This window comes from Streptosporangium sp. NPDC005286 (genome assembly GCF_040607515.1).
GTDB lineage: Bacteria > Actinomycetota > Actinomycetes > Streptosporangiales > Streptosporangiaceae > Streptosporangium.
In genome coordinates this window covers 1-45197 of sequence record NZ_JBEXGU010000066.1, presented here as the reverse complement: position 1 = coordinate 45197, position 45197 = coordinate 1, and the positions used below count along the sequence as shown (strand labels likewise).

Here is a 45197-nt window from a genome sequence, read left to right as displayed (position 1 = left end):
CCACCTGGCCGCCCCGCTCGGAGGTCTTGTACTCCAGCAGGGTGACCGTCCGGCCCCACGCCTGCCCGGCGATCAAGCGGTTCAGCCCGGCCTTCTGCGCGACGTTCACGCCGGGGGCCTCGACCGTACCTTTGGCCGAGCGGACCATGTTCGTGATCTTCAGGTCCTCCACCACGACCACGCCGAAGGTGGCGGCGAGTTCGGTGGTGGTCTGGTGCTGCCAGTCGACGGCTCGGCGCTTGGCTCTCGCGCGCAGCCGGGCGATCTGGTCGTAGGTGCGGGCCAGCCGATGCGAGGCCGGCTCAGCGCGAGGCCGGGTGCGCCGCTGGCGGGCCGCTTTCTTCTCCAGTCGGCGCAGGTGTTCTTTCTCGCCGTTGCGAAGCCAGGGGGTGTGCTCACGCATGGTGCCGTCCGACAGGGCCAGGGCGACGGTGATGCCCCGGTCGATGCCGATCCACGGGCCCTGGTGGGCGGCAGCGGGTTCGGCCAGGGTCTCGGTGCGGAACACGACCTGCCAGCCGTGGGCGTCCTTGACCAGCCGTGCCCCGGTGATCCGCCCGGCGGCACCGCCCCTGGTGAGGCCGGGCAGGTCCTTGGTCCACCGAAACCGTACCCGCCCGACCTTGGGCAGGTTGATCGCGCCCCAGCGCCGGTTGATCCGCTTGATCTGCAGATCGCGGGCCTGCGGGACGTCCACGGCCAACCGGGTCCGTAGGCGGCCCTTGAACGTGGGCCGCTTGGCCGGATGGTCGGGGTTGAAGAAATTCGCCCACGCCTGCCGATACGTTCTCAGCACTGCCTGCGCCGCCTGGGCGGGTAGTTGTCCCATCCAGTCGATCTCGTGGCGGGCTGTGCGGATCGCCGCGTCGCAGTCCTTCAACGTCGCGAACCGGCCCTGGCGGAAGGTGAAGTACTCATGCAGCAGGTTCCACAGCGCGCGGGCGGTGTGCGCCTGAGCGTCCAGCACAGCCACCTGCTCCGCGCCCAGATCGAGTCGCGCCACGTGCGCACGAACCTGCCTCACCAACTCCACACCGTGATCGTATCCTTCGGTTTACGTCACCACCGTGGAATCCAACCCGAGATACGCACCGGACGCCATGTTGCCTGCAACCTCCACGCACGCGTGGTGTTCGTGACGAAGTACCGGCGTGGGGGGTTCACCGACCCGATGCCGGCCCGCTGCGAGGAACTCATGCGCGAGGTCCGCGCCGACTTCGAGGTAGACGACGGACCAGGGACGAGGCCCGAGCGACGGTGCCGTCTCGGGCGTCGTCGGCGGTGTCCCGGGGTTCGCCGAGTATCCCCGCGGCGGGAGGTACGCGGTGGCGCTGTTCGCCAGGACCGAGCAGCTGCACGCGACCCGGCGCATCGACGTCGACCTGGCGATCGGCCAGGCCGCCCGGGTCACCGTCGACGCGCTACGCGCCGGACCCGGCCGCGGATGAGTTCCGCCCTCGGGCACGAGAACCCTCGCGGCTGCCGATCCCCCGCCTTCCGTCTCTCCGGTGCCACCGACCCCAGTGAACTGCGTCGACCGGGGCCCGGGTGGTCGGCACCGCCACGACGTGCAATCTGGCGCTGGCGTTCGGCGTGTAGGACAGCCTGCTCAGCCCGGTGAAGGGCCGGGTGGTGCGGTGGAGTCGCGGATCACGAGCCGGCAGGGCATGGTGTGGATGCCGGGGGCGACCTTCCCGTCGATGGCGGCGAACAGGTGTTGCGCGGCCGTGTGCCCCAGCCGTTCCAGGTTCGGGTCGACGCTGGTGAGCAGCGGGCGGGTCTCGGCCGACAGCACCTCCCAGTTGTCGTAGCCGATCACCGCGATGTCCGCGGGCAGGCGCCGGCCGCGCTCCCTGGCCGTCTCCATGAAGCCCGCGGCGATCTGGTCACTGCCGCAGAACACCGCGTCGAGGTCGGGCTGCGCCATCAGCAGCATCTCGGCCGCCTGCCGCCCCCACCGCTGGGACCAGGCACCAAAGAGGGTCTCGCCCGCCTGTTCGAGACCGGCCTCGGCGAGCTCTCGCCGCACGCCCTCGGCCCTGTCGATCGCGGCCTTGTAGTCCGTGGGACCGGTGACATGGGCGATCCTGCGCCGCCCGGTGGCCAGCAGGTGCCGTACGGCGAGCATCGCGCCGCCCACGTCGTCGGGCACGAAGGAGACATCGTCGGCGTCGTCGGAGGGACCGTAGGCGTACACCACGGGAACCGGCAGGTCACGGCTGATGGAGGGGCGCGGGTTGGTGCTCTCCCCCACCACGATCAGGCCGTCGACCCGCCGGGACAGGAGCATGCGGATGTGGTGCTGCTCGCGGATGACGTCGCCGCGGGCGTCGCAGAGCATCACCGCCATCTCCCCCGCGCCGAAGGCGTTCTCCGCGCCGAGAAGGACGGGGATCCCGAATCTCCCGGCGCTGTCGCTGGTCAACAGGCCGACCGTACGGCTCTGCCCGGTCAGCAGGTTCTTGGCGAGCGCGTTCGGCCGGAAGGAGAGCTGTTCGGCCGCTTCGAGCACGCGCTGCCGGGTGTCGGCCCTGACGTTGTCCTTCCCATTGAGTGCCTTGGACACGGTGGCGATCGACACGCCGGCCAGCGAGGCCACGTCACTGATGGTCACCGCACGTGACCGCCTGCCAGCCATCTGACGAAATCCTTTTCTTTACACCTTGTCAGCAGGATCGGCCATCGCGATGGTGGCCCCCCAGAGGGTAGCCCTCACTCTCACCCAACAGCAAGGTCAGCCTCCTGCTAGCAGGGGATTGACACGGTCTGATGTTTCTTTTACGTTTCCGAAAACCTTTTAGTTCAATTTCGTGCGTCGCGGGGGATGCCGGAAGAGGAGAAGACCATGCAGCCACGCGTCGGGATGACCGCCATCGTATTGTTAGCGCTAACAACAGCGGCGGCCTGCGGCGGGAGCGAGAAAACCGCCGCTCCCGCCGATGAGGCCACCACGATCACCATGTGGACGCGCGCCGCGACGCAGGCGCAGAGCGAGCGGCTGGTCAAGGCGTACAACGCGAGCCACAAGAACCAGGTGAAGCTGACGGTCATCCCGACGGACAACTACCAGCCGCGCATCGCGGCCGCGGCCGGGGCGAAGCAGCTGCCCGACGTGTTCGCGGCAGATGTGATCTTCGTCCCCAACTACACCTCGCAGGGCCTGTACCTGGACATCAGCGACCGCATCGCCGCACTGCCCTACAAGGACAAGCTCGCCCCCTCGCACATCAGGCTGGGCACACTGGACGGCCGCTCGTACACGCTCCCGCACACCCTGGACCTGTCCGTCTGGTTCTGGAACAAGGACCTGTACGAGAAGGCCGGGCTGGACCCCGAGAAGGGGCCCACGACGCTGAAGGAGTTCGCCGAGCAGGCCACGGTCGTCGACGAGAAGCTCGGCAAGGACGGCAAGGTGCACGGCACCTTCTTCGGCGGCAACTGCGGCGGCTGCTACGTGTTCACCTTCTGGCCGTCGGTGTGGGCCTCGGGCGCCCAGGTCATGGACACCGAGGGCACGACCTCGCTCAACGACCAGGCCGCCATGACGGACGTGTTCAAGATCTACCGCGACCTCTACGCCAAGGGCGTCACCGGCCCGACCGCCAAGGAGGAGCAGGGACCGACCTGGACCGGTTTCTTCCCCAAGGGGGAGATCGGCGTGATGCCGATGCCCTCGACCACGCTCGGCTCGATACCGAAGGAGATGAGGGTCGGCGTCGCGCCCATCGCCGGCCCCGACGGCGGAGAGTCCACCTTCGTCGGCGGCGACTCGGTCGGCATCTCGTCGACCAGCGAGAACGCCGACGCCGCCTGGGACTTCCTGTCCTGGACGGTCTCCGACGAGGCACAGGTCGAGGTCATGGCCAAGAACAAGGACATTCCAGCCCGCACCGATCTGGCCGACAACAAGTACTCCGCCCAGGACCCGAGGGTGGTGCTGATGAACTCCATGGTCGCCAAGGGACAGACGCCGTACGCGCTGCGGTTCGGGCAGACCTTCAACGACCCGCAGGGGCCGTGGCTGCGCCTGGCCAGAGAGGCCGTGTTCGGCGACGCGGGCAAGGTCGCCCAGCTCAACTCCGAGATCACCAAGTCGCTGCAGCAATGACGGTGACACTGACCAGGCATGACGGGAAGGCGGTGCGGGGAGTCGTCCCGGCACCGCCCCCCTGGTGGCGGACCCGGCGGGCGCAGGGCTGGGTCTACGCGGCCCCGACCGCCCTGATCGTCGGCGTGCTGTTCCTGGCACCGCTGGCACTGGTCGTCTGGATGTCGCTGAACCGCTGGCCGCTGCTCGGCCGGGCGACGTTCAACGCGCCGGACAACTACCTCAAGATCGCCGACAATCCCCTCTTCCTCGACGCGGTGGGCTTCACGCTGAAGTACACCGCCATCACGACCGTGTTGCTGTCGGCCGTGGCGCTCGGCCTGGCCCTGCTGGTGCAGGAGCGCAGGCCCGGTGTCGGCTTCTTCCGTACCGCGTTCTTCCTGCCGGGTGCGGTCGGCTTCGCCGCGGCGGCGCTGCTCTTCTACGGCATGCTCAACAACGACTTCGGGCCGATCGACCCGATCCTGCGGGCCCTGGGCCTCACCGACGAGCCGGTGCGGTGGACCGGAACCCCGAACATGGCGCTGTTCTCCACGATCGCGCTGGTGCTGTGGCGGTTCGCCGGGTTCAACATGCTCATCCTGCTCACCGGGCTGCAGTCGATCCCGGTCGAGGTCTACGAGGCGGCCAGGAGTGACGGCGCCAGCCGTTGGCAGATCTTCACCAGGATCACGCTGCCGCTGCTCCGTCCCACGCTCGCGCTGATGCTCGTCCTCAGCGTCACCGGCTCCCTGCTCGCCTTCGACCAGTTCTTCATCTTCACCAACGGCGGCCCGGACAACAGCACGGTCTCCATGGTCATGGTCGTCTACCGCGACGCGTTCTTCCGCTTCGATCTGGGCGGCGCCGCGGCGCTGTCCGTCGTGCTGCTGGTCGCCCTGGTCGCGCTCAACGCCCTGCAGATGCGGGTGCTCGGGAGGTCGAAGTGAGCAGACCGGTGAGAACGCCCTACTACACCACGATGTCGGCCCTGGCGGTGCTCTTCCTGTTCCCCCTGCTGTGGAGCGGCTGGTCCTCCTTCGACGGCGGGGCCGGGAACTACCTGGAGATGGCCCGCTTCGGCGAGGGCGTCGGCACCTACCTGACCAACAGCGTGCTGGTCTCGGCGATGACCGTCGCCGGCACGCTGGGCGTCTCCGCCCTGGGCGGCTACGCCTTCGCCCGTTTCGACTTCCCCGGCAAGAACCTGCTCTTCCTCGCCACGCTGGCGATCCTGATGGTGCCGTACGCGACCATCCTGATCCCGCTCTACGTCCTGCTCGGCTACATCGGGCTGCAGAACTCGCTGATCGGGCTCGCGCTCGTCTTCGTGATGTTCCAGCTGCCGTTCGCGCTGTTCATGATGCGCAACGCCTTCGAGGCGATCCCGCGCGAGCTGGAGGAGGCCGCCCTCGTCGACGGCTGCGGCACGTTCCGCGCCTTCGCCCGCATCCTGCTGCGCGCGGTGCGGCCCGCCCTGGTCACGGTCGGCCTGTTCGCCTTCCTGGCCTCGTGGAACGACTTCTTCGCCCCGCTCATCCTGCTCAACGACGGTGCGAACTTCACCCTGCCGGTGGCCGTGGTCAGCATGACCCAGCGCACGTTCGGCGCCGTCGACTACGGCATGCTGCAGGCCGGCGTCATGGTCATGGCCGTGCCCTGCCTGATCCTCTTCATCGTCCTCCAGCGCCACTACGTGCGCGGATTCATGTCAGGAGCCCTGCGTGGTTAGTCCCGTCATGCCCTCGGCGGGGGTACTGTCCCCGCTCGGCCTCGATGCCGTACGGCTCACCCCGGGTTTCTGGGGCGACCGGATGGCGCTCAACCGCGAGGTCGTCATCGCCCACTGCCAGGAGTGGATGGAACGGGTCGGCTGGATCGGCAACTTCCGCGGCGTGACTCCCCGCCGGGGCCGGGAGTTCTCCGACTCGGAGATCTACAAGCTGCTGGAGGGGATGGCCTGGTCGGACCACCCCGCCCTGGACGAGCTGGCCGCGACCGTGGCGCGGGCGCAGGAGGAGGACGGCTACCTCAACACCCGCTGGAGCGGGCGGCGCTACACCGACTTCGAGTGGGGCCACGAGCTGTACTGCTACGGCCACCTGATCCAGGCAGGCGTCGCCCGGCTCCGCGCGCACGGCGAGGACACGCTGACCGAGGTGGTCCGCCGGGCCGCCGACCACGTCTGCGCCCGCTTCATGGACACCGAGGAGACCTGCGGTCATCCCGTGGTGGAGACGGCGCTGGTCGAGCTGTACCGCGTCACCGGGACCGAGCGCTACCTGGAGATGGCCCGCAGGTTCGTCGAGCGGCGCGGCAGGCCCGCCCTCGGCGAGATCCAGTTCCATCCCGCGTACTTCCAGGACGATCTGCCCGTGCGGCGGGCGCGGGTGTTCCGCGGGCACGCGGTGCGCGCCCTCTATCTCGCCTGCGGCACGGTGGACGTGGCCGTCGAGACCGGTGACACGGAGCTGCTGCGGGCGGTCGAGACACAGTGGGAGCGCACCGTCGCCCGGCGCGTCCACCTGACCGGCGGGGTGGGCTCGCACCACTCGGACGAGGCCTTCGGCGAGGACTTCGAGCTGCCGGCCGACCGCGCCTACTCCGAGACCTGCGCCTGCATCGCCTCGATCATGCTGTCGCACCGGCTGCTGCTGGCCACCGGCGACGTGCGCTACGCCGACCTGGCCGAGCGGACCATGTACAACGTGCTCGCCACGGCGGTGGCGCTGGACGGGCGCTCGTTCTTCTATGTCAACCCGCTGCAGGTACGGGTCCCGGCCGAGCCCCGCGAGGGGGTCAACCACGGTTCCGAGGGGGGCCTGCGCTCGCCCTGGTTCGACGTGTCGTGCTGCCCCAACAACATCGCCCGTACCCTCGCCTCGCTCCCCGCTTACCTGGCCGCGGCGGACGGCGACGCCCTGCGCATCCACCATTACACGCCCGGCGAGATCCGCCACGACGGTCTCGCGCTCCGGATCGAGACGGACTACCCCTGGTCTGGCACGGTGACCGCGCACGTCGTCGAGGGCCGGGCCGGCCGGATCTCGCTGCGCGTACCGCCCTGGGCTCAGGGCGCGACCCTGAGCTACGGCGGCGTGTCGCGTCCGGCCGAGCCCGGCTACGCCACGGCCGAGGCCGACTGGCGGCCGGGAGACCGGATCCGGCTCGACCTGCCGATGCGGCCCCGCTGGACCTTCCCCGACCGGCGGGTGGACGCGGTCCGCGGGTGCGCCGCCGTCGAACGCGGCCCGCTCGTCTACTGCGCCGAGTCCACCGGCGACGAGCCTCCGCTGGCGCAGGTCACGGTGGAACCCCTCACGCCGGTCGAGCGGCACGTCGACGGGACCGTCGAACTGGACGTCCCGGCCTGCCTGACGGCCCCGGAAGACGACGCCTGGCCGTACCGGGCCGATCGGCGGGCGGCCGCGGGCCGGCAGACGTCCCTGCGGCTGGTCCCCTATCACCGCTGGGGCAACCGGGGCCCCGCGAGCATGCGCGTGTGGCTGCCGCTGACCTGATCTCCACGCCGCAGGCGGTCATCTAGGAGGCGTCGGCGATCTCCCTCAGCCGGGCGGCCAGTTGCTCCGGCTCGCCGTCGACCAGGGCCGAGACCCCGCGCCACCAGGCGAACCACTCGCCGCTGCGCCACATCCAGTCGATCCGCTCGATGGCGGCGATGACGTCGCCCCTGTTGCGCCAGACCGCACCCGCCTGTTCCGCGGAGGCGCCCTGGCGCAGCGCCCAGGTGTGCAGGGTCTCGGCGGCCTCGGTGTCGACCGGCTGCTCGTACGGGTCGGGATGCTCGTCCAGCCGGTGCGGGCCCAGCCCCGCGGCGACGCCCCAGCTCCACTGGGCCTCGGCGGGACGGGAGTAGCGCAGGGAGTCGAAGTCGAGGTTGGAACCGAGCTCGTCGTCCGCCCGGCGCAGCACCAGCGCGTCGAGGCGGCCGCCCGCGTCGAAGGAGACCACGATCCGCTGGCCGGGGCGCGCGTCGGGTGGCAGTTCGACCCGGTCCTCGGCCTGCCAGGAGTTGAGATCGGTGACGGCGGCGGGGCGGCCCCAGGTCTCGTCCGCCGCGTCGTCGGCGATCCAGGCGGCGAGCATCTCCAGAACCGTCAGGTCGGTCCACGGTTCGATCGCGGTGGAGCTCCACAGCACCTCGTCCGGCGCGGGCAGCTTGCCGCCGCGCTCGCGCCGCCACCACCGCTCGCCGAGCTCGCGGGTTCCGACCAGCAGGGCGGCCAGCGCGGCGAGCTCGGTGGATCTGCGGGTGAGGGGGGCGCCTCGGGCGAGCTCGACGGAACGCGCGACACGGCCGGCGCCCAGCGCCGCTCCCGCCTCGCCCAGCAGCAGGGCGGCGTCCGGCCGCTCCTCGCCCAGTAGGTCACGGATCAGTCGTCTGGCCTCGGTCCTCGCGTCCTCCGCACGTCCCTCACGCATACCGACACGGTACGCCGGGAGATCCTTAGGCGCGAGCGTCACCGGGCGCTACCGCCGTGCCGTCGTCCTGCGGTGACACGGCGAGGTACGCCGATGTGGCCGAGCGGGGTGAAGGAGAGCATCCGTTCGACAGCGGTCTGCGCCACCGCCCCGAGCACCCCGGCCAGCATGATCAGGTCGCGCACCGGCCCGCTGGGGAACGGCATCGCTTTTCGGCCGCCCACGTGTCACGCGGGCGGCCGAAGACCGCGCGGCGGCCCCGGCCGGTGTCCGAGCGTCAGCCGAGAGTGTCGATCGCGCCGATCATGATGTCCCAGAACCGGTCCCGGTCGAGTACGGTTCCGACGTTCGCGTTGGGCTCCCAGTCCATCCGGCCGTGCAGGTCGGCCACGGTGGCGCCCCGGGTGTGCTCACCATCCAGCTCGACCCGCAGACCCACCCGGACATGCGTGAGGACCGCGGGATCGATCAGGTAGGCGACGGTGATCGGATCGTGCAGCGGGGGCGCCTCGAATCCCCAGGTCTGGTGGTAGCTGGAGCCGAAGAAGGTGAGAAGTTCCACGCAGACACGGGCCAGCGGGGTGCCGAGCGCGGCTATGCGGTCGAGCACGTCTGTGGTGACGAGCGCCTGGTGGCTGACGTTGAGCCCCACCCAGGTGGTCGGGATGCCACTGCCGAGCACCTCCGCCGCGGCCTCCGGGTCGGCGTAGATGTTGAACTCGGCGTAGGGCGTGTGGTTGCCGCGCTCGGTGGAACCACCCATGATCACGATCTCGCGGATCCGGTCGCGGTCGCCGGGATGGCGGCGCAGCAGCGTGGCGATGTTGGTCAGCGGCCCGATGGCCACGACCGTCACCGGTTCGTCGGCGGCGGCGAGCGTGTCGTGGATGAGCTCGACACCGTGGCGCGGATCGAGGGGCACGTCGGGCTCGCCGAAGGCCGGGCCGTCCAGCCCGCTCTCCCCGTGCACATAGTCGCCGATCTCCAGCGGGCCGGCGAGCGGCCGGTCGCAACCGGCCGCGACCGGCACCCCGGTCACCCCCGCCAGGCTGAGCATCCGCCGCGCGTTGAGGGCGGTCTTCGCCACGGTCTGGTTGCCGGCGACGGTGGCGACCGCGCGCAGGTCGATCGCCGGGTCGGCCACCGCCAGCAGGATGGCCAGGGCGTCGTCGTGCCCCGGATCACAGTCGAGAATCACCGGGATCGGCATGTCAGATCTCCTTCGCCAGCCAGCGCACGGCCCGGGTGAAGAGGGTGCGGTAACCATCCCAGGTGACGAACTCCTCGGGGCACCAGTGCGGGGCGATGTCGGAGGCCCAGGCGAGAGTGCGGCCCGCCCCCGCCTGCCGTACGGCGAGCAGCGGGTCGGCGCCGACGGTGGCGAGCAGCCGGGCGTCCTCGGGGACCTCGAAGCGGTTGTAGCCGAGCAGGTCGGGCCAGTCGGAGGGCAGCCCGTCCACGATGGGATGGGTCGGATCGACGACGACGCCCGGAAGACCCTGCGGGGCCTCCACCCGGTCGTCGTAGGGAGAGATCCGGGCGGGGAGCACCCGCTCCACGGGGGTGCCGCGGAAGGCCGCCTTCGCCTCGATGCCCTGGAAGCTGAGATAGCCACCGGCCATCGCCAGGCCGCCGCCCTGCTCCACCCAGCTCGCCAGCAGGTCGAGCCGGTTCTCCGACTTCCTACTGTGCAGCCAGGTATCGGGGTGCAGCAGGATGCTGTTGGCGCCGATGTCGGAGAGCACGACGACGTCGTAGGCCGCCAGTTCCTCGAACGTCCCGGGGAACAGCTTGGGCACGTCGTGCGCGGGTAGATGGTCGACTTCGATGCCGTCTGCCACCAGTACGTCGCGCAGCGGCTCGAAGCCGGTGTGGTAGGTCGTCGTGGTGAACGCGTCGAACCCCTTGTAGTGGGTCGACACGCTCATCCACGACTCGCCGGCGACCAGCACGCGGGTCATATTGTCTCCTTCAGGGGATCTTCGGGGTGGTGAAGAGCTCGCGCGGGTTGGCGACGAGCAGCCGGTCGGTTTCCTCGGGGGTCAGCCCGTGGCGGTGCAGGCGCGGCACGAAATGCGTGAGGATGTGCGCGTAGCCGGTTCCGCCGTACCGGACCAGCATGGTCTTGAGGAACACGTCCTGGGAGAGCAGCAACCGGCCGCCCAGGCCGGCACGGACCAGCCGGGCGACGGCGGCGGCGTTCTCCTCGTCGCACGGCGACTGGCCCTCGCCGGGGTAGAGGTAGTCCATGCCGCACATGTCGTATCCGAGGTAGGCCCCCCGGGCGGCAAGGGATACCTGGTGGTCGCGCTCACGCAGGCTGGGGTTCAGGTGTGACAGCACGGTGGCCGTGAGGAGGCCGCCCTCCTCGGCGACGACGTCGAGCACCCGGTGGCCGTGCCGTACCCACCCGGGCAGGTGCACCGAGAGCGGCGCGCCGGTGCGGGCCTGGGCTCGGGCGGCGCCGCGGAGCACCTTCTCCTCGGCCGGGGTGAAGTCCGGGGAGATCCCGATCTCCCCGATCACCCCGGCACGTACTCCCCCGGCGCCGTCGACCAGATCTCGCTCGATCTCGTCGGCGACGTCGGCGGCGCTCATGCCGCGAACCCGGGCCGGGTGGGTGCGCTCCAGGTAGAAGCCGCAGCCCATCACGATGTTCAGGCCGGTGGCACGGGCGATGCGGACCAGCTCCGCCGGAGCGCGGCCGATGCCCTCCGGGGTGACGTCCAGCACGGTGCGGCCCCCACGGGCCGCGAATCGGGCCACCTCCTCGATCGCCACACCGGTGTCGTCCAGGGACACGTTGTCGCGGGAGAGGTAGGGGTCCAGCCTCAGCCGGCCGAGGAACTCCATCCGCACCGGCGAGCCGGCGATCAGCTCACCCTCGGCGTCGCCCTCGGGGGCGGGGTGCCAGGCGCTGGCGCCGTCGTTGCGCAGGTGCTCGTGGCAGAGAGTGATGCCGAGCTCGGTGACGGGCACCTCGCCGAGCACCGTGGTCGCGGTCGCGTCGGCCCGGCCGGTCATTTCCGCACCGCGCCGAACCTCGCCCACATTTTGTTGTTGGCGAAGATGGCCAGCAGGAGAATGCTGCCCTGCACGATCTGCACGTAGAACGGCGAGACGTGCAGCAGCACCAGGCCGTTGGCGATGACGCCGAGGGTGAGCGCGCCGAAGATGGTGCCGAGCATGCTGGCCCGTCCGCCGAACAGGCTGGTCCCGCCGAGCACGACGGCCGTGATGACCTCCAGCTCGAACCCGGTGCCCGCGTTCGACGACCCGGAGCTGAGCCGGGTGGCGATCAGCACCCCGGCAAGCGCGGCGGCCAGGCCGGCCAGCACGTAGACGGTGAGCCCGACCCTGCGGGTGTTCACACCGGTACGGCGCAGCGACTCACCGTTGGAGCCGAGACCGACCACGTAGCGGCCGAACGGCGTGCGTGTCAGGACCAGCCAGCCGAGCAGCGCGATCACCATGGCGAGGATGGCCGGCACCGGCACTCCGGCGATGCGGCCCTGGCCGAGCTGGACGATCCACAACTCACCGTCGATCGGAGTGGAGTACCCCTCGGTCGCGCGCAGGGCGGTGCCCCGCAGGATCGAGAGCATGGCCAAGGTGACGATGAACGCCGGGATGCCCTGGTAGGAGGAGAACCAGCCGTTGACGAACCCGATCGCCGCGCCGAGCGCGAGGATCGCGATGAGCGCGAGGGTAGGGTCCCAGCCCTGCTGCAGGACGATCGCCAGCAACGATCCGGACAGCGCGACCGTCGAGCCGACCGACAGGTCGATGCCGGCGGTGCTGATCACGAAGGTCATCGCGACCGCGACGATCAGGGTCGGGGAGATCTGCCGGATCAGGTTGAGCAGGTTGCCGACGCTGGCGAAGCGGTCGGCGGAGAACGAGAAGAAGATCAGCAGCAGGACCAGCACGGCCCCGATGGCGATGGTCTGGGCGTGGCTGCCGATGTGGGCGGTGAGCCGGGCCGATCGGGTGGTGACCACCCTCTCACTGGTGACGGTCATGACCGCGCTCCCTCGGGCTGGTCGTGGGCGACGATCTCCGACACGAGCCGCTCCAGGCTGGTGGTGCGGGCGTCGAGGTCGGCGCGGAGCGTCCCCTCGTACATCACGCAGAGCCGGTCGCAGACCCGGAACAGGTCCTGGAGGCGGTGGGTGATCAGAATCACCGAGACCCCCTGGGAGGAGACGGTCTTGATCAGTTCCAGCACGGTCTCGACCTCGGCGACGGCGAGCGCGGCCGTGGGCTCGTCGAGGATGAGCAGCTTGGGGCCGAAGGTGACCGCGCGGGCGATGGCGACCGCCTGCCGCTGGCCGCCGGAGAGCCCTCCCACCGGGATGTCGGTGAGAGGGATCCGGATGTTGAGCGCGTCGAGTTGCCGGCGCGCGTCCTGGTGCATCCGCTTGATGTCCAGCAGCAGGCCACCGGCCCGGCGCGGTTCACGGCCGAGGAACAGATTGCCCGCCACGTCGATGTCGTCGCAGAGCGCGAGGTCCTGGTAGACCATCTCGATCCCCAGCTCGCGAGCGTCGCGGGGGGTGGCGAAGGACACCTGGCGGCCATCGAAGACGATCTGCCCGGAGTCCGGCACGACGGTGCCCGCCAGCACCTTCATCAGGGTGGACTTGCCGGCGGCGTTGTCGCCGACCAGTCCCACCACCTCGCCCGCGCCGACCCGCAGATTGGCCCCGCGCAGTGCGTCGACCATTCCGTAGCGTTTGCGGATGTCGCGCATGACCACACGGTCCGCGCCGGTCGCCTCGTAGTCGGTCATAGGGGTCTCTCCGCCGCTCACTTGAACGTGGAACGGTACTTGTCGACGTTTTCCTGGGTCACGATCGTGACGGGCACATCAATGGTCTTCTTGGCCTGCGCGCCACCGACCAGCGCCTTGACCTCCTTGACCGCCTCGTAGCCCTCGGTCCTGGGGTCCTGCTGCACGACTCCGGCGACGAAGCCGGCGTCGATGCCGCCGATCGCTTCCGCGGTGAGGTCCCAGCCGAAGACCTTGACCCGGTCGCTCGCGTTCTGCGACTTCACCGCGGCCACCGTGCCGAGCAGCGCGGGCTCTCCGGTGGCGTACACGGCCGTGAGGTCCGAGCGCGAGGTGAGCAGGTTCTCGGCGGCGGCCAGGGCGGCCTCCTGCTTGTTCTGCCCGTCCACGGTCTGGACGATCTTGGCGCCGGCCGCCTCGACGGTCGAGTTGAAGCCGTCCTTGCGCACGTTCTGGATGAAGGAGTTGAGCGCGCCGACCACGCCGATGTTCGGCGCGGCCACGTTCTGCTTCTTGGCCCACTCGTTGACGAACGTGCCCATCTGCTTGGCCGCGGCCTCGTTGTCCACGCCCACCTGGGTGTCGACCGCCGGGGAGTCCACGATCGCGTCGACGGCCACGACCTTCAGTCCCGCGTCCTTGGCGATCTTGACGGCGGGCTTGATGCCCTCGACGTCGATGGCCACCACGATGACGCCGTCGAACTGCTGCTGGACGAAGTTGTCGATGGCCTCGTTCTGCTTCACCGGGTCGTCGTTGGCGTTGAAGATCGTGAGGTCGACGCCCGCCTCCTTCGCGGCCTGCTGGGCGCCGGCGTTCATCTCGTTGAAGAAGATCGCCTGCTGGTTGATCTGCACCAGGCCGATCTTCGGCTTTTCTCCGCCGTCGGCCGAGGGCGCGGTGTCGGAGGCGTCCGTGCCGCCACATGCCGCGGCCAGCAGGCCGGTGGCAAGGATCGCCGTGACGGCGGTCAGGCGGGTGAAGCGAGTCGGTCGTGCCATCGAATCAGCCTTTCGAGACGCTGATACAGCGGGGGGTTGGTAATCGATTACCAATGTCCGGGGATGGTAGCGACCAGGGCAAACTCCCGTCAAGGTGACGTAAGGCCGCGGACGCTCTATGGTTCTAACAACCCGCACATGAGCGAGCTCACATGACGGGGAGGCGGCCGGTTATCCTCAGCGCGACCAGGGAAATCGATTACACAACATGGGCGTGACAATCCACGACGTGGCCAGAGCGGCCGGCGTCTCCGTGGCCTCGGCCTCGCGTGCCCTGTCCGGGCGTCGCAAGGTCACCGCCGAGGTGGCCGAGCGGGTCACCCGGGCCGCCACCGAGCTGGGCTACCGGCCGAACGCCATCGCCAAGGCACTGCGCGACCAGACCACCGGAACAATCGGCATGATCGTTCCCGGCATCGGCAACCCGTTCTTCACCACGATCGTCGAGTCGGTGGAGCATCAGCTCCAGGAGACCGGACATGACCTGCTGCTGTGCGCCTCCCTGTACACACCCGAGATCGAGGCCCGGAGGCTGAACACGCTACTGGCCCGGCGGGTGGACGGCCTGATCATCAGCCCGTGCGACTTCGAGGCCAGCGCGCCGGCCGTGCTGAACGCCGCCCGGCAGGTGCCCCTGGTACAGGTGGACCGCTACATCGAGGGCGGCGGAGCCGACTGGGTCGGCGTGGACGACGACTCGGCGCTGGCCCAGGCGGTCGACCACGTGGTCGCCGGAGGAGCACGCTCCGTCGTCTTCGTCAGCAGCCGCCTGATGAACTCCTCCGCGAGGTTGCGACTGGCCGGCTTCCAGCTCGCCACAGCCCGTGCCGGGATCGCCTCCCTGCCGCCGCTGCTCGGCGAGTTCACCCTCGCCTGGGGCTTCGAGGCCGGGCAGGCGCTGCTCGCCGGCGACGCCCTGCCGGACGCGGTGGTCTGCGGAAACGACGAGATCGCGGTCGGCCTGCTGCGGGCACTGCGGCTCGGCGGTGTACGGGTTCCCGAGGAGATATCGGTGGTGGGGTTCGACGACGTCGGCCACGCGGCGATGTGCGACCCGCCGCTCACCACGGTGCGCCAGCCCGTGGAGGAGATGGCAGCCGAGGCGGTACGTCTGCTGAACCAGGTACGGGTGGGCGATCCACGGCCCGCGCAGCGCATCGCGATCGCCCCCCGGCTCGTCGTACGGCAGACCAGCCGCCCCGTGACCAGGGGCGTGGTCACCGCCGGAGCCGGAGGAACCATGACCGGGGACGGTCAGGAAGACAAGGAAACGACATGACCGACGTCGTGGAACTGACCCGCGAGCTGATCAGGATCGACTCGGTGGGCGGTGGCGAGGCCGCGGTCGCCGAGCCGCTCGCCCGCAGGCTGGAGGCCGCCGGTTTCGAGGTGCGGGCGCACGACCACGCGCCCGGCCGTACCGGACTGGTGGCCCGGTGGGGAACGGGCGTGCCCGTCACCCTCACCGGCCACCTCGACACGGTTCCGCTGGGCGGCCAGGCATGGACGCACGAGCCGCACGCCGCGGAGGTGGACGGCGACCGGCTCTACGGGCGGGGGTCGAGCGACATGAAGGCCGGAGTGGCCGCGCTGGTCGTCGCCGCCGAGCGGCACGCGCGCGGGCCGGGCCGCCGGGTGGCGCTGGAGATCGTCCTCACCGCGGGAGAGGAGACCGGCTGCGAGGGCGCGATCGACATGATCGCCCGTGGGCTGGTCAGCCGATCCCGGGGACTGCTGGTGGCCGAGCCCACCGCGAACCGCGCCCTGCTCGGGCACAAGGGCGCGCTCTGGCTGAAGGCGACCGCCCAAGGCCGGACCGCTCACGGCTCGATGCCCCACCTGGGTGACAATGCGATCTACAAGCTGGCCCGCGCCATCGGCGCCGTCGAGCGCTTCGATCCCGGTGTTCCCCCCCACCCCTGGCTCGGCGCGCCGACCGCGAACGTGGGGACCGTACACGGCGGGATCAACGTGAACTCCGTCCCCGACCTCGCCGAGGCGACCGTCGACATACGCACGGTCACCGGCCAGGACCACGCGGAGCTACGCGAGCGGCTCCGGGAGAGGCTCGGCGGGGAGACCTCGCTGGAGGTGCTGACCGACCTGCCCTCGGTGTGGACCGACCCGGACGACCCCTTCGTGCGGGCCCTGCTCACCGCGGGGGCCCGCCCCCCAGGCGACCGACCGGCCGCCAGCTACTTCACCGACGCCTCGGTGCTGGTCGCCGCCTGCGGCGGAGTACCCACCGTGATCTGCGGCCCCGGGGAGCCGGAGCAGGCACACGTCACCGACGAGTACTGCGAGACTCCCCGGATCGAGGAGGCCGTCGAGATCTACACCGGCGCCCTGGCGGGGTTGCCGTCGTAACAAAAATCGGGGGAATTTGCCTGACCTGCGGTAACGCAGCCGGTCAGGCACGCACCTGGAGCTCGGTGAACTCAGCCTCGGCCCGTGCGACGACGTCCGGACACACCTCGCGCTTGGTGTGTTCGGCCAAGGCCCGGTAGATGCCTGCCGGACTCGGGTTCCGGCCCTTGCGCTTGCCGGCTCCGCCTCCGCCGGTGCGATGTCCACCCACGTTCACCGGACGGCCGGGACCGTCCGGTGAACCGGTGAGGACTCCCTGACACCTGACAGAGCACTACTGGGCGCGAGCGTCGCCGGGAGACGGTACGGCCGTGCCGTCGTCGCCGTCGTCCTGCGGCTTCGCGGTGAGATAGGCGGCCCTTCCCACCATGTAGGCGGCCACCGCGGCCGTCACCACCTGGTAGACGGCGACCAGGATGATGACGCCGGCGATCTTCCAGCTGGGGTCGCGCAGCCACATGGCGAGCAGGATGAGGTGGAGGCCGAGCACCTGGGGCTTGGTCGCCGCGTGCATTCGCGCCAGGGTGCCGGGGAACCTGACCATGCCCACCCCCGCCGCGAACGCCAGCGTCGCCCCCAGCAGCAGGCAGACGGCCGCAGCCACGTCCATCGCGGTCACCGGGCACGCCCGGAGAAGAACCTGGCCAGCGAGACCGAGCCGACGAACCCCAGCAGGGAGAGCACCAGCAGCACGGGCAGCATCGAGTACTCCCGGTAGGTCGCCGCCCCCGCCCCGATCGCGCAGATGACGACGGCGGTGAGCACGTCCAGCGCGACGGCGCGGTCCAGCATCGTCGGACCGCGCACCAGGCGGTAGAGCGTCATCGCCGCCGCGGCGGCGAGCAGTCCCAGAGCGATCAGGTAAACCGTCGTCATCGCACCTCCTCCTGATCCGCGCGAGTGCCGAAGGCGGCCACGATGCGGTTCTCCAACCGGGTCACGTCATCCTGGGTGACCTGGCTGACCGTCGACGGGTCACCGGGCACGCCGAGCACGTGGAGCAGGAGCGTTCTCTCCCGGACGTTCGCCTCCAGCACCAGGCTGCCCGGCAGCGCCGACAGCGCCACCGTCACCAGCACCGCCATCGGCTCCGACGAGGCGCGCAGTCTCACCTCGACGAACTGGACCGGCGGCGGTTTGCCCAGTCTCAGCGCCCAGAAGGCCACCCGGAAGCTGGAGATCACCATGTCCCGTAAGAAGCGGATGAGGAACAGCAGGATCTTGACAGGGTGGAGCCGGATGCCGGTGTCCTGGATCGGCAGGGGCAGCAGCCACACGAGGACCAGCCCGGCCAGCAGGCCGCCGAGCACGTTGCCCACGCTCAGGTCTCCCCAGAGCAGCAGCCAGATCAGCGTCAGCCAGAGCACCTGCGGCAGCGGCACGGGCCTGCCCAGCAGCCGCAGCACCATGAACGTCGGGCGGGGCTCGCTCACCGCTCACCGCCGAGCACCGCGGAGATGTACGGTTCGCGGGCCAGCAGTTCCTCCGCGGCCCGCTCCGACAGGGCGGACAGCGGGCCGGCCAGCACGGTGAAGGACAGGGCCAGCGCCACCAGGGCGGCCGTGGAGGCGAACATGAGCTTCGGCATGGTGACGGAGGTGACGATCGCCTCGTCGGCGGCCCCGGCGGCGGGCTTCGGGTCCGCTCCGTCCCCGTCCTCCTGGGTGTCCTCCTGGGTCTCCAGCACGGTTCCCCCCTCGGTGACCATTCCCGCGGGCGGCACCCGCCAGAACGCCTTGTTCCAGGTCGTGGCCACCGCGTACAGGGTGAGCAGGCTGGTCACCAGCCCTCCGGCGACCAGGGTCAGGGCCATCGGACCGCCGTCCGCCACTCCCGCCTGGATCAACCCGAGTTTGCCCAGGAAGCCTGACATCGGCGGGATGCCCGCCAGGTTCATCGCGGGCACGAAGAAGAGCACCGCGATCACGGGTGTCAGTTTCGCCAGACCGCCGAGACCGTCCAGGGAGGTGGTGCCGGTGCGGCGCTCGATCATGCCGGTCACCAGGAACAGGCTCGTCTGCACGGTGATGTGGTGGGCCACGTAGAAGATGGCACCCGCCATGCCCTGGACGCTGAACAGGGCGACTCCGAACACCATGTAGCCGATATGGCTGACCAGGGTGAAGGAGAGCATCCGTTTTATGTCGGTCTGCGCCACCGCCCCGAGCACCCCGACGAGCATGGTCAGCAGCGCCGCCCACATCAGTATGTCGCCCACCGGACCGCCGGGGAACAGCAGTGCCTCCAGCCGGATGATCGAGTAGACGCCGACCTTGGTGAGCAGCCCGGCGAAGAGCGCCGTCGCGGGGGCGGGCGCGGTCGGATACGAGTCGGGCAGCCACGCCGACATCGGGAAGATCGCGGCCTTGACCACGAAGACCAGCAGGAGCGTCAACTCGACCAGCAGCCTGACATGCTGGGGCAGCACCGAGAAGCGCTCGGCCAGCTGCGCCAGCGACACGGTGCCCGTGGCGCCGTAGGCCACCGCGATCGCGACCAGGAACAGCAGTGACGAGGCCAGTCCTATCACCGTGTAGGTGGCGCCCGCCCGGATGCGGGACTCGGTCCCGCCGAAGGTCAGCAGCACGTACGAGCCGCCGAGCAGCATCTCGAACCCGACGAAGAGGTTGAACAGGTCCCCGGAGAGGAAGGCGTCCGACACTCCGGCGACCATGATCAAGTAAGCCGGGTGGAAGATCGACAGTGAGGCCTTGTACTCCTGGTCGGCCCAGGACTGGGAGAGCGAGTAGATCATCACGCAGAGCGTCACCGCGGAGGAGACCGCCAGCATCAGCGTGGAGAGCCGGTCGGCGACGAGCGCGATGCCGATCTGCGCGCCCCAGCCCCCGGCCCGGGCCACCAGCGGCCCCTGCTGATCCGCCGCGAACAGCAGGACCAGCGACACGAGCAACACCACCGTGAGCGTGCCCACGCTGATGAGCGCCTGCAACCTGCGCAGCCTCTGGCCGATGGCCAGCTTGAGACCGACGGCCAGCAGCGGCAGCACCACGGGCACCGGGATCAGCGCCTCCATCAGTCCTCCCCCTCCAGCTCGGGATCTTCCGCCCTGGCCTGTCGTGCCCGGTCCTCCCGGATCGCGGCGCGCATCTGCCTGCGGGCATCGCGCTGGCGGGCGCGGAGCCTCTTGCGGATCTCACGCTCACGCGCCGCCTGCTCCCGCTGCCTGCGGTCGAACTCGGCGCGCACCTCACGGAGGCGCCTCTCCTGGCCCTCCTTGGAGACGTCCTCCGCCTGCTGGGCCTCGGCGAAACGCTCGGCGAGCCGCTCGGCGGACAGGCCGTCGTTCTTGTGCTCCTGCAACCAGTGGCCCAGGTCCACGTTGACGTCCAGGATCCGCTGCTCCAGTTCCTCGGCCTCCCTGCGCTCCCACTCGTGGTGTTCCTCCTCCAGCCGGGCCAGCTCGGCGCGCTGCTCGCGGACCAGTCGCTGGTACGCCGCCTGCCGGTCGAGCACGGCCTGGCTCAGCTCGCCTTGCCTGGCGCGCAGCCGCACCCGGCGGTCCTCGGTGTCGTCCTGCACCTCGTCGGCACCGGTGAGCTGCCAGGATCGATGGATCATGGCAAGCAGGAAGGCGGTGACGCCCAGCGTGATGACGATGGAGGTGAGCACCATGGCCTGCGGCAGCGGGTCGGCCATCCGCTCCGGGTCGGAGGCGCCCAGGATCGGCGGTTCTCCCGGCGGCCCGCCCACGGTGAGGATCAGCAGGTTCACCCCGTTGCTGAGCAGGATGACGCCGGCCAGCAGCCGGACCAGGCTCCTCTCCAGCAGCAGCGTGACCCCCGCGGCCACGAGCACGGCGACCACCAGGAGCGGCAGCACGGGCGCGGTCACCGGCCCTCCCCCTCGTCGATCTGCCGATCCAGCTCGGCGCCCAGGCTGCGCAGGATGTCCCGCACCATGCCGATCACCGTGATGTAGACCCCGAGGTCGAACAGGAGCACCGTCGACAGGTGCAGCTTGCCGACCAGCGGGACGTACAGGTCGGCGGAGAGCATGTCCAGCACTCCGGCGCCGCCCAGCAGCCCCACCAGCGCGGTGAGCGTGGACAGCAGGAGCCCCAGCCCGATCATCACTCCGGGGGCGACCGGTGCGGCGGCGGCCAGCTCGTACCTGCCTCCGGCGAGGTAGCGCAGGACCAGGGCGAGGCCGGCCACGATGCCTCCGGCGAACCCGCCGCCCACCCCGCTGTGCCCGGTGAACAGCAGGAAGACCGAGACCAGCATCACGGTGTGGAAGGTCACCCGGGCCACGAACTCGAGGACCACCGTCCGCTGCCCCGGCGGCAGGGTGGTCGCCAGCCAGTACGTCCGGGGCTCCTCCCCGGTTCTCTCCGGCGGGGGTTGCGGCGCGTACGAGCGGCTGCGCAGGAAGATCAGGCCGGTCATGCCGAGGGTGAGCACGACGAGCACGGAGCTCTCCCCCATGGTGTCCCAGGCCCTGATGTCGACCAGGAGCGCGCTGACGATGTTGGCGGCCCCGGCCTCCTTCGCCGCTTCGGCCATCAGCGTGCCGATCGGTGTCGCCTGCCGCGCGTTCATCGCGAACATGCCGGCCCCCGCCACCACGACACCGCTCACGATGCCGAGGGTGAGCCGCGCGCCGAACGACAGCCGCCCCCGCTCCTCCCTCGGCCCGAGGGGAAGCCTCCGCAGCACCAGCACGAACACGACCAGGCTCAGCGTCTCGACGAGGAACTGGGTCAGCGCCAGGTCGGGCGCGCCGTGGACGAGGAAGAGCAGCGCCGTGCCGTACCCGGTCAGGCCGGCCACCAGCACGAGCACGATGTGGGAGCGCACCCTGAGCGCGATGGCCGTCGCGGCGATGATGAGCACGCCGATGACGGGCTGCTCGATGCGGTCCCAGGCCACCACGTCCAGCCGGAGGTCGGGTCCGGGGCCGTACGCCAGCGAGAAGACCCCCACCGCCGCCACCGAGACGAATGCGATCATGAGGTAGTCGGGCAGCGAGCCGCGCTGGACGACGCCGGTCAGCTGCAGGGAGAAACGTTCCAGCCCGCGGACCAGGCCCCAGTAGGCCCGGCCGGAGTCGATCACGTGCAGGCCCTCCCCGATCCGCGCCAGCGGTTTCCTGGCCAGGAAGAGGAGCGCTCCACCCGCCAGCGCGACGGCCGAGAGCAGCAGCGGCACCGGGGCGCCGCTCCACAGCGCGAGGTGGGTGCCGTGGCCGGGCCCGGGGAAGGTGTCGGTGTAGCTCCGCATCGCCTCGCCGTACCGTGCGGCGAACGGGGCGACGGCGAGGCCGAGCACGGAGAGCAGCGCGGGCGGCAGGAACAGCGCGGCGCCGAAGGGGTGCACGGACACCGGCTCGACACCGGGCTTGGCGGCGAAGGCGCCCCACAGGAAACGCGCGCTGTAGCCGGCGGTGAGCGCCGACCCGAGGACGACTCCGGCGAGCACCACCGTGTCGATGCCCCGTCCGGTCAGCAGCGACTCGAAGGCGGCCTCCTTACCGGCGAACCCCAGGAACATCGGGATGCCCGCCATCGAGGCGGCGGCTCCGGTGGCGACCGCGGCCAGCCACGGCGCCGAGCGCCGCAGGCCGCTCAGCTCTCGCAGGTCGCGGGTGCCCGTGGCGTGGTCGATGATGCCGACGACCAGGAAGAGGGAGGCTTTGAACAGCGCGTGCGCGAGCAGCATCCCGACCCCGGCGATCGCGGTGTCGCGGGTGCCCGCGCCGAACAGCACCGTCAGGAAACCCAGCTGGCTCACCGTGCCGTAGGCGAGCAGCTTCTTGAGGTCGTGCTCGCGCAGCGCCCGCCAGGCGCAGAGCAGCATGGTGAGCAGGCCCAGGGGTACGGCGGTCCACCGCCAGGCGGCGAGTTCCCCGAAAGCCGGGCCCAGGCGGGCGAGCAGGTAGATTCCCGCCTTCACCATCGCCGCGGCGTGCAGGTAGGCCGAGACCGGGGTCGGCGCGGCCATCGCGGCGGGCAGCCACATGCTGAACGGGAAGACCGCCGACTTCGACAGCGCGCCGACCAGGATCAGCACCACCGCCACCGCCACCAGGCCGCCGGACGGCGGGCTCTGCACGATCCGCGAGATGCGGTACGTTCCCGCCGCCTCGCCGAGCATGACCATGCCGCCCAGCATCGCCAGGCCACCGGACGTGGTGACGATCAGCGCCTGCATCGCGGCGCGGCGGCTGGTCCTGCTGGCGGGGTCGTGGCCGATCATCAGGTAGGAGAAGACCGTGGTCAGCTCCCAGAACACGTACAGCAGCAGCAGGTCGTCCGCGACCACCAGCCCGAGCATCGCCCCGGCGAAGGCGACGAGCACCCCGGCGAACCGGCCCAGCCCCTCGGCGCCCGCGGAGAAGTAACGCGAGCAGTACAGCACGACCAGCGCGCCCACGCCCGTGACCAGGGCCATCATGAGCAGGGCCAGCGCGTCGGCGCGGAAGGACAGCCCCAGGCCGAGGCCGGGCGCCCAGTCGTGGTGAGACTCGACGGGGATGCCGGTCAGGGCGATCCAGATCGTGTAGCCGAACCCGCAGGCCGGTGGCACGGCGAGCATGAGGAACGCGGCCCTGCCGAAGCGGCGCACCAGCGCCGGAGCGAGCATCGCCGCCACGGCATGCAGGATCAGCAGCGGCTCCATGTTCCCCCGTGACCCGTCGTGGCAGACGTACGCCAGGATCCTAAAAGGCGTAAGTTTGCCTGGTCAAACGCGCGGACCGCTGACCCGGACACCGTAGATCCTTCATCGAGGCATGATCGACTCCTCGAACGTTCCTGCTGGCAGGGCCATTGACACCCCTCGGCACCGCCGCCCGCGGAAGCGCTTACCCCTCTCCTTTTGTGAGCGACGTCACCGCTTCCTGCCGGTACGGCCGAGCAGCCAGCCGATCACCGCGCTGCCGAGCGCGACGCCCGCGCCCATGCCGAACGCGGCGAGGAGCGACCAGGCCGGGACTCCGGCTCTGGGCTGTTTCGCCGGGCGCTCGAAGACATGCGCGGGGCCGGCTTCGACCGTCACTCCCGGCGCGGCGGGTGCGGTGGGTGCGGCGGCCTCCGCGGGTACCGTGGCGACGGGGGCCTCGACGGAGACGCCGGAGACGAGGTGGCTCTCCACCGCGGAGAAGAAGTCACCCGCGGTCTTCCTCGCGACGGAGCCGAGCATGCGCTGGCCGACGCCACCGATCATGCCGCCGATCACGGCCTCGGCGTCGTAGTCGATCCGGGTGCCGCCCTCGACCTCGCTGAGACGGACCTGCACCGTGGCGTCCACGGTGCCGGGGGCGCCCTGGCCGCGAGCCCTGAGCACGAACCGTTCCGGAGCCTCGGGCTCCGACAGGGCGACCTCGCCCTGGTAGACGCCCTTGATGGAGGCCACTCCCGCGGTGACGGTCATCCGGTAGGTGTCCGGGCCCGTCTCCTCAAGGCGCTCGCACCCCGGAATCGTGCGTACGAGCACGGCCGGGTTCTGGAGCGCTGACCACACACGATCTCTGTCGATGCCGAGCACGGCACTGCCTGCGAGCTTCACATCAGCACCCTAGGCAATTTCGGGGCGGGCGGATAACAGCAACATCTGCCCGCCGGCGCGACCCTTCGTTGTCAGTGCTGCCGCTCTGACGCACGAGACCTGCCGGGGTCAGCCGGGCGCGGGGCTTCCGGCTCGCAGGGACGCGCCCACGTCGTGCAGGTGGCGCAGCGCCTGTGCGTACGAGCTGACGATCCCGGACTCCAGGTAGTCGACACCCAGCTCCTCGCAGTAGGCCCGGACGATCGGCTGGGCGCGGCGCAGGTTGGGCATCGGCATGCTGGGGAAGAGGTGGTGCTCGATCTGGTAGTTGAGCCCGCCGAGCACGGTGTCGAGGACCCTGCCGCCGCGCACGTTGCGCGAGGTCAGCACCTGGCGCCGGAGGAAGTCGAGCTTCTCCTCGCCCCTGAGCATCGGCATTCCCTTGTGGTTGGGCGCGAAGGTGCAGCCCAGGTAGACGCCGAAGATCGCCTGGTGCAGCAGCAGGAAGACCACGGCCTTGCCCGGCGACAGCACGGTGAACAGCGCGCCCAGGTACAGGACGGCGTGCACGGCCAGCAGCGACGCCTCCGCGGCCCGGTTCCTGGTCGTCGGGCGCATCAGGGCCCGGACGCTGGACACGTGCAGGTTGAACCCCTCGAGCGTGAGCAGCGGGAAGAACAGGAACGCCTGCCGGCGGCCCAGGAGCCTGGGCAACCCCCTGCTCTCGGCGGCCTGCTCGTGCGACCAGATCAGGAAGTCGGGGGCGACGTCGGGGTCGTGGTCCTCGTGGTTGGGGTTGGCGTGGTGGCGGGTGTGCTTGTCCATCCACCAGCCGTAGCTCATGCCGATGGCGAGGTTTCCGGCCACCAGCCCGGCGAGCTCGCTGGAGCGGCGGGAGCGGAAGACCTGGCGGTGGGCCAGGTCGTGGGCGACCAGCCCGATCTGCGCGAACACCACCGCGAGGAAGGCGGCGACCAGCAGCTGGTACCACGAGTCGCCGACGGCGAAGAAGACGGCCCAGCCGCCGACGAAGGAGGCCGCCACCAGGCCGAGCCGTACGGCGTAGTAACCGGGGCGCCGGTCCAGCAGCCCCGCCTGGACGATCCGGCGCGACAGGCGGGCGAAATCACTACCCCGTTCCACGCTTTCAAGGGGGGCGGGGGGATCCGCGTCGTCGATCGCGGTGGAGTTGGTCACGGTTCTCCTCAGATGGGCCGGATCACTCGAATGATTACGTCAACCGGCGACGCCATATATCTACGTCAACCGAGCATGATGACTTTCCCAGGATTGCGTGCTCGCCGCGCTCGCAAACCCCCGCTCCCACCCCTACTCGTGGTAGTGCTGACCCTACCCCGCCAAATGCTGCGATCAAGGAATTACAACAACATAGCCATTTGAATCGCCCTCGCGCGGCATGATCGAACAGACTCCCGGCTGCTGGCAGGATGGTCGCCCATGGCATCGGGGACGTACTGGACGATAAGAGCGGCGGCGATGGCGACGGCCCTGGTGGTGAGCGCCGGGTGCGCCACCGGCCTGGACGGCGGGGCCGGCGAGGGCGCCGCCGCCGCGCCGGGTGCCTCCTCCGGTGCGGGGAAGGCCCCCGCCGGCGGGGACGGCCGGGCCGCGAAGACCCCGGCAGGGCCGCCGGGTGCGATGCCCGGACCGGGCGAGGTGGGCGTGATCCCCCGTCCCGCTGACGGCCTGCCTCCGGTGATCAGTTCCATCCCCACCAGGCGGAAGGTCGTCTTCCTGACCATCGACGACGGCTGGGAGCAGGATCCCGGCTTCGTGGCACAGGTCCGTGACCAGCGGATCCCCGTGGCGGCCTTCGTCACCCGCGACGCCGTGGAGGCCAGGGGCGCGACAGATCCGACCGCCCAGGGCGGCAGGTTCCTGGGCGCGGGCAAGTGGAGGTACGTACGCGACCTGCGCGACGCGGGGGCGACGATCGAGAACCACACGCTGACCCACCCGAACCTGCCCGCGCTCGGCTACGAGGGGCAGAAGGCCGAGATCTGCGGCACCTCCACACTGATCCGCAGGCACACCGGCACCGCGCCCACCCTGTTCCGCCCTCCGTTCGGCAACCACAACACTCTGACCCGCAGGGCCGCCAAGGCCTGCGGCATCGACGCGCTCCTGCTCTGGACCGCGACCGTGCAGCCAGGCGGGAAGATCGCCTACCAGGTGCCCGACAAGAAGCTCCGCCCCGGCGATGTGCTGCTGCTGCACTTCCGTCCGAACCTCGCCCGTGACTTCGAGATCCTCGTCGCCAAGATCAGGCGCCGGGGGTTCGAGCTCGGCAACCTCGACGCGTACCTGAAGGCGGCGACCTCGAAGGCGGCGACCCGCTAGCACCGACCGGGAACCTCGACCGGATTTCCGGTCACCGTCCCGCCGCGGCCGTCACCGGCGACCGGGAGTCACCGGACACGGTGCTGAGGGCCCTGAATCCGGCGCGGGAGGCTCGCGGTGTCGCCCGCGCGGCGTACCTCGAAATCACTCCGGAGGTGGACGCCCCGGGGGTGCCTCCCGCCCCATCATGGAGTCACGCCTCCGGGGGGATGGCGGGCGGCGGGGATGCGTCCATGTGACGGGACATGCGTGGAGACATTCCCCGCGGCAGGAGGAGAGCCGGCGCCGCGAGCCGAAGGACGGTCTCGGTCCGGCCGAGAAGTGCGGTCTCGCACCGGACCATGTGACAAAGATCGCACCAGCTCGCGGCGCCCCACCCTCCTGTTGCTCTACAGCTTGTAGTACTACTAAGGATAGAACTACGAGCTGTAGAGCAAAAGGCCCGCGAGGGGAACGCGAAGGGGAGATGGACGCACTAGACCTGGCCCGGTGGCAGTTCGGGGTGACCACCGTGTACCACTTTCTGTTCGTACCCCTGACCATCGGCCTCGGCGTCTTCGTGGCCGGCCTGCAGACCGCCTGGCACCGCACGGGCAAGGAGCACTACCTCCGGCTGACGAAGTTCTTCGGGAAGATCTTCCTGATCAACTTCGCGATGGGCGTGGTGACCGGCATCGTGCAGGAGTTCCAGTTCGGCATGAACTGGAGCGAGTACTCGATCTTCGTCGGTGACGTCTTCGGCGCCCCGCTGGCGCTGGAGGCACTGCTCGCGTTCTTCCTGGAGTCGACCTTCATCGGTCTGTGGATCTTCGGCTGGGACAAGCTCCCCAAACGCGTTCACCTGGCCACCATCTGGATCGCGGTCATCGGCTCCACCGTGTCCGCCTACTTCATCCTCGCCGCCAACGCCTGGATGAAGCACCCTGTCGGCTACGAGGTAATCGACGGCAAGGCCCGGATGACCGACCTGTGGGCGGTGCTCACCAACTCCGCCGCCCTCGCGCAGGTGCCCCACGTGGTGGGGGCGGCCTTCGTGGTCGGGGGCGGTTTCGTGCTGGCGATCTGCGGCTACCAGGTCCTGAAGGAGCGGCGCGCCGCCACGGCGCGGCGGAACACCCCGAGCATCTGGCGGACCCCGATCCGGGCCGCGCTGGCCATGACGGCGATCGCCGGCGCGGTGGTCGCGGTCAGCGGGGACATGTCCGCCAAGCTGCTGTACGAGCAGCAGCCGATGAAGCTGGCCGCCGCCGAGGGGCTCACCCACGACACGGCCGGCGCGGCGTTCTCCCCGGTGCCGGGGGTGGAGATCCCCAAACTGCTCAGCTTCCTGTCCACCAACGACCCGAACGCGGTCGTCCAGGGCACGGCGGACATACAGGCCCGGTTCACCGAGCAGTTCGGCCCGGCCGACTACCTGCCCAACCTGCCGGTGGTCTTCTGGTCCTTCCGCGTGATGATCGTCTTCGGGATGGCCACGGTGGGCCTGTCGATTCTCGGCCTCTGGCTGACCCGAAGGCGCCGCGGCGGCAAGCACCCGCAGCAGGAGATCCCGGCCTGGTTCGCCAGGGCCGCCCTGCTGGCGCTGCCGCTGCCGACCATCGCGATGATCTCGGGCTGGCTGCTCTCCGAGATCGGCCGCCAGCCGTGGACCGTCCAGGGTGAGCTGCTCACCGCGGCGAGCGTGTCGCCCGGCGTGAGCCTCACCGAGGTGGCCATCTCACTTGCGGTCTTCACCCTGGTCTACGGCGTGTTCGCGGTGGCCGAGGCCGTACTGATCATCCGCCACGTCAAGGCAGGCCCCGAACCCGCCGTGCCCGCCGTGCCCCTCACCCCGCCCTCGCGCGACGACCAGACCGCGGACGTCCGGCTCCAGCCGACCCTGATGTACTGAAGGCGACCATCATGGAACTCACCACCTTCTGGTTCGTACTCATCGCGTTCCTGTGGATCGGCTACTTCGTGCTGGAGGGTTTCGACTTCGGCGTGGGCATGCTGGCACCGGCGCTGGCCAGGAACGAGGCCGAGCGCAAGCAGGTCCTGGGCACGATCGGCCCGGTCTGGGACGGCAACGAGGTCTGGCTGATCACCGCGGTCGGCGCCATGTTCGCCGCCTTCCCCGCCTGGTACGCCGGGCTGCTCAGCGAGTTCTACCTGCCGATCACGCTGATCCTCGTCGGACTGATCGTGCGCGGCATCGGCCTGGAGTGGCGCGGCAAGGTCCAGCACGCCTCCGACCGCGCCTGGTGCGACCTGGGCGTGCTGGTCGGCAGCGCGCTCCCCGCGTTCCTGTGGGGCGCCGTCTTCGCCGACCTGCTGCGGAACAGCGCGGCGGCCGCGCTGGTCGGCGGGGTGCTCTCCCTCTCGCTGTGCGTGCTGCACGGTGCGGTGTTCGTCGCGCTCAAGACCTCGGGACCGGTGCGCTCCCGTGCCCGGCGTGCCGCGATGATCGCCGCCGCGGTGGCGCTGCCCGCCGCGGTGGTGGCACTGCCGAACATCCCCGCCACGGACGCGGTGGCCGCCGGCTGGTCGGCGGCCCCGTGGCTCTGGGCGGGCGCGCTCGCCTCGATGGCGGCCCTGGCCGCGGGGATCGCGCTGACCTGGCGCGGCCGGGACGGCTGGGCGTTCGCCGCCACCGCCTCGTCCATCGCGCTGGGCGGCGGCGCCCTGTTCGGCGCCCTGTGGCCCGCCCCGCTCCCCGGCCTCACCGTCGCCGAGGCCGCCTCCGGCCCGTACACGCTGGGCATGCTCACCTGGATCGGCCTGATCGCGCTGCCGTTCGTGCTCGGCTACCAGGCGTGGTCGTACTGGGTCTTCCGCAAGCGCCTGGTCGCCGGGGTGTCCTGAGACACCCTGGCCCGCCTCTCACGGGTCAGGCTTCCCGCTTCACCGCCGGTCGCCGGTCGCCGGTCGCCGGTCGCCGGTCGCCGGTCGCCGGGAGAGCCCTACCCCGAACCCGCGCGTGGCGTTCAGTGCAGGCCGAGCCTGGCGAGCGGCTCGACCAGTTCCCTCTCCTCGTACGACAGGTGGGACAGGAGCGTGTCGGTGAGCAGGTCCATGGCCGCCCGCAGTTCCTTGTGACCGTCCGGTCGGCCGACGAAGGCGACCAGCGCCCGGTCGACGCCTTCGAGGACCTCGTGGATGGCGTGGTGCTCCTGCTCGAGGCGGTCGACGACGGGCGTGAGCCTGGGGTCCGAACGGCGCAGGTGCGGGAAGAGGCTCTGGTCCTCCAGGGTGTGGTGGGTCGTGACGACGCGGCAGTAGGACTCGCAGTACGTACCGACCGTCCAGTTGTTCTGGCGCATCGTCATCGTGTTGATGTGCGAGCGTGCGGCACCGGGATCCATGGCACCGGTGGTGACCTGGTCGACGAGCCCGCGAATCTCGGTGAGCTCCTTGCGAAGGTGGTCGTGGATGTCGACGAGGTGCTGTCCGGCCGCCCGCTGCCGGGTGGTGTAGGTGCGATCCGGGTCGGGATCAGGACCTGTCGGACGGGTGCTCTCGTCCCAGACCTGGACGTCGGCGAGCCGGACGCCGTCGTCCGGGGTGGGCGTGACTCCCAGGGCGGGAACCGCGCCCCTGACCTGGGCGGGCGGGACGACGGCCGCCGACGTACCGCGTACCTCGGTGTCGGCGGCCCCGGACCGGTCGGCGGCGGACGGCCCCGAACCGCCGCGCTCGGCCTCGACGAGTTCACGGACGCCGGGAACGACCTCGGCGGCGAAGCGCCGGATGTCGTCGGGGTCGTCGCTCGCCAGGATGTAGGCGCTCATCCCCTGGGTGAGGGTGAGCTCGGCGAGTTGCTCGGCCCAGACCTGCGCCGGTCCCTGGAGGAAGTCGCGTCCCGAGCCGGTGAAGGCGCCGGAGATGTTGTACAGGCGCCGGACGTCACCGGGTGAGCGTCCCGCATCGACCGCGGCCTCGTCGATGGCGGCGTTCATCGCCGGGAGCGCGTCCAGGGCGGCGTAGGCGCTGCTGGGCAGCCAGCCGTCCGCGAGCCGCCCGGTCAGGTCGAGCATCCGCCTCTTGTAGGCCCCCAGCCAGATGCCGACGTCGTGGGCGGGCGCCGGGCCGGGGTGGGCTCCCCAGACGCGGTGATACCTACCGTCGACCCGTACGGATCCGCCGCCGGTCGCCCAGACGGCCCGGATGACCTCGATGCCCTCCTTGAGGGCGTCGACCCCCTGCGCCGCGTTCAGCCGGGGGCCGCCGACGGCGGCGATGGCGTCCCAGAAGGCACCCGCCCCGAGCCCGAGCTCGACCCGGCCGCCGCTGAGGATGTCCAGGGTCGCGACGCTGCGGGCCAGCACCGCCGGCGGGCGCAGCGGCAGGTTCGCCACGTTCGGCGACACCCGCACCGTCGAGGTGCTCGCCGCGATGACCGACAGCAGCGTCCAGGTGTCGAGGAACCACGCCTGGTACGGATGGTCCTGCACGGTCACCAGATCCAGGCCGACCTGCTCGGTGAGCTGGGCGAGCGCGACGACCCGCTGAGCCTGCTCGGCGACCGGGGTCAGGAAGGTTCCGAACAGCAGCTCGTGCCCGTAGTCGGCCATGTCTCTCCTTGGAACGTCATGTCGGATGTGCGGCACCATGGCACGACAGATCGTATTTAAAACAGATAGATTGTCAAACAGAAGGTCTTTTTCACCTTTAGTACTGATAATCTGGCGACATGCCCGCAACCCAACGTCCCGGCATGGAGACCTCGGACGCCCTGGACAGCGACCTGGGCTGGACCCTCGGGGTGGTCTTCCGCGCCTACGTCAGGACGGCGAACGCGCTGGTCAGCCACCTGCCCGGCGGGCCCAGGGGCTACCAGGTGCTCACCGCGGCCGCCCAGGAGCTCCCCGGCGGTCAGGGAGCGCTGGCGCAGCGCCTCGGCGTCGACAAGACGGTCATGACCTACCTGCTCGACGACCTGGAGCAGGCCGGCCTGGTCGAGCGCCGGCCGGACCCCGCCGACCGGCGCAACAAGCGCATCGTCGCCACCGAGCGGGGCAGGGCGACCTGGGCCGACACCCAGACCCGGCTCGAACACGCCGAGGAGCACGTCCTGGCACCGCTGGACCCGGCGGACCGCTCCGTCTTCCGCGAGTTGCTGAGGAAGCTGGCCATCCAGGCCAACACCCTGGACCCGGTGCACGACACCTGCCAGCTCGTCACCGAACTGGCCCCCGACACCACCCCCGCCAAACCACGCCGCGCCCCCCGCCGCTGAACCCAGGCCTCCACCTACGCCGAGGCTGACCTCAACGAGGCTTGAGTACGGCATCTTTGACGGGCGTTCCGACCGGGACGCGCACCGTGTCAGGAAAACGCCGCGGGCCTGCGCCCGAAGGCATTGAGCGCAGTGGCGGCGAGAGCCAGGGCGAGGCCGGCGACGGAGGCGGCGGGGACGCCGAGGAGGGCCAGGGCGGTGGCCGTGACACCGGCCGGGCCCCACGTCCAGACGGGGATCATGCGGGGTGTGCCGCCCCGGCGGCGGTGCCAGGCCTCGGCGGCCATCGGGACGACGAGCGGGGGCAGGGCGGCGGCCAGCGCCGAGAGCCAGGGCAGGAGATAGAGGTCGAACCGGAGGACGGCCAGCAGCGTGCCGGGGACGGCGACGGTCAGCATGGCCGCGGTCCTGGAGAGGCCGGGCCTGACCGACCTGATCGCCAGAGCGCCGGAGTAGGTGGTGGTCAGGCTGGGGGCGAAGACCGCCGCGGTGACGAAGAGGTTGCCGAACGCCGCGATGTCACCGGTGCCCGCCAGCGTCGCGACCACGTCGGGCGAGCCGGTGCGCAGCCACACCCCGGCGCCGGCCAGGGTCGCCAGCGACGCGGGGACCACCAGCAGTGCCACGCACACCAGCAGGTCCCGCCGCCCGGCGAGGCCGTGGCTGAAGTCCGGTGCCCGCAGCGCGAAAACGGCGACGTACCCGACCAGGACCGCCACGTCCGGCAGGATGCCGCGGACGTCGGCGGTGACCGGCAGCACGGGCGGGCTCAGCCTGACCACGCACACGGCGACCAGCGCGAGCGCCGCCAGCGTGGTGACGACCGCGATCCGGTTGCCCAGCCGGCCGGAGGCGTAGGAGGCGGCCAGGACGGCGGCGGCCAGCAGCACCGCGCCCACCGGTCCCGGCAGGGAGGTCACGGTGCCGAGCGAGGCGCCGCCCAGCCCCACGTTGAAACCGTTCCAGCCGATCATGGCCAGGGTGAGCAGGACGCCCACCGCGGTGCGGGCGGCCGGGGAGAGGTAGGTGGGCGCGACATCCGTCAGCGTGCCGCCCTCGGCGCGGGACGAGCCCAGGCCCAGCATGCCCTGGCCGTACAGGAGCGCGGCCATGAGCGCAGCGCCGAGCAGGACGGCGACGATCGGCACCGCCCCGCCGTGGCGGTCGGCCATCGCCGCCCCCATGGTGAGCGTCGCCGGTGCGGCACCCAGCCCGAGCCACGCCCCGGCCGCCCCGGTCCAGCGGCGGCCGGCCCGGCCCGGGGAGGACGCCGGCCGGGAGGACGACGTCACGCCGGAGTGCTGTCGGCCTCGACCGGCGTCCCTTCCGGCCTCCCGGTTGCGCCCGACGCTCCGGCGGATGCCTCGCCTGTACCGCCGGCTCCGGAGCCCGCGCCGCCGGATCTCCCTGCCGCGCCCTCCGCCGCGGCGGGCGCCGTGCCCGCGCGGTCGGGCGGCCCGTCCGGGGCCTGCGCCTTCCTGGCGGCGCTGCCGCCGAGGTAGAGGGCTCCCAGGCGGGGGTCCTCGACCAGTTCCCTGGCCGGTCCCGAGATGTGCACCCGACCCAGGTCCAGCACGCAGCCGATGTCGGCCATCTCCAGGGCGCGGCGGGCGTTCTGCTCGACCAGCAGGACGGCGACCCCGGTCTGGCGCATCAGGTCGATCTGCTCGAAGACGGTCGAGGTCGTCTTGGGGTCCAGGCCCATGGACGGCTCGTCCAGCAGAATCACCTTGGGCTCCAGCATGAGCGCGCGGGCGAACTCCACCTGCTTCTGCTGGCCGCCGGAGAGCAGGCCGGCGATGCTCGTCCAGCGCTCGCCGACCACCGGGAAGATCTCCTTGACCGCCTCGATGCGCCGCTTGATCCAGGCCTTGTCCCGGACGGTGTAGCCGCCCAGGCGCACGTTCTCCTCGACCGTCATCTCGCGGAACACGCTGTGCCCCTGGAGCACGTGGGCCATCCCCTTGCCCAGGAGGTCCTGCGGCGAGGCGCCGGTGACGTCCCGGCCGCCGAGCAGCACCGAGCCCGAGCGCGGGACGAGTAGCCCGCTGGCCACCTTGAGCACCGTCGACTTGCCCGCGCCGTTCGGCCCGACCAGGCAGACCACCTCACCCGTGTGGACCGTGACCGACAGCCCGCGCAGCACCAGCGCCGCCCTGCCGTACCCGGCCTGGACGTCGCGCAGTTCGAGAACGGTCCCCGGCGGAGCCGGCATTTCAGACACGTCAGACACCGAGGTAGGCCTCCAGCACTCGGGGGTCGTTCTGCACGACCGCCGGCGGGCCCGCGGCGATGGGGGCGCCGCGGTCGAAGACGATCACGTGGTCGCACATCCCCATGACCATGTCCATGTTGTGCTCGACGACGAGGAACGTCCGTCCCTCCCGGTTGAGCTCGCGGACGAGAGTGACGATCCGCTCGATCAGCGCCGGGTTGACCCCTCCGGCGGGCTCGTCGAGCAGCACCAGCTCGGGGTCGCCCATGAAGACGGCCGCGAGCTCCAGCAGCTTCTGCTGCCCGTAGGAGAGGTTGCGCGCCTCGGCGTGCTCCAGGTGGTCGATACCGACCCGGCGCAGCCAGTGGCGGGCCCGCTCGACCTCTCCCCGGTCGTGGCTGCCGGCCAGCAGCTCGCGCAGCCGGGTGCGGCGCACCGCCACCAGCATGTTCTCCAGCACGGTCATCCGGGGGAAGACCCGGCAGAGCTGGAAGGTGCGGCCCAGCCCGGCGTGCGCGATGCGGTGCGGCGAGTAGCGGGTGATCTCCCTGTCCCCGTAGAGGGTCCGCCCGGAGTCGGGCCGGATCATCCCGGTGACCAGGTTGAAGAAGGTCGTCTTGCCGGAACCGTTCGGCCCGATCAATCCGTTGATCTTGCCGTGCACCAGCTCGACCGTCGCGCCGTTCACCGCGGTCACGCCGCCGAACGCCTTGGTCAGGCCCTCGGTGCGCAGCGACGTGCTCATCGGGCCGCCTCCTGCAACTCCGCCCGCTGTGCGGCGGTCTCCTCGCGGATCGACGCCTCCGGGGGCCGTCTCCGGCGCAGCAGCTTCGCGGCGGCCGGGATGATCCCCTCGGGCATGAACAGGACCACGAGCACCAGCACCAGGCCGGTCGCGGTCAGGTGGATCTGCGACTCGCCGAGCGCGACCAGGAAGTACTCCCCGGCCGGGGCCACGATGAGCGCGCCGAGCAGCGGGCCGAACAGATAGCGGACCCCACCGAGCAGGCTCATCAGCACCATGTAGGAGCCGATCAGGATGGAGAAGACGAAGATCGGGTCGAGGCTGCGGAACCAGACGGCGTACAGGCCGCCGGCCAGGGCCACGAACAGCGCCGACAGCGCGTAGGCGGCGACCTTGAACGCGACCGTCGGCACGCCGAGCGACTCGGCCTTGTCCTCGTCCTCGCGGATGGCCCGCAGGCCGCTGCCGAACCGGGAGCGATCGACGAACCACCAGGTCAGCAGGGCCAGCACGAGCAGGGCCAGGAAGAGGTAGAAGAACACCAGGTGCGCCTCGCCGCGGTTGAGCTCGCGGAACGGCGTGGGCACCCGCAGGCCGGTGGAGCCGCCGGTCAGCGACCGCCAGCCCTGGACCAGCAGGTTCATCATGGAGACCAGGGCGATGGAGACGATCACGAAGGAGGCCCCGCGCACCCGGACCGCGGCGATACCGACCAGCACGGCGAAGAGCGCGACCGCGACGGCCGAGGCGAGCAGCGCGAGGATCCAGTTCCACTCGGCCCGGGTGATCAGCAGGCCGGTGCCGTACGCACCGAGCCCGAAGAACGCCGAGTGGCCGAGGGAGACGTATCCGGTGAACCCGCCAAGCAGGTTCCACGAGGTGGCCATCACCGCGTACATCACGGTGAGCACGCCCGCGTAGAGGAGATAGGTGTTGGGCACCAGCCACGGGTAGGCCAGGGCGAGGAGCGCCCCGAGCGCGACGAGCCCGGCCTTCGTCTTAGAACCGTTGCGCAAGGCGGCCTCCGAAGAATCCCTGGGGACGCACGACGAGGGTCAGGAAGAGGAAGACGTAGAACATCATCGTGGCCCAGGTCGCGTCGACGGTGACCAGCACCAGGCTCTCGATGACGCCGAGCATGAGCGCGGCGGCGGCGGCCCCCTGCACGCTGCCCAGGCCACCGACGACGATGATCGCCATCAGCTTGCCGATCCAGGCCCAGTGCGCGGCCGGGAAGAACGGGGTTATCAGGGCGAGCACAGCGCCGCCGGCCGCCGCGGTGGCCAGGCCCACCCCGAAGCCGTATCCGGTGACCCTGTCGGTCTTGATGCCCACCAGCCGGGCGGCCTGCGGGTGCTGGATGGTCGCGCGCAGGGACTGCCCGAAGCGGGTCATCCGCAGCACCACGAAGAGCAGGCCGAGGGTGAGCGCGGCGACGCCGAAGGCGATGATGCGGTCGTACGGCAGGCGGACCGCACCGAGCGACAGCGACTTGGTGGCGTAGTCCATGCTGATCGACCGGTAGGAGCCGGTGTAGACGGTGCCGAGCACGCCCTCGATGATCAGAGCCATGCCGAAGGTGAGCAGCACCGACATCATCGCCATCGTGTCGGAGGCGAGCCTGGAGATCAGCAGCCGCTGGATCGCCACGCCCGCCGCGAAGAACAGCGGGACGGTGAGCGGGATGGTGAGCAGCGGGTCGAGCCCGAGGCGGACGTTGAGCGTGTAAGTGAGGTAGGCGGCGACGATGAGGAACGCCGGGTGGGCGACCATCACCACGCGCATGACGCCGAAGTACAGTGACAGGCCCGAGGAGAGCAGGGCGTACAGGCCGCCGGTCAGCACGCCCAGGGCGAGTCCCTGCAGCAGGAGGGAGCCTGACGGCATCAGGTCACCAGTCCTTCTTGGGGAAGACCAGCTTGGTGGTCTGCGCCTTGGAGCCCTCGGGCAGCACGATCTGGACCTTGCCGTCCACGTACTGCTGGATCATGTGCGCGGCCTCGGGGCGGCCCTTGTCGTCGAAGGAGAGCGGGCCGACGATGGTGTCGAACGTGCCCTCGCGGATGTGGTCCGCGAGCTTCGTCTGGCACTCCTCGGTCGGGTCGACGCAGCCGACCGCCTTGACGGCGGCCTCCACGATCTGGCCGACGGTGTAGCCGTTGGCCGCGTCCTCGTTGGCCTCGCCCTTGAACATCTCCTTGTAGCGCTTGACGAAGGCGTCGTTGCCGGGGAAGCCGGAGGTGAGCGACCAGCCCACGGGCGACAGGATGCCCTCGACCGCGCCGCCGACCGCCTCGGGGAACTCCTGCAGGGTGGGGCCGGTGGAGAAGGCCGCGAGCTTGGGCTGGGCGCCGAGTTCCTGCAGGGCGCGGACCAGGCCGACGGAGTCCTCGAACTGGGTGCCGCCGACCACGATGTCCGGCTTGGCGTTGGCGATCCGGGCGGCGATGGGGGCGAAGTCGGTGGTCTCCGGCGGGTAGACCTCGTCGGCCACGGTCTTGATGCCGGCCGCGGCGAGCTTGTCGCGCAGGCCGTAGGCGGTGCCCTGGGCGAACGGGTCGTCCAGGGAGGCGTACGCCGCGGTCTTGGGCCGCTTGTCCGCCGGGAGCGCCAGGATGTATTCGGCCAGGTAGTTGTAGTGGTCGCCGGCGATGGCCGGGGCGGCGTAGAACAGGTTCTTGAACCCCTGCTCGAAGACCTCCTTGGCGGCGCCCGCGGGCTCGACGAACAGCATGTTGTAGGACTCGGCGACCTCTGCGGCGGGGATCACCAGGCGGGTCGAGAACGGGCCGAACACCAGGTTGACCTTGTCCTGGGTGATGAGCGACTCGTAGTCGGAGACGACACGGTTGGGGTCGGAGGCGTCGTCCCGGAAGATCAGCTCGACCTTCCGGCCGAGGAGGCCGCCTGCCGCGTTGACCTGGTCGGCCCAGACCTCGTACCCCTCCCGCACACCCTTGCCCGGTTCGGAGAAATCGCCGGTCAGCGGCAGGGAGATGCCGACCTTGACCGGACCGGTGCCACCGCTCTCGGCGGTCGGCTCATCGCCGATGCCGCCGCAGGCGGAAAGGCCTAGAGTGCACATCGCTACCAAGGCAAGGCTTCTGAGGGCGAGGGGAGCCCTTACCATGTCGAACCCTCCAGAGCGTGGGTCGGTTTCGCCTTCGTAAGCGCTTTCGTAAGCGCTTTCGGTTACCATGGCACGCATTACAGCGACGTGACAAGGGGGTAATCTCGCGAATGGAAGAGCGCACAGCCATTCCGCGTCTGGTGGACGTCGCACGAGCCGCAGGGGTCTCGCTGGCGACGGCCTCCCGCGCGATGACCGGGAGCAGCGGAGTCAGCTCCGCGCTCGCGGCACACGTCCAGGCCGTGGCGGCCCAGGTCGGCTACGTCCCCAACAGCCACGCCCGAGCCCTCGCCGGCGGGCAGGCCTCCATGATCGGGCTGATCGTCCACGACGTCGGCGACCCCTACTTCGCCGAGATAGCCCGGGGCGTGCTGCGCGAGACCGAGAGCCGCGGCTACATGGCCATGATCAGCCAGACCGAGCGCGACCCGAGCGCCGAGCTGGCGCGCATCCGCACGCTGCGGGCCCACCGGGTCACCTCGATCGTCCTGGCCGGATCGGGATACGTCGAGGCGAGCACCGAGGTCGGTACCGCCGCCGAGCTCGCGTCCTTCAGCTCGGCGGGAGGCCGCGTGGCGGTGATAGGCCGCCACCACCTGCCGGTCGACGCGGTGCTGCCGGACAACCGCAACGGCGCGGAGACCGTCATGCGCCACCTGCTGGACCTCGGCCACCGCGACATCGGCGTGGTCGGTGGCCCGGCCAACCTCACCACCGTGGAGGACCGGCTCGCCGGCCTGCGGAGCGCCGCCGAGACGCACGGCCTGAGCTGGGAGGCGATCCCCGTCGTACACGGCGACTTCACCCGCGAGGGCGGCGCGTCTTCGACCGCGCAACTGATGCGCGGGCACCCGGAGCTGACCGCGGTCATCGCGCTCAACGACCCGATGGCCGTCGGCGCGCTGTCCTGGCTGCTGCACGACGGCCGCCTGATCCCCGGCGAGGTCTCGGTCGCGGGCTTCGACGACATCCCGGTGGCCGCCGACGTCTACCCGGGCCTGACCACAGTCCGTCTGCCGATGATCGGCATGGGCCGGCAGGCGCTCGAACTCGTCCTCAAGCCTCCCGCCGCCCGCCCCCGGCGCCGGCGCACCGGCCACGAGCTGGTCGTCCGCGCCTCCACTGGCCCGGCCCCCGCCAGGTCCGGGGCGGCCCGCCTCACCCGCTGAACCCGCACCGGCGTACCGGCCCGGCCGCGAGGGCGATTTCAGCCTCGAAGAAACATGTCATTGACGCAACCGTAATCGTCTCCTACTTTCAGGGAAGCGCTTTCCAAGCGCCTCCCCTCGACTGTTAGGTAGGCGGGATGCGGAAGTCCAAATGGTTCCTGCTGACAATCGTCGCCGTCCTCGTAGGCCTTCCCCAAGTGCCACAAGCAGCCGCTTCGTCCACCCGACCGGCGGCCGCGCGACTCGATGAACCGATCACCGATCCGATCCCGGAGGAGCCGATCACATCCGGGCTGGGGCTGACCGTCGAAGAGTTCGCCTCGTTCCCCAAGTCGGAGCCGACCCCGGCGCCGACCGATCCACGGATGGTCCGCTGGGCCCGGATCAACCACGTCGGTGAAATTCCGGATGGGTCCGGACGCAAGTTTGTGCCTGACCTAAATGGCAAGATGTACCTGCTGGAAAACGGCGCGCCACACGTCTACCTCGACGTCGGCGCCACATTCGCCCCCGAGTTCTTCTCCGGCCGCGGCCTCGGCCAGGGATTCGGCTTCGTAACCTTCCACCCCGAGTTCCGGAAGAACGGCACGTTCTACACGGTCCACACCGAGCTGGCCTCGGCCACCGCGAAGACCCCGGACCTGACGCCCCAGCCGGGCACCCTGTACCACGGCATCGTGACCGAGTGGACGGCGGACGACCCGTCGGCGGGCACCTTCCAGGGGAGCCGCCGGGAGATCCTCCGGCTCGGGTTCGCGGGCCAGATCCACGGCATCCAGCAGATCGACTTCAACCCGACCGCCAAGCGGGGCGACAGGGACTACGGGCTGCTCTACGTCGCGGTGGGCGACGGCGGCACGGGCGTCCGCAACGACGAGCCCCAGAACCTGGCACTGCCACACGGGAAGATCTTCCGGATCGACCCGCGGGCCGGGAACAGCGCCAACGGCAAATACGGGATCCCTGCCGACAACCCGTTCGTCGGCAGGCCGGGCGCGCTCGGCGAGATCTACGCCTACGGGATGCGCGACCCGCACCGCTTCAGCTGGGACCCGGCGGGACGGCACCGCATGTTCCTCGGGCACATCGGCGAGAAGAGCGTGGAGGCGGTCTACGAGGTCCGCGCGGGCGCCAACTTCGGATGGAGCGAGCGCGAGGGGTCGTTCGTGTTCGACAAGGCCACCTCGAACCCCTGCGAGCGCCTCCGCCCGCTGCCCGCCGACGACGAGAAATACGGCTACACCTACCCGGTGGCCGCCTACGACCACAACCCGCCGCCGGGCTGGAACTGCACCGCCGACGTCGGGCGCGGGATCTCGGGCGGCTTCGTCTACCGCGGCCACAAGGTGCCCGAACTGCGCGGCAAGTATCTCTTCGGGGACATCGTCACCGGCCGCATCTTCTACACCGACGAGCGTGAGATGCGCATCGGCGCCGAGCGGGCCCCGATCCACGAGCTCATGGTCTACGACCGGACGGGCAAGCGGGTCTCGATGCGGGACCTGGCGGGCGACGCCCGGATCGACTTCCGGTTCGGCCGCGACGCCGCCGGCGAGCTCTACATCCTGTCCAAGGCCAACGGCAAGATCTGGAAGGTAACCGGCACGCGGTGGTTCGCCGGCTGCGACACCGGCCGCACCCGGGTGACCAACGTGACCCGGGCTGCGGACTGGGCCCCCGTCACCCCGGCGAAGTGGCGGTTCCCCGGGAAGGAGATCGTCCTGGCCGAGGCCGGCCAGTCTCGCCCCGGCCCTCGCCGTCCCTTCGAGTACGCGGTGCTCTCGGCGGGGCCGAAGTTCGGCTCGGTCCGGTTCGACGGCGAGGTCAGGCTGGACACCCCTGTCGAGATCACCAATCGCGATGTGATCGTCGTGTTCGGCTACCAGAGCGACACCCAGTTCTACTACGCCCACCTGTCGACGGATAACACGATCTACCCGCACAACGGGATCTTCGCCGTGAACAACGCCGACCGGGTGCGGATCGAGGATCAGTGGGACGAGGTGCGCTCCAGAGGCGCCAGGCCCGCCGTCACCGACACGCAGTGGCACCGGATCCGGGTGAAGCACTGCGCCGACTCGGGGGAGATCGCCGTGTACGTCGACGGCGCGAAGTCTCCGCTGATGACCGCCGTCGACACCACGTTCACCTCCGGCAGGGTGGGCTTCGGGTCGTTCGACAACATCGGCCGGCTCCGCGGCCTCAAGGTCACCGGCACCCGGGTGGACGACTGATCGTACGCGCGTGACCACGGCCGCCGGCGGGGCGGGTTCCCCGCCTCGGCGGCGGCCGCAGGATCCGGCGCCGCACCAGGGAGAAGACATTGAGAAAACGCCACCCGTACATCAGCCATGACGCCGCGGCGCGGGAACACCGCCGGCCACGTGTGCTCTCGACAGCCCTCGCAGCCGCGGTGCTGTGCGGGTCGCTCACGACGGTCCCGGCCGCCCAGGCCCGGGCCGGCGCGCAGACCGCCCCCGCCGGCACGGCGGCTTCGCAGCAGTCCCGGCCGGACGTGTTCCCCGGCCTGAAGCGGAACCTGGTCGCCTACTACGACTTCGAGCACCCCACTCCCGGGAACGCCGCGCGGGAGCGGGACCAGGGCCGTTCGGGAACGGACATCGACCTCGTCAACGGCGGCGCCTCGATGCGCGTGCCGGACGGCGCCCATCGGGGGAGCCGGTCCTCGTTGCAGACGCGGCAGGTCAACCCTGCCCTCGTCGGCAACGACGACTGGAAGGCCGGCGTCTACTCGGAGACCGGGGTGCCCACCCTGAACGCCTTCAACGGCGCGAAGGGGACCACGATCATGGGGTGGTTCAAGATGACCGGCTCGAACCCGGGCCTCAACTCCAACACGCCTGCCCCGGACGACCAGTACAACGCGGTCGGGCTGGCGGGCGTCCTCACCGGCACCTCCCAGGGGCACGACGTCCGAGCCCTGCTCGAAGTGATCAACGTGTCGGGAGAGTTGCGGGTGGTCGCGCTCGGCAGGCGCGTGGACGGCGGCAGGTCCCAGACGTTCGCCGCGAGCGAGGCCTGGCAGAGCGTGCTACCGCTCAACGAGTGGGTGTTCCTCGCCGCGACGTTCGACTTCGACGAGGGCACCATGGCGCTGTACAAGAACGGGCGGCCGCTCGACGGGTTCTACACGCTCTCGGACGATCCGTGGGGCGTCTCGGGGCCGCCGGAGCCGGACCTCACCTCGGAGACGGACCCCAGGGGCATCAAGATCGGCGGTAGTTTCCCGCAGAACACCCGGGAGCAGAACCCGTGCGACTGCCGGCTCGACAGCCTGATGTTCCTCGACCGGTCCGTGACCGGCAAGGAGGTCTTCCAGCAGTATCGCTGGGCCACCAGGCACCGCCCCTGACCGGCCCCCGGGTGTGTTCCACGGATCTTTCCGCCTGCCGCGGCGGAGACCCGCGGAACGCCCCCGGGACGGCGTGACCGTGCCGCGGTGCGGGGAGCCCGACGACGCGCCCCCGCCCCGCGGGCATCTGGGTGCCCAACACCTGGCAGTGCGTGTGGCTGGTCGCCGACAACACGATCTACCCGCACAACGGCATCTTCGTGGTGAACAACGCCGACCGGCTACGCATCGACGACCAGTGGACCGGCACGGTCGGCGCTCCCCCATCCACGCCCTCGGCGGTGACGACGTCGTCTGCGGCGGCGAGGGCAACGATGTCGTGCACGGCGACGACGGCGCCGACCGCCTCTACCGCGGCTCCGGGGACGACACTCCGTACCGCGACCGCAGGCGACCGCGGGATCGACGCGCTGATCGGCGGGACGGGTTCCGGCGCCCTGACCGCCGGCCGTGATCCCGGGCCGGGGAGACAGCGGGACGGAACCCACGCCGAAAGCGCCTATCCTGGGGCATGCCCGAGTCGGGCAGCCCCGCGGACACGGCCGCCATCCGCCCCGCCGTGCCGCGTCGACCTCAAGGTCGCGAGACGCCGGGAGGCACACGTGTCGGAACCGCGCCCGTTGCGTCCGGGCGAACCGACCCGGCTGGGGAAGTACCGGCTGCTCGGCTGCCTGGGGAAGGGCGGCCAGGGATCCGTGTACCTCGGGGAGTCCCCTTCGGGGACGCGGGTCGCCGTCAAGGTCCTGCACGGCCACGTCGCCGGTGACCCGAAGACCCACAAGCGGTTCCTCCGCGAGGTGGAGGCGGCCCGCCAGGTGCCCCACTTCTGCACGGCACGCATCCTGGACGTCGGTACGGCCGACGATCAGCCGTACGTGGTGAGCGAGTTCATCGAAGGGGAGTCGCTGGAGCAGCGGATCGGCTCACGCGGGCCACTCGACCCGCGTGACCTGGCACGGCTCGCGATCGGTACGGCCACCGCGCTGGCGGCGATCCACCACGCGGGAATCGTCCACCGCGATTTCAAACCCGCCAACGTGCTGCTCGGCCCGGACGGGCCACGGGTGGTCGACTTCGGCATCGCACGCAGCACGGACCTGGCCACCACGTCCGTCAGCCTGATCGGCACCCCGCCGTACATGTCGCCCGAGCAGCTCTCCGGGGATTCGGTGGGCCCGCCCTCCGACATGTTCAGCTGGGCCGGCACCATCCTGTTCGCCGGGACGGGCAGGACCCCGTTCGGCCATGATGTCGCCCTCGCGGCCCTGGTGTACCGGATCCTCCACCAGGAGTGCGACCTCACCGGCCTGCCGGACGGCCTGCGGCAGATCTCCGGCCGGTGCCTGGCCAAGGCAGCCGAGCACCGCCCCACGGCCGAGGAGGTCCTGCTTGGTCTCATCACCGGTAACGGGGCGGCGGTCCCCACCGGTGACCTGCTGACGACGGCCATGGGGCGGATGGCGCAGCCGTCTCCGCCGGACCCGGCATCCTCTCCGGACCTGCCGCTCACCCGGGAGCGATCCGGCACGGCACCGCTTCCCACCGCCCCTCCCCCGACACCGCCGGCCGACGGCCCGCCCCGGATGACACTCCCCACCGGCCCCTCCGGCGGGCCGGCGGCGTCCCCCTCCCGGGGGCTACCCCGCCGAAGCTTCCTGATCGGCGGAGGAGCCGCGCTGGCCACCTGCGCGGCGGCGGGGGCCGCGGTGCTGGTTCCCCGCTACCTGAGGGAGGCGGCCGGTTCGGCCACGTCTTCGCCCGGGGCGAGCCCGAAGGCCGCGACCATCCCGCCGTCGTCCTCGGCCACCCCGGCGACCTCGCCCACGGACGGGCCGGCGGCCTCCCCGAGCCCGTCCGGGCTGATCCCGCCCGGCCCGGACGGGCCGCTGGTGCTCGAGAACGGCAACACGGTGCAGGGCCTCGCGGTCTCCGCCGACGGCCGCCTGGTGGCCGCCGGGTGCTGGGACGGCAAGGTCCGCCTGTGGGAGGTCCCCACCGGGAAGATGATCGCGAAACTCGACGACCGCAGGTTCTACGTCGAGGGCGTGGCGCTGAGCCCGGACGGCCGGACCCTGATCAGTGTCGGCGGGGTGACCGACACCGAGACGCACGTGTGGGACGTCGAGTCCAGGCGTCGCGTGTCGAAGTCCGTGATCGGCTCCGTCTTCGTGGAGTTCAGCCCGGACGGCGAACAGTTCGTCACCGGCAGCGGGTACGAGTGGGTCCGGCTCTGGCGGACCTCCGACCGCAAGCAGTCGGGCGCCTCCATACGTCACACCGAACTGGTCAGGAATGCGGCGTTCAGCCCCGACGGGCGCCTGCTGGCCACCGCCGGGTGGGACGACACCGTACGGCTGTGGCGCACCTCCGGATCCAGAGCGGTCGGCAGACCGTTGACCGGGCACAAGGACGATGTCAACGCCGTCGTGTTCCTCGACGGCGAGACCCTGGCGAGCGCGGGGTACGACAAGGTGGTGCGGGTCTGGGACGTGACATCCCGCAAACCGAAGGGAACGACGTTCAAGGGGGCCGGTTCGACGATCAACAGCATGGCGTGCAGCCCCGACGGGACCGTTCTCGCCGCCGGGACCGACAAGGACGGCGTCCTGCTGTGGGACGTCGCCACCCGGCGGCGGCTCCGGCAACCCCTGGAGACCGGCCAGGTCCACACCGTGACCTTCAGCGCCAACGGGTCCGTCCTGGCGGTGGCCGCAGGTAACGACGTGCTGCTGTACGACGTCGGCAGCCTGCGTACCGCCTGAGGATGCGGCGGTGAGAGCTCAGCCCGCCG

The 45197-nt window shown here is 70.6% G+C and carries 41 protein-coding genes; 16 read left to right on the top strand and 25 right to left on the bottom strand.

Translation table 11 applies throughout. From position 1 onward, the window contains the following. A partial coding sequence (locus ABZU75_RS23720; RefSeq protein ID WP_355558005.1) for a transposase occupies positions 1-1033 on the bottom strand: 1033 nt, incomplete at its 3' end. Between the two features lie 292 nt (positions 1034-1325). Between ABZU75_RS23720 and ABZU75_RS23715 the strand changes: the two genes are divergently transcribed. Continuing rightward, positions 1326-1448, top strand: coding sequence for a hypothetical protein (locus tag ABZU75_RS23715; protein WP_355558002.1), 123 nt, complete (start codon positions 1326-1328; stop codon positions 1446-1448). A 161-nt stretch (positions 1449-1609) separates the two neighbouring features. On the opposite strand, the gene ABZU75_RS23710 is transcribed toward ABZU75_RS23715, so the two are convergent. Next, positions 1610-2638 carry a LacI family DNA-binding transcriptional regulator gene (locus ABZU75_RS23710; RefSeq protein WP_355557999.1) on the bottom strand — a complete coding sequence of 343 codons (1029 nt, stop codon included), beginning with the start codon at positions 2636-2638 and terminating at the stop codon, positions 1610-1612. A 207-nt stretch (positions 2639-2845) separates the two neighbouring features. Here ABZU75_RS23710 and ABZU75_RS23705 point away from each other — a divergent pair, with 207 nt between their 5' ends. From ABZU75_RS23705 to ABZU75_RS23690, 4 genes are read left to right on the top strand one after another with little or no spacing between them, the layout of a single operon-like run. After that, positions 2846-4108: a sugar ABC transporter substrate-binding protein gene (locus ABZU75_RS23705; RefSeq protein ID WP_355557996.1), complete on the top strand. Its 1263-nt coding sequence runs from the start codon at positions 2846-2848 to the stop codon at positions 4106-4108. Continuing rightward, positions 4105-5037, top strand: coding sequence for a sugar ABC transporter permease (locus ABZU75_RS23700; protein ID WP_355557994.1), 933 nt, complete (start codon positions 4105-4107; stop codon positions 5035-5037). The genes ABZU75_RS23705 and ABZU75_RS23700 overlap by 4 nt, the downstream gene beginning before the upstream one ends. Beyond that, a complete protein-coding gene (locus tag ABZU75_RS23695; RefSeq protein WP_355557991.1) occupies positions 5034-5819 on the top strand; it encodes a carbohydrate ABC transporter permease in 786 nt (261 codons plus the stop codon). The genes ABZU75_RS23700 and ABZU75_RS23695 overlap by 4 nt, the downstream gene beginning before the upstream one ends. Then, positions 5812-7608, top strand: a complete 1797-nt coding sequence (locus tag ABZU75_RS23690; protein WP_355557988.1) for a beta-L-arabinofuranosidase domain-containing protein — start codon at positions 5812-5814, stop codon at positions 7606-7608. The genes ABZU75_RS23695 and ABZU75_RS23690 overlap by 8 nt, the downstream gene beginning before the upstream one ends. Before the next feature lie 22 nt (positions 7609-7630). Here ABZU75_RS23690 and ABZU75_RS23685 read toward each other — a convergent pair whose 3' ends face one another. The 8 genes from ABZU75_RS23685 to ABZU75_RS23650 all read right to left on the bottom strand — a co-directional run bounded on the left by ABZU75_RS23685 (position 7631) and on the right by ABZU75_RS23650 (position 14323). After that, positions 7631-8530 (bottom strand): hypothetical protein, encoded by a 900-nt coding sequence (locus ABZU75_RS23685; RefSeq protein WP_355557985.1) that lies wholly within the window; start codon positions 8528-8530, stop codon positions 7631-7633. 38 nt (positions 8531-8568) lie between these two features. After that, complete coding sequence (locus ABZU75_RS23680) at positions 8569-8736, bottom strand: hypothetical protein (protein ID WP_355557982.1); 168 nt, start codon at positions 8734-8736, stop codon at positions 8569-8571. A 71-nt stretch (positions 8737-8807) separates the two neighbouring features. After that, positions 8808-9740, bottom strand: coding sequence for a nucleoside hydrolase (locus ABZU75_RS23675; protein ID WP_030923555.1), 933 nt, complete (start codon positions 9738-9740; stop codon positions 8808-8810). Position 9741: 1 nt separating this feature from the next. After that, positions 9742-10491: a glutamine amidotransferase gene (locus ABZU75_RS23670; RefSeq protein WP_355557978.1), complete on the bottom strand. Its 750-nt coding sequence runs from the start codon at positions 10489-10491 to the stop codon at positions 9742-9744. Positions 10492-10501: 10 nt separating this feature from the next. Next, positions 10502-11554, bottom strand: coding sequence for a phosphotriesterase-related protein (locus ABZU75_RS23665; RefSeq protein ID WP_355557976.1), 1053 nt, complete (start codon positions 11552-11554; stop codon positions 10502-10504). Continuing rightward, positions 11551-12552, bottom strand: a complete 1002-nt coding sequence (locus ABZU75_RS23660; RefSeq protein ID WP_355557974.1) for an ABC transporter permease — start codon at positions 12550-12552, stop codon at positions 11551-11553. The genes ABZU75_RS23665 and ABZU75_RS23660 overlap by 4 nt, the downstream gene beginning before the upstream one ends. Beyond that, positions 12549-13322, bottom strand: a complete 774-nt coding sequence (locus ABZU75_RS23655; protein WP_355557971.1) for an ATP-binding cassette domain-containing protein — start codon at positions 13320-13322, stop codon at positions 12549-12551. The genes ABZU75_RS23660 and ABZU75_RS23655 overlap by 4 nt, the downstream gene beginning before the upstream one ends. Positions 13323-13339: 17 nt before the next feature. Continuing rightward, positions 13340-14323, bottom strand: coding sequence for a substrate-binding domain-containing protein (locus ABZU75_RS23650; protein WP_355557969.1), 984 nt, complete (start codon positions 14321-14323; stop codon positions 13340-13342). A gap of 208 nt (positions 14324-14531) precedes the next feature. Here ABZU75_RS23650 and ABZU75_RS23645 point away from each other — a divergent pair, with 208 nt between their 5' ends. Then, positions 14532-15602 carry a LacI family DNA-binding transcriptional regulator gene (locus ABZU75_RS23645; RefSeq protein ID WP_350956997.1) on the top strand — a complete coding sequence of 357 codons (1071 nt, stop codon included), beginning with the start codon at positions 14532-14534 and terminating at the stop codon, positions 15600-15602. Further along, positions 15599-16690 carry a M20 family metallopeptidase gene (locus ABZU75_RS23640; RefSeq protein ID WP_355557966.1) on the top strand — a complete coding sequence of 364 codons (1092 nt, stop codon included), beginning with the start codon at positions 15599-15601 and terminating at the stop codon, positions 16688-16690. The genes ABZU75_RS23645 and ABZU75_RS23640 overlap by 4 nt, the downstream gene beginning before the upstream one ends. A 274-nt stretch (positions 16691-16964) precedes the next feature. Here ABZU75_RS23640 and mnhG read toward each other — a convergent pair whose 3' ends face one another. The 8 genes from mnhG to ABZU75_RS23600 form a co-directional block, all read right to left on the bottom strand. After that, positions 16965-17300 carry a monovalent cation/H(+) antiporter subunit G gene (gene mnhG / locus ABZU75_RS23635; protein WP_350929537.1) on the bottom strand — a complete coding sequence of 112 codons (336 nt, stop codon included), beginning with the start codon at positions 17298-17300 and terminating at the stop codon, positions 16965-16967. A gap of 5 nt (positions 17301-17305) precedes the next feature. Next, positions 17306-17566, bottom strand: a complete 261-nt coding sequence (locus ABZU75_RS23630; protein ID WP_350929445.1) for a monovalent cation/H+ antiporter complex subunit F — start codon at positions 17564-17566, stop codon at positions 17306-17308. Continuing rightward, on the bottom strand, positions 17563-18123 hold the full coding sequence (locus tag ABZU75_RS23625; RefSeq protein WP_355557961.1) for a Na+/H+ antiporter subunit E: 561 nt from the start codon (positions 18121-18123) through the stop codon (positions 17563-17565). Before ABZU75_RS23625 ends, ABZU75_RS23630 begins: the two co-directional genes overlap by 4 nt. Beyond that, on the bottom strand, positions 18120-19724 hold the full coding sequence (locus ABZU75_RS23620; protein ID WP_355557959.1) for a Na+/H+ antiporter subunit D: 1605 nt from the start codon (positions 19722-19724) through the stop codon (positions 18120-18122). Before ABZU75_RS23620 ends, ABZU75_RS23625 begins: the two co-directional genes overlap by 4 nt. Then, a complete protein-coding gene (locus ABZU75_RS23615; RefSeq protein ID WP_355557956.1) occupies positions 19724-20542 on the bottom strand; it encodes a Na(+)/H(+) antiporter subunit C in 819 nt (272 codons plus the stop codon). Before ABZU75_RS23615 ends, ABZU75_RS23620 begins: the two co-directional genes overlap by 1 nt. Continuing rightward, positions 20539-23328 carry a Na+/H+ antiporter subunit A gene (locus tag ABZU75_RS23610; protein WP_355557953.1) on the bottom strand — a complete coding sequence of 930 codons (2790 nt, stop codon included), beginning with the start codon at positions 23326-23328 and terminating at the stop codon, positions 20539-20541. The genes ABZU75_RS23615 and ABZU75_RS23610 overlap by 4 nt, the downstream gene beginning before the upstream one ends. A 210-nt stretch (positions 23329-23538) precedes the next feature. Further along, positions 23539-24216 (bottom strand): carbon monoxide dehydrogenase subunit G, encoded by a 678-nt coding sequence (locus tag ABZU75_RS23605; protein ID WP_355557951.1) that lies wholly within the window; start codon positions 24214-24216, stop codon positions 23539-23541. A gap of 108 nt (positions 24217-24324) precedes the next feature. Then, the gene (locus ABZU75_RS23600) at positions 24325-25281 is read right to left on the bottom strand and encodes an acyl-CoA desaturase (RefSeq protein ID WP_355558011.1); all 957 of its coding nucleotides are present in this window, start codon (positions 25279-25281) and stop codon (positions 24325-24327) included. A 372-nt stretch (positions 25282-25653) separates the two neighbouring features. Between ABZU75_RS23600 and ABZU75_RS23595 the strand changes: the two genes are divergently transcribed. The 3 genes from ABZU75_RS23595 (at position 25654) to cydB (ending at position 29400) form a co-directional block, all read left to right on the top strand. After that, complete coding sequence (locus ABZU75_RS23595; protein WP_355557948.1) at positions 25654-26556, top strand: polysaccharide deacetylase family protein; 903 nt, start codon at positions 25654-25656, stop codon at positions 26554-26556. Positions 26557-27022: 466 nt separating this feature from the next. Beyond that, positions 27023-28447, top strand: coding sequence for a cytochrome ubiquinol oxidase subunit I (locus ABZU75_RS23590; RefSeq protein ID WP_355557945.1), 1425 nt, complete (start codon positions 27023-27025; stop codon positions 28445-28447). Between the two features lie 11 nt (positions 28448-28458). Beyond that, entirely contained in the window at positions 28459-29400 is a 942-nt protein-coding gene (cydB, locus tag ABZU75_RS23585; RefSeq protein ID WP_355557942.1) for a cytochrome d ubiquinol oxidase subunit II, read from the top strand. Between the two features lie 122 nt (positions 29401-29522). On the opposite strand, the gene ABZU75_RS23580 is transcribed toward cydB, so the two are convergent. Then, positions 29523-31109, bottom strand: coding sequence for an LLM class flavin-dependent oxidoreductase (locus ABZU75_RS23580; protein WP_355557939.1), 1587 nt, complete (start codon positions 31107-31109; stop codon positions 29523-29525). A 119-nt stretch (positions 31110-31228) separates the two neighbouring features. Here ABZU75_RS23580 and ABZU75_RS23575 point away from each other — a divergent pair, with 119 nt between their 5' ends. After that, positions 31229-31774 carry a MarR family winged helix-turn-helix transcriptional regulator gene (locus ABZU75_RS23575; RefSeq protein WP_355557936.1) on the top strand — a complete coding sequence of 182 codons (546 nt, stop codon included), beginning with the start codon at positions 31229-31231 and terminating at the stop codon, positions 31772-31774. 89 nt (positions 31775-31863) lie between these two features. Here ABZU75_RS23575 and ABZU75_RS23570 read toward each other — a convergent pair whose 3' ends face one another. The 6 genes from ABZU75_RS23570 to ABZU75_RS23545 are packed head-to-tail and all read right to left on the bottom strand — an operon-like array spanning position 31864 to position 37819. Further along, the gene (locus tag ABZU75_RS23570) at positions 31864-33066 is read right to left on the bottom strand and encodes a hypothetical protein (RefSeq protein ID WP_355557933.1); all 1203 of its coding nucleotides are present in this window, start codon (positions 33064-33066) and stop codon (positions 31864-31866) included. Continuing rightward, positions 33063-33989 carry an ABC transporter ATP-binding protein gene (locus tag ABZU75_RS23565; protein WP_355558008.1) on the bottom strand — a complete coding sequence of 309 codons (927 nt, stop codon included), beginning with the start codon at positions 33987-33989 and terminating at the stop codon, positions 33063-33065. The genes ABZU75_RS23570 and ABZU75_RS23565 overlap by 4 nt, the downstream gene beginning before the upstream one ends. Positions 33990-33999: 10 nt before the next feature. Continuing rightward, a complete protein-coding gene (locus tag ABZU75_RS23560; RefSeq protein ID WP_350916896.1) occupies positions 34000-34734 on the bottom strand; it encodes an ABC transporter ATP-binding protein in 735 nt (244 codons plus the stop codon). Then, the gene (locus ABZU75_RS23555; RefSeq protein WP_355557929.1) at positions 34731-35750 is read right to left on the bottom strand and encodes a branched-chain amino acid ABC transporter permease; all 1020 of its coding nucleotides are present in this window, start codon (positions 35748-35750) and stop codon (positions 34731-34733) included. Before ABZU75_RS23555 ends, ABZU75_RS23560 begins: the two co-directional genes overlap by 4 nt. Beyond that, complete coding sequence (locus ABZU75_RS23550; protein WP_355557927.1) at positions 35734-36621, bottom strand: branched-chain amino acid ABC transporter permease; 888 nt, start codon at positions 36619-36621, stop codon at positions 35734-35736. The genes ABZU75_RS23555 and ABZU75_RS23550 overlap by 17 nt, the downstream gene beginning before the upstream one ends. A 4-nt stretch (positions 36622-36625) precedes the next feature. Beyond that, positions 36626-37819, bottom strand: a complete 1194-nt coding sequence (locus tag ABZU75_RS23545; protein ID WP_355557925.1) for an amino acid ABC transporter substrate-binding protein — start codon at positions 37817-37819, stop codon at positions 36626-36628. Positions 37820-37974: 155 nt separating this feature from the next. Between ABZU75_RS23545 and ABZU75_RS23540 the strand changes: the two genes are divergently transcribed. The 5 genes from ABZU75_RS23540 to ABZU75_RS23520 all read left to right on the top strand — a co-directional run bounded on the left by ABZU75_RS23540 (position 37975) and on the right by ABZU75_RS23520 (position 45168). After that, positions 37975-39033: a LacI family DNA-binding transcriptional regulator gene (locus ABZU75_RS23540; protein ID WP_355557922.1), complete on the top strand. Its 1059-nt coding sequence runs from the start codon at positions 37975-37977 to the stop codon at positions 39031-39033. 449 nt (positions 39034-39482) lie between these two features. Then, positions 39483-41267 carry a PQQ-dependent sugar dehydrogenase gene (locus ABZU75_RS23535; protein ID WP_355557919.1) on the top strand — a complete coding sequence of 595 codons (1785 nt, stop codon included), beginning with the start codon at positions 39483-39485 and terminating at the stop codon, positions 41265-41267. An 89-nt stretch (positions 41268-41356) separates the two neighbouring features. Then, entirely contained in the window at positions 41357-42406 is a 1050-nt protein-coding gene (locus ABZU75_RS23530) for a hypothetical protein (RefSeq protein ID WP_355557916.1), read from the top strand. A gap of 13 nt (positions 42407-42419) precedes the next feature. Beyond that, entirely contained in the window at positions 42420-42860 is a 441-nt protein-coding gene (locus ABZU75_RS23525) for a hypothetical protein (RefSeq protein WP_355557913.1), read from the top strand. 148 nt (positions 42861-43008) lie between these two features. Further along, positions 43009-45168: a protein kinase gene (locus ABZU75_RS23520; protein WP_355557910.1), complete on the top strand. Its 2160-nt coding sequence runs from the start codon at positions 43009-43011 to the stop codon at positions 45166-45168. Positions 45169-45197 lie beyond the last annotated feature (29 nt).

Coding starts and splice junctions, on each gene's coding strand:
- ABZU75_RS23610 (WP_355557953.1), bottom strand. CDS start 23,328: ATGGAGCCGCTGCTGATCCTGCATGCCGTGGCGGCGATGCTCGCTCCG.
- ABZU75_RS23700 (WP_355557994.1), top strand. CDS start 4,105: ATGACGGTGACACTGACCAGGCATGACGGGAAGGCGGTGCGGGGAGTC.
- ABZU75_RS23540 (WP_355557922.1), top strand. CDS start 37,975: ATGGAAGAGCGCACAGCCATTCCGCGTCTGGTGGACGTCGCACGAGCC.
- ABZU75_RS23565 (WP_355558008.1), bottom strand. CDS start 33,989: ATGCCGGCTCCGCCGGGGACCGTTCTCGAACTGCGCGACGTCCAGGCC.
- ABZU75_RS23630 (WP_350929445.1), bottom strand. CDS start 17,566: ATGACGACGGTTTACCTGATCGCTCTGGGACTGCTCGCCGCCGCGGCG.
- ABZU75_RS23660 (WP_355557974.1), bottom strand. CDS start 12,552: ATGACCGTCACCAGTGAGAGGGTGGTCACCACCCGATCGGCCCGGCTC.
- ABZU75_RS23535 (WP_355557919.1), top strand. CDS start 39,483: ATGTACCTGCTGGAAAACGGCGCGCCACACGTCTACCTCGACGTCGGC.
- ABZU75_RS23620 (WP_355557959.1), bottom strand. CDS start 19,724: ATGGAGGCGCTGATCCCGGTGCCCGTGGTGCTGCCGCTGCTGGCCGTC.
- ABZU75_RS23645 (WP_350956997.1), top strand. CDS start 14,532: ATGGGCGTGACAATCCACGACGTGGCCAGAGCGGCCGGCGTCTCCGTG.
- ABZU75_RS23675 (WP_030923555.1), bottom strand. CDS start 9,740: ATGCCGATCCCGGTGATTCTCGACTGTGATCCGGGGCACGACGACGCC.
- ABZU75_RS23670 (WP_355557978.1), bottom strand. CDS start 10,491: ATGACCCGCGTGCTGGTCGCCGGCGAGTCGTGGATGAGCGTGTCGACC.
- ABZU75_RS23580 (WP_355557939.1), bottom strand. CDS start 31,109: ATGGCCGACTACGGGCACGAGCTGCTGTTCGGAACCTTCCTGACCCCG.
- ABZU75_RS23680 (WP_355557982.1), bottom strand. CDS start 8,736: ATGCCGTTCCCCAGCGGGCCGGTGCGCGACCTGATCATGCTGGCCGGG.
- ABZU75_RS23665 (WP_355557976.1), bottom strand. CDS start 11,554: ATGACCGGCCGGGCCGACGCGACCGCGACCACGGTGCTCGGCGAGGTG.
- ABZU75_RS23655 (WP_355557971.1), bottom strand. CDS start 13,322: ATGACCGACTACGAGGCGACCGGCGCGGACCGTGTGGTCATGCGCGAC.
- cydB (WP_355557942.1), top strand. CDS start 28,459: ATGGAACTCACCACCTTCTGGTTCGTACTCATCGCGTTCCTGTGGATC.
- ABZU75_RS23545 (WP_355557925.1), bottom strand. CDS start 37,819: ATGTGCACTCTAGGCCTTTCCGCCTGCGGCGGCATCGGCGATGAGCCG.
- mnhG (WP_350929537.1), bottom strand. CDS start 17,300: ATGGACGTGGCTGCGGCCGTCTGCCTGCTGCTGGGGGCGACGCTGGCG.
- ABZU75_RS23575 (WP_355557936.1), top strand. CDS start 31,229: ATGCCCGCAACCCAACGTCCCGGCATGGAGACCTCGGACGCCCTGGAC.
- ABZU75_RS23550 (WP_355557927.1), bottom strand. CDS start 36,621: ATGCCGTCAGGCTCCCTCCTGCTGCAGGGACTCGCCCTGGGCGTGCTG.
- ABZU75_RS23650 (WP_355557969.1), bottom strand. CDS start 14,323: ATGGCACGACCGACTCGCTTCACCCGCCTGACCGCCGTCACGGCGATC.
- ABZU75_RS23640 (WP_355557966.1), top strand. CDS start 15,599: ATGACCGACGTCGTGGAACTGACCCGCGAGCTGATCAGGATCGACTCG.
- ABZU75_RS23590 (WP_355557945.1), top strand. CDS start 27,023: ATGGACGCACTAGACCTGGCCCGGTGGCAGTTCGGGGTGACCACCGTG.
- ABZU75_RS23705 (WP_355557996.1), top strand. CDS start 2,846: ATGCAGCCACGCGTCGGGATGACCGCCATCGTATTGTTAGCGCTAACA.
- ABZU75_RS23595 (WP_355557948.1), top strand. CDS start 25,654: ATGGCATCGGGGACGTACTGGACGATAAGAGCGGCGGCGATGGCGACG.
- ABZU75_RS23685 (WP_355557985.1), bottom strand. CDS start 8,530: ATGCGTGAGGGACGTGCGGAGGACGCGAGGACCGAGGCCAGACGACTG.
- ABZU75_RS23710 (WP_355557999.1), bottom strand. CDS start 2,638: ATGGCTGGCAGGCGGTCACGTGCGGTGACCATCAGTGACGTGGCCTCG.
- ABZU75_RS23560 (WP_350916896.1), bottom strand. CDS start 34,734: ATGAGCACGTCGCTGCGCACCGAGGGCCTGACCAAGGCGTTCGGCGGC.